The organism is Secundilactobacillus hailunensis (assembly GCF_005405185.1).
In the GTDB taxonomy this organism is placed as follows: Bacteria; Bacillota; Bacilli; order Lactobacillales; family Lactobacillaceae; genus Secundilactobacillus; species Secundilactobacillus hailunensis.
The window spans coordinates 57,672-104,686 of the sequence record NZ_BJDO01000006.1; the positions used below are offsets into that span (position 1 = coordinate 57,672).

Annotated in this window: 44 protein-coding genes and 1 other annotated feature (1 of these 45 only partly in view); of the genes, 32 read left to right on the forward strand and 12 right to left on the reverse strand. The window is 45.3% G+C overall.

Features of this window, described 5'->3' with window-relative positions; all coding sequences use genetic code 11:
• From FFM73_RS02955 to icd, 4 genes are all read left to right on the forward strand, one after another.
• A protein-coding gene (locus FFM73_RS02955; RefSeq protein ID WP_137630298.1) for a hypothetical protein crosses the window boundary here: on the forward strand, positions 1-505 show its 3' portion. The gene continues 212 nt to the left of window position 1, outside the view; the window shows 505 of its 717 coding nt (coding positions 213-717); its start codon lies off the left edge, out of view; its stop codon occupies positions 503-505.
• Between the two features lie 312 nt (positions 506-817).
• Entirely contained in the window at positions 818-3,442 is a 2,625-nt protein-coding gene (gene acnA, locus FFM73_RS02960; protein ID WP_137630299.1) for an aconitate hydratase AcnA, read from the forward strand.
• Between the two features lie 23 nt (positions 3,443-3,465).
• On the forward strand, positions 3,466-4,548 hold the full coding sequence (locus tag FFM73_RS02965) for a citrate/2-methylcitrate synthase (RefSeq protein WP_137630300.1): 1,083 nt from the start codon (positions 3,466-3,468) through the stop codon (positions 4,546-4,548).
• 14 nt (positions 4,549-4,562) lie between these two features.
• Entirely contained in the window at positions 4,563-5,840 is a 1,278-nt protein-coding gene (gene icd, locus FFM73_RS02970) for an NADP-dependent isocitrate dehydrogenase (RefSeq protein ID WP_137630301.1), read from the forward strand.
• A gap of 71 nt (positions 5,841-5,911) precedes the next feature.
• Here icd and FFM73_RS02975 read toward each other — a convergent pair whose 3' ends face one another.
• Together FFM73_RS02975 and FFM73_RS02980 are read right to left on the reverse strand one after the other, a co-directional pair.
• Complete coding sequence (locus FFM73_RS02975; protein ID WP_137630302.1) at positions 5,912-6,529, reverse strand: hydrolase; 618 nt, start codon at positions 6,527-6,529, stop codon at positions 5,912-5,914.
• A gap of 124 nt (positions 6,530-6,653) precedes the next feature.
• Positions 6,654-7,340 carry a DUF554 domain-containing protein gene (locus FFM73_RS02980; RefSeq protein ID WP_137630303.1) on the reverse strand — a complete coding sequence of 229 codons (687 nt, stop codon included), beginning with the start codon at positions 7,338-7,340 and terminating at the stop codon, positions 6,654-6,656.
• 184 nt (positions 7,341-7,524) lie between these two features.
• Here FFM73_RS02980 and FFM73_RS02985 point away from each other — a divergent pair, with 184 nt between their 5' ends.
• Both FFM73_RS02985 and FFM73_RS02990 read left to right on the forward strand, forming a co-directional pair.
• Positions 7,525-7,998, forward strand: coding sequence for a Dps family protein (locus FFM73_RS02985; RefSeq protein WP_373278626.1), 474 nt, complete (start codon positions 7,525-7,527; stop codon positions 7,996-7,998).
• Positions 7,999-8,226: 228 nt separating this feature from the next.
• Entirely contained in the window at positions 8,227-8,517 is a 291-nt protein-coding gene (locus tag FFM73_RS02990; protein ID WP_137630305.1) for a hypothetical protein, read from the forward strand.
• Positions 8,518-8,577: 60 nt separating this feature from the next.
• Here the strand turns inward: FFM73_RS02990 and FFM73_RS02995 are convergent, their stop codons facing one another.
• Both FFM73_RS02995 and FFM73_RS03000 read right to left on the reverse strand, forming a co-directional pair.
• Positions 8,578-9,501 (reverse strand): AEC family transporter, encoded by a 924-nt coding sequence (locus tag FFM73_RS02995; RefSeq protein ID WP_171001177.1) that lies wholly within the window; start codon positions 9,499-9,501, stop codon positions 8,578-8,580.
• 83 nt (positions 9,502-9,584) lie between these two features.
• Positions 9,585-10,010, reverse strand: coding sequence for an EamA family transporter (locus FFM73_RS03000; protein WP_137630307.1), 426 nt, complete (start codon positions 10,008-10,010; stop codon positions 9,585-9,587).
• A gap of 241 nt (positions 10,011-10,251) precedes the next feature.
• Here FFM73_RS03000 and FFM73_RS03005 point away from each other — a divergent pair, with 241 nt between their 5' ends.
• From FFM73_RS03005 to FFM73_RS03015, 3 genes are all read left to right on the forward strand, one after another.
• A complete protein-coding gene (locus FFM73_RS03005; RefSeq protein WP_137630308.1) occupies positions 10,252-12,144 on the forward strand; it encodes a glycoside hydrolase family 2 TIM barrel-domain containing protein in 1,893 nt (630 codons plus the stop codon).
• Positions 12,125-13,087 (forward strand): beta-galactosidase small subunit, encoded by a 963-nt coding sequence (locus FFM73_RS03010; RefSeq protein WP_137630309.1) that lies wholly within the window; start codon positions 12,125-12,127, stop codon positions 13,085-13,087. Before FFM73_RS03005 ends, FFM73_RS03010 begins: the two co-directional genes overlap by 20 nt.
• Before the next feature lie 86 nt (positions 13,088-13,173).
• The gene (locus tag FFM73_RS03015; RefSeq protein WP_137630310.1) at positions 13,174-14,127 is read left to right on the forward strand and encodes an aldo/keto reductase; all 954 of its coding nucleotides are present in this window, start codon (positions 13,174-13,176) and stop codon (positions 14,125-14,127) included.
• Positions 14,128-14,214: 87 nt separating this feature from the next.
• On the opposite strand, the gene FFM73_RS03020 is transcribed toward FFM73_RS03015, so the two are convergent.
• Positions 14,215-14,682, reverse strand: coding sequence for a MerR family transcriptional regulator (locus FFM73_RS03020; RefSeq protein WP_137630311.1), 468 nt, complete (start codon positions 14,680-14,682; stop codon positions 14,215-14,217).
• Positions 14,683-15,158: 476 nt separating this feature from the next.
• Between FFM73_RS03020 and FFM73_RS03025 the strand changes: the two genes are divergently transcribed.
• From FFM73_RS03025 to FFM73_RS03040, 4 genes are all read left to right on the forward strand, one after another.
• Positions 15,159-15,656, forward strand: coding sequence for an AP2 domain-containing protein (locus tag FFM73_RS03025; protein ID WP_137630312.1), 498 nt, complete (start codon positions 15,159-15,161; stop codon positions 15,654-15,656).
• 367 nt (positions 15,657-16,023) lie between these two features.
• A complete protein-coding gene (locus FFM73_RS03030; RefSeq protein WP_137630313.1) occupies positions 16,024-16,782 on the forward strand; it encodes an NADP-dependent (R)-specific alcohol dehydrogenase in 759 nt (252 codons plus the stop codon).
• Positions 16,783-16,996: 214 nt separating this feature from the next.
• Positions 16,997-17,974 carry an aldo/keto reductase gene (locus FFM73_RS03035; protein ID WP_137630314.1) on the forward strand — a complete coding sequence of 326 codons (978 nt, stop codon included), beginning with the start codon at positions 16,997-16,999 and terminating at the stop codon, positions 17,972-17,974.
• A 323-nt stretch (positions 17,975-18,297) separates the two neighbouring features.
• Positions 18,298-20,523: an alpha-galactosidase gene (locus FFM73_RS03040; protein ID WP_137630315.1), complete on the forward strand. Its 2,226-nt coding sequence runs from the start codon at positions 18,298-18,300 to the stop codon at positions 20,521-20,523.
• 71 nt (positions 20,524-20,594) lie between these two features.
• Here the strand turns inward: FFM73_RS03040 and FFM73_RS03045 are convergent, their stop codons facing one another.
• On the reverse strand, positions 20,595-21,605 hold the full coding sequence (locus tag FFM73_RS03045) for an aldo/keto reductase (protein WP_137630316.1): 1,011 nt from the start codon (positions 21,603-21,605) through the stop codon (positions 20,595-20,597).
• Between the two features lie 348 nt (positions 21,606-21,953).
• Between FFM73_RS03045 and FFM73_RS03050 the strand changes: the two genes are divergently transcribed.
• The 7 genes from FFM73_RS03050 (at position 21,954) to FFM73_RS03080 (ending at position 28,942) form a co-directional block, all read left to right on the forward strand.
• A complete protein-coding gene (locus FFM73_RS03050; protein WP_235874435.1) occupies positions 21,954-22,751 on the forward strand; it encodes a DUF975 family protein in 798 nt (265 codons plus the stop codon).
• Positions 22,752-22,848: 97 nt separating this feature from the next.
• Complete coding sequence (locus FFM73_RS03055; protein WP_235874436.1) at positions 22,849-24,072, forward strand: MFS transporter; 1,224 nt, start codon at positions 22,849-22,851, stop codon at positions 24,070-24,072.
• A gap of 98 nt (positions 24,073-24,170) precedes the next feature.
• Positions 24,171-24,713, forward strand: a complete 543-nt coding sequence (locus tag FFM73_RS03060; protein WP_137630317.1) for a TetR/AcrR family transcriptional regulator — start codon at positions 24,171-24,173, stop codon at positions 24,711-24,713.
• 233 nt (positions 24,714-24,946) lie between these two features.
• The gene (deoC, locus tag FFM73_RS03065) at positions 24,947-25,597 is read left to right on the forward strand and encodes a deoxyribose-phosphate aldolase (RefSeq protein WP_137630318.1); all 651 of its coding nucleotides are present in this window, start codon (positions 24,947-24,949) and stop codon (positions 25,595-25,597) included.
• A 12-nt stretch (positions 25,598-25,609) separates the two neighbouring features.
• Positions 25,610-26,800 carry a phosphopentomutase gene (locus FFM73_RS03070; RefSeq protein ID WP_137630319.1) on the forward strand — a complete coding sequence of 397 codons (1,191 nt, stop codon included), beginning with the start codon at positions 25,610-25,612 and terminating at the stop codon, positions 26,798-26,800.
• 11 nt (positions 26,801-26,811) lie between these two features.
• On the forward strand, positions 26,812-27,519 hold the full coding sequence (gene deoD / locus FFM73_RS03075) for a purine-nucleoside phosphorylase (protein ID WP_137630320.1): 708 nt from the start codon (positions 26,812-26,814) through the stop codon (positions 27,517-27,519).
• A 124-nt stretch (positions 27,520-27,643) separates the two neighbouring features.
• Positions 27,644-28,942 (forward strand): pyrimidine-nucleoside phosphorylase, encoded by a 1,299-nt coding sequence (locus FFM73_RS03080; protein WP_137630321.1) that lies wholly within the window; start codon positions 27,644-27,646, stop codon positions 28,940-28,942.
• Positions 28,943-29,019: 77 nt separating this feature from the next.
• Here the strand turns inward: FFM73_RS03080 and FFM73_RS03085 are convergent, their stop codons facing one another.
• Entirely contained in the window at positions 29,020-29,661 is a 642-nt protein-coding gene (locus FFM73_RS03085) for an SDR family oxidoreductase (RefSeq protein WP_054656186.1), read from the reverse strand.
• Positions 29,662-29,857: 196 nt separating this feature from the next.
• On the opposite strand from FFM73_RS03085, the gene fabI reads away from it, so the two are divergent.
• Both fabI and FFM73_RS03095 read left to right on the forward strand, forming a co-directional pair.
• The gene (gene fabI / locus FFM73_RS03090) at positions 29,858-30,616 is read left to right on the forward strand and encodes an enoyl-ACP reductase FabI (protein ID WP_137630322.1); all 759 of its coding nucleotides are present in this window, start codon (positions 29,858-29,860) and stop codon (positions 30,614-30,616) included.
• Positions 30,617-31,161: 545 nt separating this feature from the next.
• Positions 31,162-32,016: an SPFH domain-containing protein gene (locus tag FFM73_RS03095; protein WP_137630323.1), complete on the forward strand. Its 855-nt coding sequence runs from the start codon at positions 31,162-31,164 to the stop codon at positions 32,014-32,016.
• A gap of 84 nt (positions 32,017-32,100) precedes the next feature.
• Here the strand turns inward: FFM73_RS03095 and FFM73_RS03100 are convergent, their stop codons facing one another.
• Positions 32,101-32,949 (reverse strand): aldo/keto reductase, encoded by an 849-nt coding sequence (locus FFM73_RS03100; protein ID WP_137630324.1) that lies wholly within the window; start codon positions 32,947-32,949, stop codon positions 32,101-32,103.
• A gap of 57 nt (positions 32,950-33,006) precedes the next feature.
• On the reverse strand, positions 33,007-33,453 hold the full coding sequence (locus FFM73_RS03105; RefSeq protein ID WP_137630325.1) for an NUDIX domain-containing protein: 447 nt from the start codon (positions 33,451-33,453) through the stop codon (positions 33,007-33,009).
• Positions 33,454-33,681: 228 nt separating this feature from the next.
• On the opposite strand from FFM73_RS03105, the gene FFM73_RS03110 reads away from it, so the two are divergent.
• The 9 genes from FFM73_RS03110 to FFM73_RS03150 all read left to right on the forward strand — a co-directional run bounded on the left by FFM73_RS03110 (position 33,682) and on the right by FFM73_RS03150 (position 42,144).
• On the forward strand, positions 33,682-35,124 hold the full coding sequence (locus FFM73_RS03110) for an APC family permease (protein WP_137630326.1): 1,443 nt from the start codon (positions 33,682-33,684) through the stop codon (positions 35,122-35,124).
• 70 nt (positions 35,125-35,194) lie between these two features.
• Entirely contained in the window at positions 35,195-36,532 is a 1,338-nt protein-coding gene (locus FFM73_RS03115; protein WP_373278629.1) for an aspartate aminotransferase family protein, read from the forward strand.
• A 401-nt stretch (positions 36,533-36,933) separates the two neighbouring features.
• Entirely contained in the window at positions 36,934-37,197 is a 264-nt protein-coding gene (locus FFM73_RS03120; protein WP_137630328.1) for a hypothetical protein, read from the forward strand.
• A gap of 3 nt (positions 37,198-37,200) precedes the next feature.
• On the forward strand, positions 37,201-38,667 hold the full coding sequence (locus FFM73_RS03125) for a glycoside-pentoside-hexuronide (GPH):cation symporter (RefSeq protein ID WP_137630329.1): 1,467 nt from the start codon (positions 37,201-37,203) through the stop codon (positions 38,665-38,667).
• Positions 38,668-38,871: 204 nt separating this feature from the next.
• Positions 38,872-39,378, forward strand: coding sequence for an ECF transporter S component (locus FFM73_RS03130; RefSeq protein ID WP_137630330.1), 507 nt, complete (start codon positions 38,872-38,874; stop codon positions 39,376-39,378).
• 4 nt (positions 39,379-39,382) lie between these two features.
• A complete protein-coding gene (locus tag FFM73_RS03135; protein WP_137630331.1) occupies positions 39,383-40,252 on the forward strand; it encodes a PfkB family carbohydrate kinase in 870 nt (289 codons plus the stop codon).
• Positions 40,253-40,303: 51 nt separating this feature from the next.
• Complete coding sequence (locus FFM73_RS03140) at positions 40,304-41,476, forward strand: MalY/PatB family protein (RefSeq protein ID WP_137630332.1); 1,173 nt, start codon at positions 40,304-40,306, stop codon at positions 41,474-41,476.
• A gap of 195 nt (positions 41,477-41,671) precedes the next feature.
• Entirely contained in the window at positions 41,672-41,908 is a 237-nt protein-coding gene (locus tag FFM73_RS03145; RefSeq protein ID WP_137630333.1) for a hypothetical protein, read from the forward strand.
• Positions 41,909-41,913: 5 nt separating this feature from the next.
• Entirely contained in the window at positions 41,914-42,144 is a 231-nt protein-coding gene (locus FFM73_RS03150) for a hypothetical protein (protein ID WP_137630334.1), read from the forward strand.
• Between the two features lie 57 nt (positions 42,145-42,201).
• Here the strand turns inward: FFM73_RS03150 and FFM73_RS03155 are convergent, their stop codons facing one another.
• From FFM73_RS03155 to FFM73_RS03165, 3 genes are all read right to left on the reverse strand, one after another.
• Positions 42,202-42,867, reverse strand: coding sequence for a histidine phosphatase family protein (locus FFM73_RS03155; RefSeq protein ID WP_137630335.1), 666 nt, complete (start codon positions 42,865-42,867; stop codon positions 42,202-42,204).
• Between the two features lie 194 nt (positions 42,868-43,061).
• Complete coding sequence (gnd, locus tag FFM73_RS03160; protein ID WP_137630336.1) at positions 43,062-43,961, reverse strand: phosphogluconate dehydrogenase (NAD(+)-dependent, decarboxylating); 900 nt, start codon at positions 43,959-43,961, stop codon at positions 43,062-43,064.
• A 131-nt stretch (positions 43,962-44,092) separates the two neighbouring features.
• Complete coding sequence (locus FFM73_RS03165) at positions 44,093-44,869, reverse strand: YdcF family protein (protein ID WP_137630337.1); 777 nt, start codon at positions 44,867-44,869, stop codon at positions 44,093-44,095.
• Positions 44,870-44,969: 100 nt separating this feature from the next.
• Positions 44,970-45,176: a binding site (T-box leader), on the forward strand.
• Between the two features lie 48 nt (positions 45,177-45,224).
• On the opposite strand from FFM73_RS03165, the gene tyrS reads away from it, so the two are divergent.
• Entirely contained in the window at positions 45,225-46,481 is a 1,257-nt protein-coding gene (gene tyrS, locus FFM73_RS03170) for a tyrosine--tRNA ligase (protein ID WP_137630338.1), read from the forward strand.
• The last annotated feature ends 534 nt before the right edge of the window (positions 46,482-47,015 follow it).

The window sequence follows — 47,015 nt, forward strand, 5'->3', positions numbered from 1 at the left end:
TGTGTCCATCGATTTTGACGCGGGTTCAGGGTTTTCGGCCGACTTTTATAACGGTCAAATTAATCTGTCAACGGGCTCTTACGAAGCACTGCGTAATTTTACGCTGCATGATGGTGACGTGCTCAAGACCAAAGCTGGTAAAAGCGAGTATGTGTTTATTTATAAGGGCGATCAGTTTGAAGGCTTTCAACGGACAAAGCGGGAACTATACCATTTCATTCTGTGGCAAAATGGTATTTACAATTTTTCCAGAATGAGAATCGTTAAGAATAAGTTGAAGTTCGAAACTCTTAAGTACAATGCGATTAAGGAAAAGAAACTGGCAACCGGGATGACCACTAGTGAGGATGCTCTGCAGGTCATGCAACAGCTGTTAGCTCAGGTGACTACATTTACTAAAACCAGTGTCCGTGATCGGTTTGTAACGACTGGCCGGGCCAAACTGGTGAAAAAAGGCATTAAGGTTGAGCTGGTTGACAGTGAAAATGAACCGGAGAGCAATTAAACTGGTGATCAGAGTCAACTGGATATTGTAATTACTGTGAGAAATCAAGTGAACCATAATCAAATTAGGCATCTGGATCGTTTATTGATCTGGATGCTTTTTTTATTTGGTGTTAAATTTTTAGTCGTTAGTGTAAATAAATATTCAGAAAAGTCTTGACAAAATAACTGATTACATCTAGATTAAACGTAAATGAGAATATCATTAGAACAAAGTGAAATTATTAACGATTTAATTTTAAAAGTTAAGATTGTTCGACTTTTCTAATTAAAGTATTAGTGGTTTCTGGCACATACAAAGGCGGTGGGTTTTATGAATAAATCGTACCGGCAACAACTCAATTTAAAGGGCGGTTCATACCGGTTTTACAGTATTGACGCGTATTTGAAGGATCATGGACAAAGTGTTGATCAGCTTCCGTACACCATTCGAATTTTACTGGAAGAAGCTTTGCGCCGTGCAGATCAGAAACCTGATCAAGGACGGGTCCCTTCCGCATTTAATGATTGGAATCAGCATCATGATCAAAACATTGCGCATCAACCGGAACGGGTCATTTTGCAGGACCTAACGGGTGTTCCAGCGTTGGTTGATCTGGCAGCGATGCGTGATGTGGTGGCTAAACGGGGCGGCGACGTCAATTCAATCAATCCGGAGATTCCGGTTCATTTAGTCATTGATCACTCAGTTCAGGTTGATCACGCTGGCAACAAACAGGCTTTTGCTTACAATATCCAGCAAGAATTCAAACGTAACCGTGAACGGTATACCTTTTTAAAATGGGCGCAAAACAGCTTTAAAAATCTGACGGTTATTCCACCTGACACGGGGATCATTCACCAAGTTAATTTGGAGTATCTGGCTGACGTTATCCACCCCAAGCAATTGGCGGATGGCAGTTACGAAGCTTTCCCGGATACGCTGGTCGGGACTGATTCCCACACCACCATGATCAACGGTCTGGGCGTCCTCGGCTGGGGTGTCGGCGGCATTGAAGCGGAGTCCAGTATGCTGGGCGAACCCACGTATATGCCTATGCCTAAAGTAGTGGGCGTCAAGCTGACGGGGAAGTTAGGCGAGGGCATTACGGCAACCGACCTTGCACTGACGTTGACCCATCTGCTGCGTGAACACAACGTAGTCGGAAAGTTCGTTGAATTTTATGGTGAAGGCGCGCAAAGTCTGCCACTTGCTTACCGGGCAACAATTGGCAACATGGCCCCCGAATACGGTGCTACGTGTGGGTTCTTCCCCATTGATCAGCAAACTATCGATTATTTGAAATTAACGAACCGGTCGGCTGCTCAAATTGATCTAGTGGAAAATTATGCAAAAACGAATAGTCTGTTCTATGACGAAAAGGCCATTCCGCAATACAGTGAAACCGTCTCGCTTGATTTGGCCAGCGTTCAAAGCAGCTTAGCTGGACCCAACCGGCCACAGGATACGGTTGCTCTAAAAGACATGCCCAAACAATTTGATGATCGGCGTCAGCTGCCGGATTATCCAGTCGCAGTTAACGGTAAGAAATTTAAGATTCGGGTCGGTTCCATCGGCATCGCAGCCATTACCAGTTGCACGAATACCTCTAACCCGAAAGTTCTTTTGGCAGCTGGATTAGTTGCCAAAAGGGCCGTCGAGTTAGGCTTAAAAGTGCCCGCTTACGTGAAAACATCGTTAGCACCAGGTTCTCGAGTCGTGACCCAGTATTTGGAGGCGGCAGGTCTGCAACCCTATTTGGATCAACTCGGTTTTAACCTAGTTGGGTATGGCTGTATGACTTGTATTGGTAATTCAGGTCAGTTAAAAGAAGACCTGCAAACCAGACTTACTGAGCATCCTTATCCAATTGCGGCAGTTGAAAGTGCTAACCGTAATTTTGCGGGCCGAGTTAATCCACTGGTCAAAGATACCTACTTAGCTTCACCGCCACTCGTTGTGATCTACGCGTTAGCCGGGACTTGTGATATTGACCTGACGACCCAGCCGGTGGGAACCTCTAAATCGGGCACATCAGTTTACTTAAAGGATCTGTGGCCAAAAGATAGTGAAGTCGCACAGCTTGAACAGCAGTATCTAAAGCCCAAAGAATTTCAAAAGAACTACCAGTCCATTTTGAGCCAAAACATGACTTGGGATGAACTGCCAGCACCGCAATCAGCAATTTATCAGTGGGACGTTCACTCAACGTACATCGCGGCACCGCCATTCTTTGATGGTGCAGCCGGTAGCAAGCAGTTATCCGGTCTACGCGTACTGGCTAAGTTAGGTGATTCCATCACCACGGACCACATTTCGCCAGCCGGTTTTATTGGCGCAGAAACGCCAGCTGGCCGTTACTTGAAGTCTAAGGGAATCGCAACTCGGGACTTTAATTCTTATGGTTCCCGTCGTGGTAATCACGAGGTCATGATGCGTGGCACACTGGCGAATATTCGGTTAAAGAACCAGCTAACGCCCGATAAGACCGGTGGTTTTACCCGGTACTTACCAACTAATAAAGAAACGACCATTTTTGAAGCCGCCCAGCAGTACCAAGCTGACCATACTGGATTAGTCGTATTGGCTGGTAAGGATTACGGCATGGGTTCTTCTCGTGATTGGGCTGCTAAGGGTGTCAAACTCTTAGGTGTCAAAGCCATCATCGCTGAAAGCTTTGAACGGATTCACCGGGCCAATCTAGCCATGATGGGCGTTGTGCCACTTCAATATCAGCCGGGACAAACCGCCGAGTCGTTAGGCTTAGACGGGACCGAAACGTTCTCAATTGAACTGGATGGTCAAGTCGCACACGTTACGGCACAGAAGGCGAATCAGCAAATTAAATTTGATGCAATCGTGCGCTTTGATACCCCCGTTGATTGGAAGTATTACAGAAACGGCGGCATTATGCCAATGATCGTTGCCAATAAGGTAGCTGCTAAAGAGAATCAATAAGGTTTAACGTCAGAGGTGACTAAATGGAATTACCAAAGGGGTTAGCTGGGGTTGTGGTTGATCAGACCAAAGTCAGTTCAACGAAGAACGCGGTGTTAACGTATGCAGGATATCCCATTAAGGAGCTAAAGGATGCCCCGTTTGAAGAAGTGGTGTTCCTGCTGTGGCATACGCGGCTTCCAAGTGCCGATGAATTAAGTGAATTTAGAAAACGGCTGGTTTCAGAAATGGTATTACCTGAAAAAACCGTTCAATTGATCACCAGAATTACTTATGAACCGCAGCATCCAATGAGTATTTTAAGAACGACGGTGTCGCTTCTTGGCACCACTAACGATGTTAAGCGAGATGATCCGCCGCGGATATTGGCGAAGCTGTTAACGGCTATTGCGGCGATCATTCGTATTCGGGACGGTCAGCCCATTAAACACGCGCAAAAGGGCTGGGGCGTGGTTGAAAATTTTATCTATCTATTTTCCGGGCAGCGGCCAACTCCAGAACGGGTCGCCATGTTTAACACCGTCATGGTGCTGCATGCCGACCATGAATTTAACGCGTCAACGTTTACCGTCCGAGTGGTGGCATCGACGCAGGCCGATTACTATTCGTGCTTGACCGCGGCCGTCTGTGCCTTAAAGGGACCGCTGCACGGCGGAGCTAATGAACGGGTCTTTAATATGCTGGAAACCATCCGTGACACGGGTCAAGATCCCGTGCAATACGTCAAAAACCAGATGGCTAGCGGCCACAAGATTATGGGCTTTGGTCACCGCATCTATAAAAATGGCGATCCAAGAGCCGTTATCCTGAGGGAAGTCGCCCGTAAAATTGCGCACGAAACGGGTAACGATTCATACTTTGTGTTGCAAGAGCAAATTAAAGATTATATGTTTAAAGCGACCCATCTGCATCCCAATGTGGATTACTATACCGCGTTGATCTATCACTGCTTTGACCTTGATAAACAAACGTTCACCATGATGTTTGCGGCTTGTCGAACGGCAGGGTGGTTAGCACACATTGTTGAACAGCAAGCTGAAGGCTGTCTGATCAGACCATCGTCGGAATACGTGGGTGAAACTAACCGGCATTATCCGAGCCGATAAGGAGGGAATTTTAAGTGACTAAAGAAAAAATAACCATGAACAACGGCCGGCTTCAAGTACCGGATCAGCCAACCATTCCTTTTATTAAAGGGGATGGTATTGGTCCTGAAATTTGGGGAGCAGCTCAAACGGTTTTTGATTCAGCGGTTAAGAAAGCCTACGCTGGTCAAAAGAAAATTAACTGGTTGCCATTATTAGCTGGTGAGAAGGCTTATCAAGAAACCGGCCAATGGCTGCCGGATAAGACGCTGTCAACTCTGCGTGAATACCTAGTTGGCATTAAGGGTCCGTTAACGACCCCCATAGGTGTTGGCCACCGGTCCATTAACGTGACTTTACGTCAGAAATTGGACTTGTACGCCTGCTTTCGGCCGGTAACGTATTATCCAGGAACACCCTCACCAGTCGTCCATCCCGAAAACGTGAATATTGACGTGTTTCGAGAGAATACGGAAGACATTTACGCTGGAATCGAAAGCGACGTTGGCACGGCGGATGCTGAAGCCTGGAAAGATTTACTGACCAAGCAGAATAAAATAAGTAAGGTCCGCTTCCCCGATACGTCCGCTTTTGGCATTAAACCGATTTCAAAACAGGGCTCGACCCGACTGGTGAAAGCGGCCATTGATTACGCCCTTGCTAACAACCGGCACACCCTAACGTTGGTCCATAAGGGCAATATTATGAAAAAGACTGAAGGTAACTTTAAAAAATGGGGCTATGAGGCAGCTGAAAAGTATGGTGACCAAGTCTTTACTTGGAATCAATACGATAAAATCAAAGCCGACCAGGGAGCTCAAGCAGCTGATCAGGCCTATCAAGCCGCCCGTGATGCACAAAAACTGGTCGTGAACGATGTGATCACCGATAACTTCTTCCAGCAGTCCTTACTCTACCCAGAGCATTTTGAAGTGGTGGCGACCATGAACCTAAACGGTGATTACATTTCGGATGCTTTAGCTGCCCAGGTTGGCGGGATTGGGATCGCGCCTGGTGGCAACATTAACTATCAAACGGGTCACGCGATTTTTGAAGCGACGCATGGGACCGCACCGCAATTTGCCGGCCAAAATAAATTGAATCCAACTTCAATTATTCTATCCGGCGCCATGATGTTTGATTATCTGGGTTGGACCGAAGTTGCCCAGTTGATTCGAAGCAGCATCAAGCAGGCCATTCAATCGCACCATGTAACCGTTGATTTTGCTAAAACAGCGGCTGCGACAGTGCTGAGTACCAGTGAATTTGGCGATTATGTAGCGCAGTTAATTGCACAATCTGATCAAGGATAAAAGACAAATACAAACAAGGCCTATTCCAATTACACGGAGTAGGCCTTGTTTGTATCTTATTCTGGCAGCTTTTATAATTCTAAAAATTTGCCCGTTTCAAACATTCCCTCTAAGAAAGCAGGAACAGTGTCCGTTCGGTTCCAGTCACGCTGCAGCTCGCAAGCTAACTGGGCGTAAGAAGTGGGATGAGCACCAGCTTGTTCTACCCGGCGCAACGCTGCTTCGTGGGCATCAAGGCTGGTGCCGCCAACAGCATCAACCACCGGATAAACGTCGTAGCCCTCGGCCATGGCATCAATAGCAGGGAAGGTCAGGCACGCTTCAGTCCACAGCGCTGCAATAATAATATTATGCCGGTGAGTTGCCGTAACGGCCTCATTGAATTCCTGATCTTCCCAGGCGTTGATCGTGGTACGGTCATACGATGGCGTATCACCTAAAACGGTCTTTAAGTCACTAATGGTATCTTTGTTGCGACCAGTGGCAACGTTTACCGTTGAAAGAATGATCGGCACATGATAAGCCTGCATCAGTTTGGTGGTTGCCACAATATTTTGGACGAGCTGGTGGCGGTTCATTGATTCGATGGATTGAATCTGCGTTGGTTGATAATCAATAATCACAAAAACACTATTGCCGGGTGCTAGTAAACGGTCAGTTTGAGGATCTCTTGGTGCGTAACTTGTCATGATGATCATTCCTTTCTCGTTAATTACGCACATTATAATCAGGGGCTGGCACGTTTTAAAGCACCACGACTTATATTTGACAATGAGATTATAGTGTTAAGTTTATGAGAAACGCCACTATTGCTCACTTGATTAGTGCACACAGCACGATCGGTAAAAATGGTGCTAACAAAAGATTGGCGACCTTGATTTTGGTTAATTTCAGCATATTTAGCCCGATGATCAAAATCAATAGGGAGCCGACACAGGTCATTTCGTTGATGACAGTGTGGGTAAACAGCGGGGCCACCCACTGAGCTAGTAAAATCAAGACGGACTCATACAGCACTACTGAGACCGATGAAAAGATGACGCCTAATCCTAACGTTGTCGCGAGAATCAGTACAAAAACACCGTCGATCATTGACTTGGTGTACAGCACCTGGTTATTGCCGGTCATGCCGCTTTGCAGCGAACCGACAATGGCCATCGCCCCAACACAGATAAAGAGGGTGCTGGTCACGAAGGCTTCTGAAAAATGGTTTTCACCGCTCATGCCCATCAGTTTCTCCAGCCAGTCACCGAATTTTTGAAATTGGTGATCAAAGTTGATCAACTCACCAATAATTGCGCCAATCACCATTGAAAGCACCACAATTACTGTATTAGTACCCTTGAGTGAACCGCTGATGCCTACGTAAACAACGCAAACACCTAAACTCTGCAAGACTAAAGTTTTGACGCGTTCTGAGATACCGTGTTTAAAAGCCAGACCAATACCGCCACCGCAGATGACGGCTAGGCCATTGGCTAATGCACCAAATAAAATCATATGTATTTCCCCTTAAATTAAAAAATAATAAATATGTACATTCATTTATCATAAATGATTTAGAAACCCGTTGCAAGGGTATTTGAATCCGGGGTAAGCAACCGAGCACTTTTCTAGGTTCAATTGCAGAGATTTGATATACTGATATCAAGTAGTAGAAGTCACTTGATCTAGTATTGGAGGAATGCCTATGACACAATATCCGAAGACACAGGACCAACTGAACCAATTAATTGCTGATTTAAGCCAGCTGCATACTAATATTCAACAGACTCATTGGTATATGCGCGGCTCAGAATTTTTCAAGCTGCACCCATTAATGGATGACTATAACGACACGTTAGACGAACAGTTAGATGCCGTGGCGGAACGATTGATCGCCATTGGCGGCAGTCCGATTGCAACGACCCACGAATTCATTGAAAAGACGGGGTTACCGGATGAAAAGATAACCTTCGACCAGTTGACCTTACAACAGTTGATGACACGATTGAATGACCAGTTTAAATATCTGCGTGACCAGTATCAAAAAGGTATCGAGATTACGGATGATGAAAGGGACTTCTCTACTCAAGATATGCTGATTGAAAACCATACTGAAATTGAAAAACTGATCTGGATGGTGTCGGCCTACTTAGGTCAGGGACCGCAAGATTAAGTAACATACCCCATGGCGAACTGGCATGGGGTTTAATGTGCAATCAGTTTATATGATGGTGCAACAGCTCAGTAAATTAGTAAACCATGAGGGCAATAAATACTTAAGCCCTGATTGAAAACTGGTCTGACAGGTTAGACAGTTGATTAATCAACATTCTCATTAAAATATAACCGCTACCAATGTTAATCCGTGCTATCCTTAATCACTGGAAAGGACTGACTAACATTGCCTGAAAGCGCAATAGCAACAAAGGCACCGGTCGTACCAATGAATCGTTGGCAGGATCTGGCCCATCAATATGGTTTAGCAACTCTTCCAGACAGCTGGAGAGAAGCAAGCGAAAGCCTTCGTCATCAAAGAAACATTGATTATCTGGAGACCTTTAATGATCGTGAGGAGATTTATTACACCTTAGTTGGAAATGAATTTTTGCAAGACATTGTCTGCTATCATCCAGAACAAGTTCACACCTACTGGCTAAAAGATTTAGCACAGTACGTTTTCATTATTGAATAAGTAAATCAAAAAGCGTCCGTTTGACTGAATTGTCAAATGGACGCTTTTAATTTGGCTGAATTACAGGTGCCAGAGCCATTGTGCCAGGCCCATGAATAGCGGAATAGTGACCAGAGAACACAGAGTGGTCAGCCCGACAACCGTGGTACTAAAGAGGGCGTTGCGATGGAACGTATGGCTGAAGATGGCCATTAAAGCAGCCACCGGAGTCGCTTGCCCCAGCAAGATAACGTTTTTAACCATCATGAACTGGTTAGGCACGAATTGTAAAATGACGAGGACAATCAACGGTGCGATGATCAGCCGAGCGCCAATGGCTTGATACAGGGCTTTGCTCTTAAGGGCATTGCGAATGTTACCTTGTGCCAGGTAGCAGCCCATGGCGATCATGACCAGTGGCAAGTTCATGTTAGCGAGATCGGAGACGGTCGTACCTAAGATCGGCGGCAAGGTGACCCCGGTCAATGCAAATAACAGGCCAAAGACCAAGGCTAGAATTGCCGGATTGACTACCAGCCGTTTCAGTTGAATTGTGCGCTTATCACCAGAGATCATATAGATCCCGTAAGTCCACAGTGAGAAGTTGGACACGCCAACGAAGATGCTCATGTAAAACACGCTGCCAGCCCCTAAAACGGCTTTGGATAGCGGCAGACCAATAAAACCGAGGTTGGCAAAGATCAAGGCAAAGCGAATCAGCATCTGCTCCGGTTTACGGAAGATCAGTTTGGCCAACGCGATGGTGACCAGCATCATTACGATCAAGATGATCAAACACCACAGGCCATCTATCAGCTGGGAAGCTTTCAGATTGCCGATAAATGAATTTAACAGCAACGCTGGGTTAGATATGTAAATCACGATATTGGAAATTTGCTGACTGCCTGATTCGTCGACCAGTCCCACTCGAAAACAGAGAAAGCCGATCAGCATGATCAGAAACATGATAGCAGTCTGGCCAAAAATGACCCGTACGATTGTCACGACAGTTCCTTCCTTCATATGCAGATAGTATTTATTATAGGACTATGTGTTTGAAGATGTAAGTCCATGATGTAACTCGGGTATCAGCTATTTAATAGATAAATCGCGGTCACGGCAAAGACCACCCCAACGGCATTACGCAGGGTAAAACTTTCCTGCAAAAAGATTAGGCCAATGGGAATCAGCAGCAGCGTCAACGCAATGTTCACCGTCATGGCTGTAGAACCAATTGGGGCACCTGCTTTGTAGGACAGCATATAACCGAATTCGATAAAGATAATGGCTAGTCCCATCGCGATGGAAGCCCAGTTGATCTGGTGAAGGTCAAGACTTAGTGACTGCTGCTTGCCACTAATTAAGTACAGAATCAGCGAGCCCAGCAGAGCAACACTATAGGTGATAATCAACGAAAAGAACGGGTCGATGTTATGGGAGACGCCCCGAGCGGATAGTTGATACACCATGTTAGCAAAAACGGTAAGAATGAGTGGCCAGAGATAAGTCGGCATAAGTGAGACCCCCTTTAATTGAATAGCTATTTTAATTATACCTTATTAAGCTAGGTCTATAAGCAGGGACTAAGAGTTAGTTTTAAGCTGGAAATTATAGCTGAATTGAAGTTCCTGTTAGTTCGTTGAGTAAAAATCGGTAAAATTTTAGTTAAATGGGCTGTTAGTTTACTTCAAAATCATTTATGATAGATATGTAAGCGCTTAATGAAAGCGCTTTTGCATGAGGAGGTTTTAAATAATGAAACCAGAATTAAGCTGGCTGGATGATCCCCAAACATTCCGGGTCAATCAGCTACCAGCTCATAGTGACCACCATTTTTATCAGAGTGAGACTGATTTAGAGGCTGGTCAGAGTCAGTTTATCCAACCATTGGACGGTACTTGGCAATTCAAATTTGCAAAGCAGCCTAAGGAGCGGCCAATTGGCTTTTATGCACCGGATTATGATCGCAGCGATTTTGATACCATTACGGTACCAGAACACATTGAAATCGCGGGTTACGGCCGGCTGAAGTATATTAATACCACCTATCCATGGGAAGGTAAGCTCTACCGGCGCCCAGCCTATGCGTTAGGCAAGGATCAAAAGGGTGCAGGCATGTTCAGTGACGGCGAAGATAACTACGTCGGTGCCTACCTGAGAACCTTTGAACTGGATCCTAAACTCCGCAATAAGCGGGTCGTCGTTCAGTTTGACGGTGTTGAACAGGCGATGTACCTCTGGCTGAACGGTCAGTTCGTAGGTTACGCTGAAGACAGTTTTTCTCAATCCGAATTTGATTTAACACCCTATCTACGAGACGGTGAAAACCTGATTGCGGTTGAAGTCTTTAAACGCAGTACGGCGGCCTTCATTGAAGACCAAGATATGTTCCGGTTCTCCGGCATTTTTCGGAGTGTACGGTTAGTTGGCGAACCTGCGATCCACGTACAAGATATGCGGATCATTGGCAATTTAGCGGATGATTACACGACTGGCGACTTTAGCCTTAAGCTCAAGCTTAACCGGAAATCAAACGCTAAGGGCAGTGTCCAAATCGGCATTACGGATGATGATGGTCAGAGCATTTTTGACAGTCAAAAACCAGTCAATGATGAAATTGAGATCAGCCATCAAACATTCCCTGACGTTCATCTGTGGCAGCATACTGATCCGTACCTGTATCACTTAAAGGTCACCGTCTTGGATGAACAGGGGCAAGTAGTTGAAATCGTGCCTTATCAGTTCGGCTTCAGACGAGTTGAAATGAAGAATAAGATCATGCTGTTAAACGGTAAGCGAATCATTTTAAACGGTGTCAACCGTCATGAATGGGACGCTAAGAGCGGCCGGGTCATCTCCATTGCAGATATGAAGCAAGATCTGAAGACCTTCGAAGAAAATAACATTAACGCGGTGCGGACTTGTCACTATCCTGATCGCGACGAATGGTATTATATGTGCGATCAAGCCGGTATTTATATGATGGCGGAGAATAACTTGGAATCCCACGGTACTTGGCAGAAGATGGGTGCTGTTGAACCATCTTACAACGTACCAGGTTCATTGCCAGAATGGCGTGAAGCAGTGGTCGACCGAGCTCGCAGTAATTTTGAAATGTTTAAAAACCACACGGCGGTCTTGTTCTGGTCGCTGGGTAACGAATCCTATGCTGGCGACGACATTGCAGCCATGAATGCCTTCTATAAAGAGCACGATGATACCCGTCTGGTTCACTATGAGGGGGTCTGCCGTAACCGGGCCTATGAAGACCAGATTTCTGACATGGAAAGTATGATGTACGATCCGCCAAAGGAAATTGAAAAGTACTTAACCAATGATCCTAAGAAGCCGTTTGTTAACTGTGAGTTCATGCATGACATGGGTAACTCACTGGGTGGCATGTCGTCTTATAACGATTTAATTGATAAGTATCCGATGTATCAAGGTGGCTTTATCTGGGACTTTATTGATCAAGCCATTGAAGTTAAGGATGAAGTAACCGGGCAACCCGTTTTACGGTATGGCGGCGACTTTGATGATCGTCATTCCGATTATGAATTTTCTGGCGACGGTCTTATGTTTGCTGACCGGACACCAAAACCAGCTCTTCAGGAGGTGAAGTACTATTATGGCAAACACATCAACTAAACAAGTTCAAATTATCTATGGTGACGCAACGTTAGGCTTACGCGGTGAAGGCTTTGGTTATATCTTTAGCTATGAACGCGGTGGCATGGAATCCCTCGTCCAGCATGGTAAGGAATGGCTGTACCGGGTACCTAAGCCGATTTTTTGGCGGGCAACTACCGATAATGACCGTGGTAACGGTTTTTCAGTCCAGTCAGCCAGCTGGCTAGGCACCGACATGTTTTTGAAATGCACTAATGTTGAGGTGGCCGTTAACGATAAGCCTATTAAATTACCGATTTCACCCGAGAATAATAAGTACAGTGACCATGAATTTGCTGATCACGTCACAATCACCTTTACGTATGAAACACTGACTACGCCTTCAACGACGGTGACAGCTGCTTATACTGTTGACGGTAAAGGCCAAATTCAGGTTAACGTTGACTATCATGGCAAGGCCGGTTTACCGGAATTACCAGCCTTAGGGCTGCGGTTTGTCATGCCAACGTCTGCTGTTTGCTTCAGATATGATGGCCTGTCGGGTGAAACTTACCCTGACCGGATGGCCGGTGGTGTCAAAGGCACCTACACAGTCGACGGTATGCCCGTTACGAAGTATTTGGTCCCACAAGAGTGCGGGATGCATATGCAGTCGAAACAAGTGACCGTGACCCGTAATCGGACGCAGAATAATACCGATTGTCTGAGCCATGCGTTCAACCTGACGTTTGCTCAAGCTGATCACCCCTTCGCCTTTAGCTGTTTACCATATACTGCTGAAGAGATTGAAAACGCGACCCACATTGAAGAATTACCAGCACCACGCCGCACGGTCCTCACCATTTTTGGTGCGGTCCGCGGTGTTGGCGGCATCGATTCCTGGGGCGCGGATGTTGAACAGCAATATCACATTTCAGCTGAGCAGGACCATTCCTTCTCATTTGTCATCCAAGGCGCTTAAATTTGTTAAAAAGGTCGCTAAATAGTTGACCTTGAGTACACTCTAACTTCTATAATGAATGTATAAAAGGGAGGCTTTTTGATAAAATGAAAAATGTCGCAATCGGAAACACAACTTTACAAGCTTCTGCAGTTGCCTTAGGCATCATGCGGATGGTGAGCTTAAACGTTGATGATGCCGCTAAAGTCTTGGATACCGTCACTGATAAAGGGGTCAATTTTATTGACTCCGCTGATATCTATGGTGGTGGCAAGTCGGAAAAAATCTTCGGCCAGGCTTTAAAGAAGTCGGGTGTGAAGCGTGAAGATCTCATCATTCAATCAAAGGGTGGCATCGTGCTAGATCCTAAGCGCAGTCATGGTGATCTGGTCTTTGGTCAGCGCTACGATTTCTCTAAGCAGCATTTGCTGGAAGCTGTAGACGGTATTTTGCAGCGGATGGGGATTGATTATCTGGACTTCTTCTTGCTGCACCGGCCAGACGCGTTGATGGAGCCAGATCAAGTTGCTGCAGCCTTTGATGAACTGCAAGCTGCCGGTAAGGTCCGTCACTTTGGACTATCCAACTGCAACCCTATGCAGATCGAATTACTGCAATCAGCAGTTAGTCAAAAACTGATGGTCAACCAGCTGCAGTTCGGTGTCATGCACACTGGTCCAATTGATTTTGGTCTGCACATGAACATGAGTGACGACCGTAGCGTTAACCATGACGGTGAAATCATCGAATACTCACGGCTGCATAACATGACGATCCAAGCTTGGTCACCATATCAATACGGGACTTTTGAAGGTCCGTTCATTGATAACCCGAAGTTTCCAGAATTGAATGCTAAATTGCAGGAGATCGCGGATGCTAAGGGTGTTACCAAGAACGCTATTGCGACTGCCTGGATCTTACGTCACCCAGCTAACATGCAAGTAATCTTAGGCTCAATGAACCAGGATCACTTGAAAGAAAGCATTGCTGGCGCTGATGTTCAATTGACGAAGCAGGAATGGTATGATATTTACTTTGCTGCTGGCAATACATTGCCGTAAAATTAGTGATTTAAATAGTGTCACTTAAAACACGCATCAGCCAATCTTTCCCATTAGGAGAGGTTGGCTGATGCGTGTTTTTCTAGGTTAAAATGAGTTTAAGCGGGGGTGAGCCTTTTTAACCCGTAAACTTTCATCGATGACGATGGGCTGTCCCGGAAGTTCACAATCGCCTGAAACGGCGGCTTCAGTACCAGCGTCACAAGCAGCGGTAAAGAACCGAACTTTGTAATCGAGCTTCGCCAAATGTTGCTTGGCTTGTGCAATCTGGTCGTGAACAGCCTGCTGCTGTTGCTTGAAAATATTCAGCCGGGTTTCTAGGGTTGAATCACCCTGCATCGCTAGTTCGACGAAGTGACGAATTTCAGAAAGCTGCATTCCCGTATCTTTCAGACAGGTGATCAGGTCAAGAAAATCGAGGTTGTCATCGGTGAACTCTCGTCGCCCAGAGGGGGTTCGTTTTACGAATGGCATTAGGCCTTCGCGGTCGTAGTAGCGTAAGGTATAGGTGCTTAAGCCAGTCTTTTCAGCAACCTGGCCAATTGAGTATGTCATAGTAATGCTCCTTTTTTACTTTTAAATTAGTCTAATAGTTAGAGTGTACGCTAACTCAAGCTGATACAGGGAATATTTTCGGAATATTTGAACACCCTCGCTGTGTTTTGAGAAAATCAGATTAGTTAATTAACCCATTTTATAAACATATTTTATATTTTGTACCAATAATTATAAAAGACAACATTTTAAGTAAAATTAAACCAAATGTTTCTCAAAGAATGGTACAATTACGTCAAGGAATGGGATAGTAATGCGCTTGGTAAACATCGGGGTACTTCCAAAATCCGAACATTCGTTTCGAGGCAGTATTATTTTTCCAGAAAGTAACTATCATTAAAAAATTATAAGTTATTAGTCTTTTAATATTGAAAGCGAGTGGTCATTCGTTGAATATACAATATATTAATTAGAGAATATACTAATAATAAATAAATCAGCGAATTTAAAATAGTTAAAAGGGTGGCATAAAAAACATGAGCAAGAGAATCGACTTAACTAACCAGCGCTTTGGCCGGTTAGTGGTCCTTAAATATTATGGTAATAACGCTGCGAACTCCAATGCAATGTGGTTATGTCAGTGCGATTGCGGCAACAAAACGGTGGTTGATGGTGTCCGGTTACGGTCACACATTACTAAAAGTTGCGGCTGCTTAAGACGAGATCTTTCAAGTAAGCGGGTTTATAAAAACCCTAAGTTTGTGGACTACATGGGCCGTTCCGATCAATTACGGGATGAAAATGGGGTTTCACTGAGTTCAATCTCAGAATCTGCCCGTAATAAGAGCGGGGTCATTGGGGTTTCCTTTGACCGGCAGACGGGTAAGTGGTTTGCGCGCTTAATGATCGATCACAAATACGTTTTACTGAAAAGCTTTAAAACCATCACTGAAGCGATTGAAGCCCGGCGAGAAGCTGAGGAAACGTATCTGGGTATTACGCATGAAACGGCTGCTGAACCGGAAAACGTTTAGTATATAAAAGAGCAAAATTGGTGATTTAAATCTTATTTTGAATCAGAGCCTGATTATCAGCGTTTTAGCTGATCGTCAGGCTCTTTTTAATTATATTGAGTGTTATTTATTGAAAATAGAGCGACCATGTGATTTAATTAACTTTAAAAATTGTAAATCAATGTTATTTATTTAAACTGTTTTATATCATATTATTGCTGATATATAAGTGATTAAATGATATGAGTTTGCTTTCATTAATTTATGAATTACTGAATTAATTAATGAAAATGATAATTTTGTGAATAAAATTACTATCTTTTTGAGCAGAAATCAGGTATACTCTTAATTAACATCAACTGATGTAATTCTACGGAGGTGCTTAATTATGACAGATCGTTTAAAAGATAAAGTTGCAATTGTTACTGGTGGTACGCTGGGTATTGGCTTAGGGATCGCTAAGCGGTTTGTGGATGAAGGTGCGAAGGTCGTCATTACAGGTCGGCACGCGGATGTTGGTGAAAAGGCGGCCAAGAGCATTGGTGGCCCAGACGTGATTCGCTTCATTCAACATGATGCTGCCGATGAAGCTGGCTGGACAGACTTATTCGATGAAACTGAAAAGGCGTTTGGTCCGGTTTCAACGTTGGTTAACAATGCCGGAATTGCAGTTAGCAAGAGCATTGAGAACACCACCACTGAAGAATGGCATAAACTCTTATCCGTTAATCTAGACGGTGTCTTCTTTGGTACTCGGCTTGCCATTCAGCGGATGAAGAACAAGGACCTGGGCGCTTCGATCATTAATATGTCCTCAATTGAAGGCTTTATCGGCGATCCTGATTTAGGGGCTTATAACGCTTCTAAAGGGGCCGTTCGAATCATGTCTAAATCAGCTGCTTTGGATTGTGCCTTAAAAGACTATGGTGTGCGGGTTAACACGGTTCACCCAGGATACATCAAGACACCGTTAGTTGATGATCTAGAGGGTGCCGAAGAAGCTATGTCGCAACGTACCAAGACCCCAATGGGCCACATTGGTGAACCAGACGATATTGCCTACATGTGCGTTTACTTAGCTTCCAACGAATCTAAGTTTGCCACGGGTTCAGAATTCGTGGTTGACGGTGGTTACACCGCTCAATAAAATTGATCATTCACTTAATTTAAACTTTCAGTAGGGCCAATTCGAAAACGAATTGGCCTTTTTCGTTGTGCTGAACTAATAGGAATATCGATTGCCAGACAGCCTCGCAATGGAAGCAAACATTTTAAATGATGTTTCTTGACTTACACCCCACTCTAACTTCTATAATTAAGGCAAGTTTAAGAATAAATTGTGTAATGAAGGGAAGCTAACTATGAATTATCGTACGCTTGGAAAAACTGGCTTTAACATTAGTGACGTTTCTTTAGGGACCTGGCAGCTTGGTGGCAAATGGGGTGACCCATTTGATATTGATGATGCAACTGCAACCTTGGAAGAAGCTTATGAACAAGGCGTCAACTTCTTTGATACTGCCGATGGTTATCAGGGGGGCAACAGTGAAAAAGCGGTTGGGGCGTTTGTTAAAACGCATCCGGACGTTCACTTTACAACTAAGATTGGCCGCAAAGAAGAACCATTGAGCGCGGAACACTTTAACCCGGAACATCTCACCCGTTACGTGGACGAATCATTGTCTAACATGGGTTTAGAGGCTTTGGATCTTGTGCTGCTCCACTGCCCGCCAATGTCGATCTATTACACACCGGAAACCTTCTTCACGTTGGATAAGCTGAAGAAAGCTGGCAAGATCAAGAACTACGGTGTCAGTGTTGAACGGGTCGAAGAAGCCATTAAAGCAATGGACTATGACGTTTCAGCTGTTGAAATTATCTTCAACATGTTCCGCCTGCGTCCTTCTAAGTTATTCTTTGATCTCGCCAAGAAAAACAACGTGGGGATCTTAGCCCGGGTACCACTAGCTAGTGGCCTATTAACCGGTAAGTTCACTGCTGATACAAAATTTGGTAAGGACGATCAACGGACCACTAACCGAAATGGTGAACTCTTTGACAAGGGCGAAACCTTCTCTGGCGTGGACTATTTGACCGGTGTCAAAGCTGCCCAAGAATTGAAGCAGCGACTTGGTACGGATAATTTAGCCGCTATCGCACTGCGTTATATTTTGATGTTTGACGCCGTTACGGCTGCCATTCCTGGTGCTAGTTCACCTGAGCAAATTGAGCGTAACACGGTGGCCTCTGATCTGCCGGCTCTAAAGCCTGAACAAATGCAGGTCGTTCAAGATGTTTATGATCAATACATTAAGAACCCAGTTGATTATCTCTGGTAATCAACGCTGTAATGGCAAACTAAAAGAAGTCTGAATAATCAGTCACTATTGATTGGTTATTTAGGCTTCTTTGTTTTGGTAGCAGCTAGCACATTAATAGTGCCGCCAGTAAATGGGAGAGGTTGAGATACTCTATTAGAAAGTGGTAAAGTGAAAGTGTAAATTAAAGCGTTTCCAGTGCCTGATCTACAGGCTTTTATTTTGTAAAATACGGTGAGAATGGAGAAAATAGGAAGCGCTTAATTTTATCTGTTTTACCTGACATTAGTTAATTGATTAAAGCTAATAATAGCAACTACATACATTGAAAGGGGTAACAAACATTGGCAATTTACGTTGACAAAACGCACCAAACATTTCATTTACAAACGGACCATACAAGTTATATTTTTCAGGTCTTGGCACACGGAATTTTAGGACAGGTCTACTATGGTAAGAAGATTCGTGTCGAGCCTCAATATGATCATTTATTGAAGCGCGAATTGAAGACGGCGACCCCAGCTTATTCGCTGGATGAACCCGATTTTCAATTAGGGGCGATCAGACAGGAGTATTCCGATACTGGCACTGGTGATTATCGCCGGCCGGCCTATCAAGTGACCCAGTCGAATGGCAGTCGCATTACGGACTTTAAGTATGATCATTATGAGGTCGTATCTGGCAAGCAACGGTTAAAGGGGTTGCCTTCAACCTTTGATGATACTGAAGACGACGCTGAAACGCTGACTGTTCATTTGACGGATGACTTGATTCAGCTGGAGCTGGAACTCAACTACACCGTTTTTCCGCATCAAGACGTGATCGTCCGCAGCACTAACTTTAAGAATCACGGCACTGAAACGGTAACGTTAAATGCTGCTCACAGTGCGCAGTTAGATCTGCCAGATAAGCAGTATGATCTGGTGCAGTTTGCTGGCACTTGGGCCCGGGAACGTCATTTAGTTCGGACACCGCTGCGGGCTGGCATTCAAGCCATTGATTCTGTCCGAACAACGTCCAGTCACCAGGAAAATCCGTTCATGATGCTCGTTCGGCCCAACACTACCGATGATGCAGGTGAAGCCTTTGGGTTTAACCTAGTGTATTCCGGCGACTTCTTAGACCAAGTTGAAGTTGATCAATGGAATACCAGCCGAGTATTAGTCGGTATCAATCCAGAAGAGTTTGAATGGCAATTAGCCCCAGACAAAGAATTTCAAACGCCAGAAGCAGTCATGACTTATACGGCGGATGGGATGAATCAACTCAGCCAGCAGTTAGCCGCCTTTTATGAGGAACACTTAGTTAACGCTAAGTACAAGCACATGGAGCGGCCAATTCTAGTGAACAACTGGGAAGCCACTTACTTTGATTTTACCGATAAAAAACTCATGCCGATCGTTAAACAGGCCAAAAAGCTTGGCATTGAGATGTTTGTTTTGGATGACGGCTGGTTCGGCCACCGCAATGATGATAGATCGTCACTGGGGGACTGGTTTGCCGACCTCAAAAAGCTGCCAAATGGGATCAGTACCTTTGCCGATGAAGTTCACGACTTAGGCTTAAAGTTTGGCCTTTGGTTTGAACCAGAAATGATTTCTATCGATAGCAAATTGTATCAAAGGCACCCAGACTGGCTGATCCACACGCCTAAACGTCGCGCTACTCCAGAGCGGAACCAGTACGTCCTAGACTTTAGCCGACCAGAAGTGGTGGACTACATCTATAAAATGATGAGTAAGGTGATCAAAGAAACCAAGCTGGATTATATTAAATGGGATATGAACCGTTATATCACAGAAATGTACAGCACAGCCTTACCAGCCGACCGCCAGTTAGAGATGCCGCATCGCTATATTCTCGGTGTTTATAACCTCTATGCCCGTTTAACTCAAGCCTATCCAGATGTTCTGTTTGAATCCTGTGCATCCGGTGGTGGTCGCTTCGATCTTGGGATGATGTATTACGCCCCTCAAGCCTGGGCTAGTGACGATACGGATGCTGCCGAACGAATGAAGGTTCAATTCGGGACCAGCTATGGTTACCCGCAGTCTATGATGGGGGCACACGTTTCCGCTGTGCCTAACGAACAAACAGGCCGAATCACACCACTGGAAACCCGGGCGAACGTTGCCTTTTATGGTGCCTTTGGTTATGAACTAGATATTTCCAAGATGTCGGATGCAGAAAAGGCTGCCGTTAAAAAGCAGGTCGCCTTTTACAAGCAGCACCGTGCTTTGTACCAGTTTGGTAAATTATATCGGCTGGACAGTCCGTTTGCTGGTGATGGCAACGTCATGAGCTGGGTCGTGGTCGATGATAACCAAGACCACGCCATTGCCACTCGGTATCAACTGCTGAATCATCCCAACGCACCGTACGAACGGCTTTATTTGCGGGGATTAGATCCCGACAAACAGTATCGCGTTAATGACAGTGACGAAACCTATTACGGCGATGAATTGATGAACGCCGGTTTATTTATTGGCAGTGAGTTTGACGAGGATGCGGATGTTAAACAGTCCGTAGATTTCAGCTCACGTCGGTTTATGATTGATGTTGCTAAATAATTTGAGTATAGAAAAGTCCGCTTGTCAGTCGTATTGACTGATAAGCGGACTTTTTTGATTGCTTTAAAGCATTAAGCCCAATCAATTGAACCTTGTTTGCTTAAAATATCATCAATAGTCTTTAGTTCTTCATCGGAGAAGTCCAGATGATCCAGTGCTTTGACGTTGTCGACTAACTGTTGCGGCCGACTAGCACCGACTAAGACGCTGGCTAGTTCGGGTTTACGCAAGTTCCAGGCTAAGGCCATTTCCGCTAAAGTCTGGTGGCGCGATTGTGCGACTTCGTTCAGTGCTTTGACGGTCTTTAAGGTTTCTTCAACTTGTTTGGGTTCCAAGAAAGGACTGGTAGACTTAGCTGCCCGTGAATTCTTAGGGATCCCGTTCAGGTATTTATTTGTCAACAGGCCTTGGCAAAGTGAACTGAAACCAGCCGCTGCTTTATGGTACTTTTTCAAAACGGGGAAGAGGTCTTTTTCAACGCCCCGGTTGAACATGTTATAGCGTGGCTGATGAACGATAAACGGCGTGTGCATATCCTCAAAGCATTTGATAATCGCTTCCGTTTGGGCACCGCTGTAGTTGGAAATACCAACGTACAGCGTTTTACCTTCACGTACCAGACTATCCAGTGCTTGGGCGGTTTCATACACGTTGGTTTCCGGGTCAGCACGGTGGCTGTAGAAAATGTCCACGTAGTCTAGGCCCATGCGCCTGAGACTTTGATCAGCACTAGCAATGATCGACTTGCGCGAGCCCCAGTTGCCGTAAGGACCATCCCACATTTCGTAACCGGCTTTGCTGGCAATCACCATTTCGTCACGATAAGGTTTCATATCCGTAGCCATGATCCGGCCGAAGTTTTCTTCGGCGCTGCCGGGTTCGGGACCGTAATTATTGGCTAAGTCAAAATAGGTGATGCCCAGATCAAACGCCTGGTGAACAATGGCACGTTGATTTTCATAAGCATCGACACTGCCAAAGTTGTGCCAGAGGCCTAAACCGATGGCGGAGAGCTTTAAACCACTGTCGCCAAGCCGGTTATAGACCATGTTGTCATAACGTTTGGGATTTGCTTCATACATGTACATTCCTCCTAATTTAAATGAGTAACCGATTACATTATAACGCATTTTTAAATCAGCATTAACAGTTAGCTCAAAGCTATAAAGCCCGTTAAATCAGTTCTTGACACGATTATGGCGAATAATTCCATTGGTGAAAAGATGAAGGATGAGAAGAACGACAGGGGACTTAGATATGCAGTTGGCGTTGCAAGAGACCCTGCCAACCGTTTAAATGAGCCGTGGACCGGTCCGAGGTTCACTTATACTTCAATTACTATTAAATTGACACATTTCTGTAATATTAGTATACTCATTTTGGAGTGTTCGGTTTGCACGACGAACCAATTTGAGAGGAGAATTTTCATTATGGAAGAGGAAACAATGGCAAGTCGGCGTCGTCAATTTAAAAGCGACGCACGGGGGTTCTTAGATAAAAACTTTAGTTTCTATTTGCTGTTATTTTTACCGATTTATATTCTTGGCCTGGCCGTTGGTTTTGGCAACGTGGCTTTCAATAGTGGCAATAATCTTGGTGGCGGTGACTGGCTGAGCTTACTCAGTATCGTGACATCATTATTGATGGCTGGTGTTTCGTTTGTGATGATCGATCTGCAGCGGGGTGTGGGTGATTTTTCAGCACCGGTCAGCAAGTCGTTTACGATCTTTAACCGTGGCGCTTATTTTCTGGGGTCACTAGCTTTGATTGTTCTGGTGGGGATATTTACCTTTCTGTGGAGCCTGTTACTGATCGTTCCAGGGATTATTAAGTCGTTGGCTTATTCTCAGGCGATTTTTATCTATCGTGATTATTTGGACCAAGGCAAGAAAATCGGCTTTTTAGAAGCCATTACCTTGAGTCGTAAAATGATGGACGGCCACAAATGGGAATACTTCGTTATGGGGTTAAGCTTTATTGGCTGGGGTTTCGCATGCATCATTATCATTCCAATCATCTGGGTCTATCCCTACATGCACCAGACTTACGCCAACTTTTATGTCAAATTGGCTGCGGAAGGTGCCCAAACTGATGATGAGAAAACTGAGGGGCCAACGGTAGTTAATCCAACTGAAGATGGCAGTCAGAATTCTGATTCAGCACCAACTGAAACGTTCTATCCAGATTCAAAGTCACACGGAGACACTGATTCTCGTGATGATCAATAAACGAAACATTAATGGGGGTGCCAGTTCGGCGCCTTTTTTGGTTTAGTGAAGTGCTAAAATATAAGTATGGTCTTAAATACATATTGAGGATGGTCCAATGTCAAATGTGAAAAAAATGCCGCAGTGGCAAAAAAACCTTTACGCGCTGTGGTTGGGTAACTTTATTACGGGTGCGGGCTCCAGTATGAGCCTGCCGTTTTTACCACTGTTTATCAGTGAGATGGGTAATTTTCCCAAGTGGCAATTAACCTTGTATGCCGGCCTGGCGTTTTCCGGCACGTTTTTCAGTCAAGCAATCGTGTCGCCATTTTGGGGTAAACTCGCCGATAAGACTGGCCGTAAACCGATGCTGATGCGAGCAGCTATCGGGATGACGGTGACGGCAACCTTAACTGGGTTTTCGCCCAACGTTTGGACGTTGATTACGTTACGTGTCATCCAAGGCGGCTTTTCTGGCTACATTAATAATGCTTATGCTTTAATGGCCAGTGAGGTGCCGGCCCATAAGAGCGGTCAAACCATGGGGACACTGACTACCGGGAGCGTCGGCGGTATGCTGATAGGTCCCATCATTGGGGGCTACATCGCGGGACTCTTTGGTTACCGGATCCCGTTCTTTATCTTTGGTGGTATGATGCTGATTGCTTCATTCACGACGCTTTATTTTGTCAAAGAAGACTTTCATCCGCTGGACAACCCGAAGTACGCAGAGCGCAGTGCCTTTACCGGTATCAAGCACGTGCGGGTGGTGTGGGCGATGATCCTATCATCCATGCTGATTCAAGCTGCAACGACTTCTATTAACCCGATTATCAGTTTGTTTGTGAAGGAATTGATGCATAGTCACGGTAACGTCGCCATGGTCAGTGGTGTGATTGCTGCTTTACCAGGAATCGCCACGTTAATGGCAGCGCCACGGTTAGGTGCGTTAGGCGATCATATTGGACCACGTAAAGTGCTGGTTGCCGGGCTGATTTTTTGTGCAGCCATGTTTTTACCGATGTTTTTTGTCCACAGTGTGTGGAGCCTTGGGGTCTTCCGGTTCTTAGTCGGTATCTCAGACGCCGCTTTGCTGCCGATCACCCAAACAGTCATGACCTTGGCCACGCCTAAGGAGTCCATTAGTCGAATCTTTAGTTACAACCAATCGGCTCAAGCGATTGGTTCAGTGATTGGCCCCATGTTGGCTGCTGGGGTTGCCGGTGTTTTAGATTACCGGTACGTCTTTTTAATGACAACTGGTCTAGTCCTTATTAACTTAGGCATTGTAGTCTGGGCCTATAGGGCGGATTATAAAACGGTTAGTAAAGCCCAGAAATAAGGGCTTTTTGCTTGAATAACGGTGCTGAAATGAGTACAATTCTTCTAGAATTGTTTGATTATGACAATCAATATTAAGAGAGAATTGGAGAATTGACTATGGGTAAAGCACAAGAGAGAACCCGGCGCCAAATTTTAAGTGCCTTTTTAGAGCTACTGAGCGAAAAACCGTACGATATGATCAGTGTGTCAGAGATTGCAGCAGCAAGTTTTATCACTCGCAGTACGTTTTACCGCTACTTTGACGATAAAAAAAGTTTGTTAATGGCGGAAATTGAGGATACCGTTCAAAAGCAGGCACCAGATCAGCCGTTACTGGTGCAGTTCGTAGAATACGTCGAAGCCTACTGGCCGGTTTTGCGCAACCTGACGCCGACCCGGCAGAGCCGGTCTGATCTGCATGAGATCTTAAATCAGATCCTCTGGGAACTGATCCATCGACGGGTGGTGACTGGTCCTCAAGACGATCCAGTCATCGCAACGGTTCAGAAATCACACAATAAAACCATTATGATCAGTGCCATTGAAGGGATGCTGATGGGCATCTTGGAGCGTTACGTAGTTGAAGGCACAGCCAAAATTAATCATGAGCAGTTAGAAACGGCCATTCAGGAAATCGAAAGTCTCTTTCAGCAGCATTAGTTAGCAGGCTGGTTTTTATCGAGAATTCAAGGCAGTAAACTTTTATATTAAACACTTAACCGTACAGTTTAACTGTACGGTTATTTTGTAGCATTTATGAGGGACAAATTAAAAAATGCACAAAGTTTGCTTTATTTTAGCATATCCATATACACGCTGTTTGCGACATGATATTATGGAAACGGTTACAAATTACTAATTACACTTTATATTTGAAAGAAGGAGAATCGATTATGAAATTAGCCAAGTACATCGACCACACCATTTTAAACGCGGACGCCACTGAGGCGGAAGTCGATAAAGTCATTGCAGAAGCAATCAAATATGATTTCGCTTCGGTCTGCATCAATCCATATTGGGTGAAGCACACTGCTGCTGGGTTGAAAAATACCGACGTGAATACTTGTACGGTTATTGGGTTCCCTCTAGGAGCCACTTCCACTGAAAGCAAGGTCTTTGAAGCCCAGCAGGCAATCAAGGACGGCGCTGATGAGTTGGATATGGTGATCAATGTCGGTGAACTCAAGGCGAACCATAATGATGCTGTTTTAGCAGATATTAAAGCGTTAGCGGATGCGGTTCATGCAGAACATAAACTGCTTAAAGTGATTATTGAGACCGCACTGTTGACCCATGACGAAAAAGTTCGTGCCTGTCAGTTAGCAGAAAAAGCCGGTGCCGACTTTGTGAAGACCTCAACTGGTTTCTCAACGGCTGGTGCCAAGGTAGAAGATATCAAATTAATGCATGAAACAGTGGGTGACCGGTTAGGCATCAAAGCTTCTGGTGGCATCCACTCTAAAGCGGAAGCAGAAGCAATGATCGACGCGGGTGCTACTCGAATCGGTGCCAGTGCCAGTGTCAAGATCGTGACGGAAGATTAAGGAGGGGCGGTTATGACTTTTAAACGGATATTTGGGATCGTTATTGACTCCGTGGGAATCGGTGAAGCCAGCGATGCTAATAAATTTGATGATGTGGGCGCAGATACGTTAGGCCACATCGGTGAATTTTACAAGGGTCAACTAAACCTGCCTAATCTAGCCAAAATGGGCTTATCAAACATTCGCCCGGATAATCCGATCGAGGGTGTTGCCCTAGCTGAAGCACCAATTGGTTTCTTTGGTAAAATGCATGAAGTGTCCGTTGGTAAGGACAGTATGGACGGCCACTGGGAAATGATGGGCCTGCCGGTGACGGAACCACTGGGGTTCTTTCCGCAGGGCTTTCCTGCCGAATTGATCAAACAAATTGAGGACTTTAGCGGCCGACATGTGATCGTCAACAAGCCTTATTCAGGGACCGATGTGATTCATGATTACGGTGAACATCAGCTGGAAACCGGCGATCTGATCGTCTATACGTCTGGGGATTCAGTGCTGCAGATTGCGGCGCACACGGACGTTATTCCGTTGAAGGAACTCTATAAGATTTGTGAATATGCCCGCTCAATTACTATCGATAAACCTTATCGAATTGGCCGGATCATTGCGCGGCCATATGTTGGGCCAGATAAAGATCACTTCACCCGGACGTCCGATCGGCACGACTTTACGTTAGCGCCAACTGGCGAAACGGACCTCGACCGGTTGAAGAACGCTGGGTTAGACGTTTTAGCAGTGGGTAAAATTAACGATATTTTCTCTGGTCAAGGCATCACTAAAGGTGTGCATACCACGAGTAATGCGGATGGGATGGACCAGACCTTAGCGAACGCTGAAAAGGACTTTACCGGGTTTAGTTTTACCAATCTGGTTGATTTTGACGCTATGTATGGTCACCGGCGTAATCCTGAAGGCTATGGTCAGGCGTTAATGGCCTTTGATAAACAGCTTGGTGATTTACTAGCCACGCTGCAGGATGGCGATCTATTGATGATCACTGCCGATCACGGGAATGACCCGACCTATAAGGGGACGGACCATACTCGTGAATACGTTCCGCTGCTGGCCTATTCACCAAGTCTTAAACAGAGCGGTTCACTGGGAATTCGCCGCACCTACGCTGATTTTGGTGCCACGGTGTTGGATAATTTCAACGTTGGTGGTAACCCAACAGGGACTTCATTCTTAGAGACATTGAAATAGGAGGGATCAATATGAGTACACATATTGGCGCTAAAATGGGCGACATTGCTGAGACGGTTTTACTGCCAGGCGACCCCTTACGAGCAAAATACGTCGCGGATAATTTCTTAGATAACGTTGTTCAGTATAATTCGGTTCGTAATGCCTTTGGCTATACTGGGACCTACAAAGGACACAAAGTTTCCGTTCAGGGGACTGGTATGGGGATCCCATCGATTTCAATCTACACGAACGAACTGATCAAATTCTTCGGGGTCAAGCACCTCATGCGAATCGGCAGTATTGGCGGGTTCGGTGAAGCCGTTAAGATTCGCGATATTTTGATTGCCGAATCAGCCAGCACTGATTCAGCGATTATCCAAAACACGTTTAAAGCTGGTGTGATCTACGCACCAACCGCTGACTTCGATATGCTGTTGAAGGCCTATGAGTCAGCTAAAGAGGCGGGTGTTTCCGTCAAAGTCGGCAATATCTTTAGTGCTGACCGGTTCTATAATGATGAAATCGATTATCAGCAGCTGATTGACTATGGCGTGCTGGGCACCGAAATGGAAACGGCGGCTTTGTATATGCTGGCAGCCAAGTATGGGGTTCAGGCACTGTCGATCAATACGGTGAGTGACAATCTGACGACTGGTGAAGCTTTATCAGCTGAAGATCGTCAAAGCTCATTTAGTGAAATGATGACGGTGGCGCTGGAAACAGCAATTAAACTCTAACTGCGATTAAATGATAACAATCTGGGGGGGCAGCAGTTAAAATAACGGGCATTTCCTGCTATTCTAACTGCCCCCCCTTTTTATTTGAAATCGATGGCACCGACAACGTCAGGAGGTAATGATGATGAGAATGGTAGACGTGATCGATCATAAACGTAATGGCGGCGAACTGACTAATGCAGAGATTGAATTTTTCGTGGACGGCGTGGTAGACGGCAGTATTCCGGATTATCAGACCAGTGCGCTGCTCATGGCCATTTATTTTAACGGGATGGCTGACGGTGAACAGGCGGAACTGGCGATGCAGATGTTAAGATCGGGTGATCAGCTGGATCTATCCGATATTCCAGGAATTAAAGTCGACAAACACTCTACTGGTGGGGTGGGCGATAAAACCAGTCTGCCACTGGCACCCATGATTGCGGCTTTAGGAATTCCGATTCCAATGATCTCCGGTCGCGGCCTTGGTCATACGGGTGGCACTTTGGATAAGCTGGAAGCCATTCCGGGATTCAAAGTTGAGCTATCTGAAGACCAGTTCAAGCAGCAAGTAAAAGATATCCATCTGGCCATCGTGGGCGCTACGGGCAACATTGCGCCAGCCGATAAGAAAATTTACGCCTTAAGAGACGTGACTGATACGGTGGATTCCATTCCGTTGATTGCCGGTTCTATCATGAGTAAAAAAATTGCTTCCGGTACGGATGCGTTGGTGCTGGATGTGAAAACCGGTTCCGGGGCCTTCATGAAAACGGAAGATCAGGCCCGCGACCTCGCCAAAGCTTTAGTCTCCATCGGTCAAAATGCTGGGATGGATTGCATGGCGTTGATCTCTGACATGAATCAGCCCCTGGGCCGGATGATCGGTAACGCGCTAGAAATTCAAGAAACTATCGATATCTTAAAGGGTCAAGGACCAGCAGATATTACTGATTTGGTCTTAACACTGGGCAGTCAGATGGTGGTTCTGGCTGAGAAAGCGCAGACGTTGGCAGAAGCGCGTGAAATGCTTGAGGCGGTTGTTGCCAACGGAAAAGCGTTGGAAAGTTTCCGCCAGATGGTGGTTGCTCAGGGCGGTGATGGCAAGGTGGTTGATGACCCCACGATTATGCCGCAAGCGCAGTACAAGGTTGATTTACCGGCGAAAACTAGTGGCGTTGTTGCTAAAATGACGGCCGATGAAATTGGCATTGCCAGCATGTTGCTGGGCGGTGGTCGGCAGACCAAGGATGATCAGCTGGATTACGCGGTAGGCATCGAACTGCATAAGAAAGTCGGCGACCCCGTTCAAAAGGGTGAACCGTTACTGACGATCTATGCCAACCGTGAGGACATTGATAACGTGAAGACGCTGTTATACGACAACATTGAGATTGCTGATTCGGCAGAACCGATCACGTTGATTCATGAGATCGTGAAGTAGCCTAATAAATTGAAACAGGGACCTCAAACGGTAGCACACCGTTTGAGGTCCCTGTTTCAATTTAACTCACTTTAAGTTTAATAAAATGACGGCTTATCACCATCGGTACCTGGTTGGTCAACCCCAACGGAGTGACCAATTTCTTTGGTTGGGTCATTGATCAATGAGACTACAAAGTCGGCAATTGACTTGCGCGAAACTTCGGTCCCTTTGAAAGGCTCACCCTTTTGCGTCGTCTCGTAGCTGACAATGTCTTTGTTAGACAGCCAGGCAGGCCGGACTAACGTGTAGTCCAAGCCGGAAGCTTCAATGACTTTAGCGGCTGCTGAATAGGTTTCCAGATAACCGCCGTCTAGCATCTGATGATTCCACTGACCGTATTTGCCGGGAACTTCGTCGTAGATCCCCAAAGTTGAGATCCAGATCAAGCGTTTTACGCCACTAGCCTTCATGGCTGCCACTACGGTTTTGGCCTGTTTTTCAATATCGTGATTGCCTAGGTTGGCGTAGACGATATCTTGACCCTGCATGGCTTTTTCCAAGCTGGCTTGATCAGTCGCGTCACCTTCAACGACGGTTTCACGAGCGGCATCCGACACGTCTAAACGGTTAGCGTGACGTAAGAACAGGGTCAGCTGGTGATCCGTTTTGGTCAAGAGTTGGTTCTCTGCTAATCTGGCGATCTTACCGTGTGCACCTAAAATTAATACCTTTGTCATCTTAAATCGCTCCTATCTGTATGACCTTGATTTCAAATTCAATTATAGACGGTGATTAATAAAATTGAACGGACAAACAGGGGGCGGTTGTCCGTGACTTGTTTTTAGGTAGCCGGATAATGTAAAATGATGGTTATAATCAAGATAGTTAATGGCATAATTTATTTTTGAAATTTTAAATAAAAGAGGGTTTATCATGAGTGGTATTTTAACGGGTAAAAAGATTGTGATCATGGGCGTTGCTAATAAGCGCAGCCTGGCTTACGGCTGTTTTCAAGCCTTGGCAGAACAGGGTGCGGAGATTATTTTAACGTATCAAAATCCGCGGATGCTTAAAAGTCTTAACCGGTTTGTTGACGCGGATGTTACTAAAGTCGAATGTGACGTCAGTGATCCGGAAAACGTGAAAACGACCTTTGAGGCGATCCATGAGCAAGTCGGTCACATTGATGGAATTGTCCACGCCATTGCGTACGCTGATCCAGAAGATTTGCAGGGCGAGACGACGGATGCCAGTTTAGCCAGCTTTAATAAAGCGCAGAGTATTAGCGTCTATTCGTTGATTGCGGTGGCGAAGTACGGTCGCCAGATCATGAATGACGGTGGTTCAATCGTGACGCTGACTTACATGGGCTCGGAGCGGGCAATCCCTAATTACAACGTGATGGGGATCGCTAAAGCGGGATTAGAGGCTTCGGTCCGTTATCTGGCCCGTGATCTAGCCAGCCAAGATATTCGGGTCAACGCCATTTCTGCCGGAGCGGTCAAGACTCTCGCGGTAACCGGCGTTAAGGATTACAGTAAACTGATCGACCTGTCTAACGAGCGAGCAGTTAACGGTGTTGGGGTCACGATTCAAGAAGTCGGCAATACCGCGGCCTTTTTGATGAGTGATCTGAGTATCGGTATCGTTGGCGATACGATCTATGTGGATAAGGGGACGCATTTGATTTAATGCGGTTTAGTTATTACTGTGTTGCGTATTACTTTTCTGTAGCCGAAACGTGCTCAAGTCAGCAGATAGTTGCATAGAAGCCCTGGTAACCCAATTTCCAAGTTCAGGATAGTGGTTGGTTATTTTAGAGTGGAATAGTTTACTGCGCATTACTTTTCTGTAGCCGAAACGTGCTCAAGTCAGCAGATAGTTGCATAGAAGCCCCAGCAACCCAATTTCCAAGTTCGGGAAATTCGGTTGCTGGGGCTTCTACTCCACTATCTTAACGCTGACTTTCGCACTCTAGCAAAAAATCCAGCGAAATGGAGAGATTCCGCCAGACTAGTTACTACTCAAACTCATTTGAGTAGAGAGTTGGCATATTAAGCAGGAGCAACTGCACAATTTTCAAGGGGTAGGGTGTGCAGAACTCAATACGTTAACTCTATTGGAAAATTATAATCATAATTTAATAAAATCAAAGAGTTTCGACTTCAAATCGGTATATTTTTTAAAACCTATCTTAGTGCCGTATAATGAAGTCAGTAGATTGGAGGAGATTTACCATGACTGAAAAAAATGTTTTTCACGTTAACGGATATCTCGGACTCATTATTGCCATTTTATTAGTATTGGGTGGTGCTTGGCTACTTTTTCTGCAGACCACTTTGAGCATCGTTTCCGGCATCATACTGATTTTAATTGCCCTAGTTGGCGGCAGTTCCTTGACCATTATTGCGCCCAACGAAGCCAAGGCACTCACCTTCTTTGGCCGCTACATTGGAACCATTCGGACTTCTGGGCTGTATATGACCGTTCCACTGACCAGCAAGCAAAGCGTTTCGCTGCGGGTGCGTAACTTTAATAGTAAATTATTGAAAGTCAACGATTCTCGCGGGAACCCCGTTGAAATCGCGGCGGTGATCGTTTTCAAAGTTGTTGATACCAGTAAAGCCCTATTTGACGTTGATGATTATGAGCAATTTGTTGAGATTCAAAGCGAATCTGCCATTCGGCACGTAGCCTCTGAATTCCCCTACGATGCTTTTAATGATTCAGAGACGCTGACGTTACGCAGCAATCCCACGGAAGTTTCTAACAAGTTAACCGCGGAACTGCAGTCACGGCTGCAAATTGCCGGTGTGCAAGTGATGGAGACCCGTTTGACCCACTTGGCCTACGCGACGGAAATCGCCAGCGCAATGCTGCAGCGACAACAGTCTTCAGCAATTCTTTCGGCGCGGAAGATCATCGTTGACGGGGCGGTCTCCATTACGGAAGACGCCATCGCTAAGCTGGAAAAGGATACTGATTTAAAGCTCACTGACGATCGTAAACTGCAATTGATCAATAACGTGATGGTCACGATTATTTCGGAGCGTGGTACCCAGCCTGTGATCAGTACGAACGATACGAAATAATGATTTAAATGAAGTCGATACCAAATAAAGCACCTGCGTCAATTTTCCGTTAAGGAGAACTGACGCAGGTGCTTTATTTTAGAATTAAAGAACATCTAACGGTAATTTTTTAGTTGGTGCGGGGTAGGCTTCATCTAATAGCTGCATATCGTCTGCAGTGAGCTGCAGGTTGCCAGCCAGCACGTTTTCTTTTACGTGGTCAGTGTTGCTGCTTTGTGGGATCGCCAGCAGTTGCGGATGAGAAACGTCCCAGGCTAACAACACCTGATAGGCGGAAACGTTGTGGCGTTTAGCAACTTTAAGCACGTTTGGATTGCGTCCTAAATGGGTGTTCAGCTGGTCAGGAGCGCCGACTGGACTATAGGCGATAAAGGGTAACTGATGATCAGTTTGCCAACCCAGCAGACTATATTCCACGCCACGGCTGCCTAAGTTGAATAGGTCTTCATTAGCGGCTGCTTTGGAACCATCGGGGAGCTGCCAGAGTTCTTCTAGGTCACTGACATCGAAGTTGGAAATGCCCCACGCCTTAGTCTTACCAGTTTCCGTTAGGCGCTGCAATTCAGCGACGGTTTCTGACAGGGGTGTTTGACCGCGCCAGTGATAGAGGTAAAGGTCAACTTCATCGACGCCCAGTCGTTTCAGACTGGCATCCAGACTGCGTTCCATACGGGCTTTTGACGCGTTAGTAGGTAGAACTTTTGAAATTAAGTAGAGCTGGTCACGCGGAACATCCTTAATCGCTTTACCCACTAGTGTTTCAGCTCGACCAGACCCGTACATTTCTGCCGTGTCAATGACTTTAGCGCCAGCGGCTAAACCAGCGTGGATCGCTTCAATTTCTTGGGCCTGCAGCAACGGGTCATCGCCCATGTGCCAAGTACCCATGCCGATAGCGGGTACCTGAGTGCCTGCAATGGTGACTGTTTGCATACGAATCGTCTCCTCGAAATTAATTATTCATTATCTATTGTAGAATTTTAAGCAGGATTATACTAACTCAGTGGCTTCCAGAATTTGGTGGGAAAAGTCGGTTAGCTTAGTTGGTAGCTGATCCAGATCAAAGAAGGCCACTTTTTCGGTTTCACCAACTTGAGGCGTCAGCTGAGTATCCTGAGTAAAGGCTTGATAAACGGCAATGACCGCGTCGATTTGATCGCCGTTGGGGTAACTAAACTGCATTGAAGGCCCGCTAAGCAGCGTTTTAAACTTAAAGTTGACCGCGTGAACCCCGGTCTCTTCCAAGATTTCACGGTGGGCGGTTTCAGTCAACGACTCGCCAATTTCTTTGGAACCGGATGGCAGTCCCCACAAATGGGTGTCACTGCGGTAAACCAATAGTAATTGAGCGTTGGCGTTATAGACCAGTCCCGCAGCTCCGGTTGAAATTAGCGGGTCATGGCCCATTTGTTTTCTTAAATTAAGGATGTAACCCATAGCATCACCTCATTTAAATAATAAGTTTCACATTAAGTTCATTATGCGTGATATGAGCTGGAAATTAAAGCGTTTTGAGGGGGTTCATGACTAAATATCCCCTGAGAAAGCCTTGCACATGATTAAAAAGATTGTTAAAATATACTCATTTAATTCTAATGTTCACTTGAGGACTAGTTTTAAGTTTCAAATACATAAGCGGCTCAATACCGCTACAGGAGGAATTTTATGAGTTTTAAGAGTACATTCTTACGTCAGGAAGATCCCGCCGTCTATCAAGACAAAGATTCTCATCTGGCTCGGGTGTTAGGCGTTAAGGATATTTTGGCATTAGGGGTTGGTACCATTGTTTCAACTTCTATTTTTACGTTGCCTGGCGTTGTTGCTGCACAGCATGCTGGTCCAGCCGTTGCGCTTTCATTCTTAGCCGCCGCGGTCGTGGCTGGCTTAGTGGCCTTCGCATATGCTGAAATGGCCGCCGCAATGCCATTTGCCGGTTCAGCCTATTCCTGGATCAACGTGGTGTTCGGTGAAGGGTTTGGCTGGATCGCCGGCTGGGCGCTGTTAGCCGAGTACTTTATCGCCGTGGCCTTCGTTGGATCCGGACTTTCCGCCAACTTCCGTGGATTAATTGAACCCTTGGGAATTACTTTTCCTAAGGCCTTAGCTAATCCACTGGGAACCAATGGTGGGATTATTGATATTACTTCCGTGGTCGTTGTCTTACTGGTAGCTTTCCTGCTATCACGTGGGGCATCAACGGCTGCGCGAGTTCAAGATACTTTAGTAGTACTAAAAGTTTTAGCTATTCTGTTATTCATCGTAGTTGGTGCGACGGCACTTCATCCACAAAACTACGTGCCATTCATTCCACCGCACAAAGTAGTCAACGGGAACCAGTTTGGTGGCTGGCAAGGAATTTACGCCGGTGTATCAATGATTTTCTTGTCATACATTGGGTTTGATTCCGTGGCTGCTAACTCTGCTGAAGCCAAGGATCCGCAAAAGACGATGCCACGTGGGATCTTAGGTTCACTGGTCATTGCAGTTGTTTTGTTCGTTGCCGTTTCGCTGGTACTGGTTGGAATGTTCCATTACAGTGACTATGCAAATAACGCCGAACCCGTTGGCTGGGCACTTCGTCAAAGTGGTCATACAATTGTCGCAACAGTCGTTCAAGCGATTGCTGTCGTGGGGATGTTTACCGCGTTGATTGGGATGATGCTGGCTGGTTCACGGCTGGTTTATTCATTCGGTCGTGATGGCTTGCTGCCAAAGTGGTTGGGCAAGTTAAACGACAAGCAGTTGCCGAACCATGCGCTGTCAACTATCACCATTGTTGGTGTGGTCATCGGTTCATTGTTCCCATTTGCATTCCTGTCACAATTGATTTCTGCAGGGACTTTGATCGCCTTTATGTTTGTATCTTTGGGGATCTATAAATTACGGCCCCGTGAAGGTAAGGACATTCCAGACCCTTCATTTAAGATGCCATTTTACCCGGTACTGCCATTCGTTGCCTTCTTAGGTGCTTTGGCGGTGTTCTGGGGACTCGATAAAGACGCTAAGATCTATGCTTTGATCTGGTTTATCTTTGGTCTGCTGGTTTACCTGCTGTATGGTGCCAGACATTCTTCATTGAATAAAACGCAAGATAAGACTCAAAAATAGTTAAAAGAAGGCCCCAAAGCGCAATGTTTTGGGGCTTTTGTTTAAGAACATAATGATGGGGGAATCCAAAATGAGTGAAAACGAACGACTTTTAGCAAATGAAGCGCCGGCCTTTTCAAAGGCTGCGCGGGTCAAATATTTTGACATTGTGATTGAATCCGGTAAGGGCGCCATGGTCACGGATGCGGATGGTAAAACCTACATTGATTTATTGGCCAGTGCCTCTGCCACCAATACGGGGCACTCACATCCCCACGTGGTTAAAGCAGTCCAGGACCAAGCGGCTAAATTGCTGCAGTATACGCCGGCTTACTTTGCGAACGATAATGCTGCTAAATTAGCCCCACGCTTGACGGCTTTAGCACCGATCAGCGGGCCAACCGCACTGGGTTGGGGCAACTCAGGTTCCGATGCCAACGATGCAATCATTAAATTTGCGCGGGCCTATACCGGCCGGCCTTACATCGTGAGCTTTACCGGTGCCTATCACGGGTCGACTTATGGCTCGATCAGTGTGTCATCGGTCAGTCTGAATATGAGCCGTAAGATTGGTCCCTTGCTGCCGGACGTTGTGAAAGTGCCGTTCCCAGATCCGTGGAAGCGACTGAAGGGTGAATCTGAAGCTGACTTTGTGGATCGGATGTTTGCGGCTTTTAAGCTGCCCTTTGAAACGTATCTGCCAGCTGAAGAAGTGGCTGTGATCTTGATTGAACCGATTCAGGGTGACGGTGGGATCGTTAAGACCCCTGATGCTTACATGCACAAGGTCTATGATTTTGCTAAAGCACATGGCATCTTGTTTGCGGTTGATGAAGTTAACCAGGGTATGGGCCGGACGGGTAAGTGGTGGTCAATCGAACACTTCGGTCTGGAACCCGACCTGATGTCGGTTGGTAAATCACTGGCTTCCGGACTGCCATTAAGTGCAGTAATTGGTCGTCAAGACATCATGAACTCGCTGGGAGCGCCTGCTAACGTCTACACGACAGCCGGTAATCCAGTGACAGCAGCGGCCGCGATGGCAACAATCGATGTGATCGAAGATGAACATTTGTTGGCACGCAGCACGCGCCTGGGTAAAAAGGCGGCTGACTTCTTTGCTGCTGAGAAAAAGAAGTTTAAGTTCATTGGTGATGTCCGGATGTACGGCCTTGATGGTGGAATCGATATTGTTGATCCAGCGACTGGTGAACCGGACGCTGACGCCACAACAAAAATCATTTACCGGGTATTTGAGCTGGGGGCCATCATCATCAGTTTGAAGACCAACGTGCTCAGATTCCAGCCACCGCTGGTCATTACTGATGAACAACTGCAATCAGCCTTTGATATTTTAGACCAAGCCTTTAGCGAACTTTCAGCAGGTAAACTTTCATTGCCTGATAATGCGGACGAAATTGGCTGGTAGATTGCTATTCCACATAAATTTATTAAATTTAAAAGCGTTGGTTAGCAGTCTTTTTCGCCAACGCTTTTTGTGTTGTTTTCAGAATTTTCATAAACTCGGCGGTTGCTTTCATGGCGGTCTATAAAATGTTTATAGGGCGAGAAACTGCGGTGTATCAAGGCAAATCAGTTTTACCAGAAAGTTGACTAAAAATTGAGTAAAATTTTATTGAAATTAAAGTAAGCGTTTACAAGCTTGACCTAGATGTGCTAGAATAATCGTGAGCTATCAGAGAAGGGTAGCAAAAATTTAACGGCCTGTACTGACAGAAATAAACAACGTTTTTGAATTTGAAATATATCCTAATTATTATTTGGTTACTTATTTCTGCCGGACAGTTCAAAATGAAGGAGGTATGACTAATGGCTAGTAAGAATGATAAGATTACGCTTAATCCAGAGACATTCGCTGAAGCGGTTCTTGGTGGCAATCCAAAGCGCGATGACGAAGAAGATAAGATCTATATCAAACGTCAATTAACGCTTTACTTGGAGTCAATGTTATTGGCACAAGATTTTAACGACCTTGAAGAAACTCGCTTTGACGTTGACAAGTCAGAGAAGCGTAACAAGATTCTTTCTAAGATTATTGAGCATCGTTATGAAGGTTCGGGAAGCGGCGAATAATACATGGAAGCAAAAAAAGAAAGTCATGTTAAGCAGTATACATCCTACGCATTAGGTGCGTTTGGGCATGATGCGTTCTATGCTACTTTAAGTACTTATTTAATGTTGTTTATCACTAGTGAATTATTTAATGGCGCTGCAAAGGGTGTCAAGGCACACATGATTTTGATTATCACTACGATGATGATGATCATTCGGTTAGTTGAAATTGTGTTTGACCCAATTATTGGTGGTATTATCGATAACACGCAAACCAAATATGGTAAGTTTAAGCCATGGTTGATGGTTGGTGCTACGATCAGTGCAATCTTCTTAGTTCTTATTTTTACGGATTTTGGTGGCTTGACTAATTCCAACCCAATGCTTTATGTCATTGTGTTTGGTATCTGCTACGTCATTATGGATATTTTCTATTCGTTTAAAGATATTGCATTTTGGTCAATGCTCCCTGCTTTGAGTGTTGATGAAAAGGTTCGTAACAACTTCGGTACGACTGGTCGTTTAGGTTCAACGATTGGTGCCCAAGCGGTTCCAATTATTATCTTTCCAGTGATCGTGTTCTTCTCACACATGTTCTCAGGAACTAGTGGTCAGACGAAGACCCAAGCCGGTTGGATTGGCTTTGCCGTTATCATTGCTTTGTTCTCATTTGGTGGTGCTTTAGCAACTACTTTGGGGACTAAGGAAAACACCAGCTTGATTCGTCAAAACACCAAGCGTACTGGTGTTATTGGGATTTTTAAAGCCTTAGGTAAAAATGACCAATTGATGTGGCTGGCAGCTTCATACTTCCTATTTGCTTTAGGCTATGTTGTTACTAACTCACTATTGGCATACTACTTTACTTACGTCTTAGGTCAGTCAAACAAATTTACCTTTGCTGGCTGGATCATGGCGATCTTAGGTGTCATCTCCGTTTCACTCTTCCCAGTGATTGTTGAGAAGGTTCACCGGAAGGCCATTTATGTTGGTGGTATTGGTATTATGATCATTGGTTATATTCTGTTCCTGTTCGCAGGACACAGTTTACTCGGTGTCTTAGTATCAGTTGCCGTCTTCTTCTTCCCATACCCAATGATCTTCTTGGCCGCATTGATGACCATTACTGATAGTGTTGAATATGGGCAATGGAAGAACGGGACTCGTAACGAATCTGTTACCCTTTCAGTTCGTCCGTTGATTGATAAGTTAGCCGGTGCGGTTGCTAACGGGATCGTTGGTCTTGCTGCTGTTCACTGTGGTATGACTGGTAATGCATCTCCAAGCAGCATTAGTGCTGGACAATTATCACTCTTCAAGTCGTTCATGTTCTATGGCCCAATGATTTTAATCATTGTAGCCGCAATCTTGTACTACACTAAGGTTAAATTAACTGAAGCTAAGCACAAGCAAATCGTTAAGGAACTAGAAGCTAAGCTTGAATCTCAAAAAGCAGCCAAAGATAAAAAGACTGCAACAGACGCACAATAAACGTTGATTGTGATTGAAAACCGTAATGGTCACTACAGAGATAGTGGCATTACGGTTTTTTTGTGCCCAAAAAGCGGACAAATGTTCGCTTTTACTTGCGATACTAAACGAGTAACCTAGTATTGTGACCTTGTATTTTAAAGGCAGGCGTGTTGTAATGTGATAGGTAGATTAAAATTTGTTAAGAGAAGAGAGTGAATCAGAATGGAAAGTAAACGACATATTTCAACCCGAGAAGTGGTTTATCTCGCAATGCTGATTGCGGTGACCGTGGTGATCTCAAGGTTCTTCTTAATTCCCGTTCCCATGACTCACGGCAACATTAATTTGTGTGATGCGGGGATCTTTATTGCGGCGCTTTTGCTGGGTCGAACTCAGGGGGCAGTAGTCGGTGCCTTTAGCGGTCTGCTTCTCGACTTAATTTCAGGATTTACGCAATATATGTTCTTCTCATTTATCGTGCATGGGCTGGAAGGTTTCATTGCCGGTTGGATCGGCAGTAATAAAAAGAAATCGACTAAAATTATTGCTATGATCGTCGGCACCATCGTAATGGTCGCAGGCTACTGGGCAACTGATACGTTGCTGTATGGCTTCAAAGTCGGCTTGATCGGCGTGCCAACCAACTTTATTCAGGGCATTGTTGGTGGCATTGTGGCCTACGTGGTTTACGTGCCACTGGAAAGTCGGCTGCCTAGGTTAATTGGGTAAAACAATGGTTGAGCAAAGTATACATAACCAGCCATTTTTAGTTGCTGAAGACCTTTCTGCCGTTGGTACGATGTCTCTAGGCGTTGCCATACCGATCTTGGCAGCCCTGGGAGTACCGACCGCGGTTTTACCCACTCAGGTTCTGTCCACTCAAACTGAAGGTTTTGGCACCCCAGCTAAACAGTTTTCGCCAACTTGGTTAACGGCAACGATTGCGCACTGGCAGCAGGAACACATTCAGCTTTCTGGCGGCTTGATCGGGTACGTTGGCCAAATTGAACTCTTAAAGCAGCTAGCTAAATTAGTGGTGTCCCAGCAAGTCCAGCCGTTGATCGTGGATCCCGTGATGGGCGATGACGGGGCACTTTATCCGGGGCTGACTACCGCTTATGTGACGGTCATGCAGCAACTGGTCACCCATGCGGATGTGATTACCCCCAACTGGACTGAAGCCCACTTGCTAACGGGAACGAAAATGACGGCTGAACAGCCTGATCAAGCGGCGATTTCAGCCATGTTATCAGCATTAGCAACACTCTGCGGTGAACACACCCGCGTCGTGATCACTGGAATTCCTGGCAATGACACCATTTTAACGGCTTATCAAAACGGCCAGACGCAACGGACGGTTTCAACGCCACGACGACCTGGTCATTTTTATGGCAGCGGTGATGTTTTTGCCGCGTTGCTCAGTGTGGCGCTGATGCGGCAAGTAAACTTTGATACTGCGGTAGCCATTGCAGTGAAGGGCGACACGATTGCCTTGGACCAAACGTCAGAGGCGGGCTACCAGCGCCGCTTTGGCATGCAGCTCAGTCAGTTATTGACCTGGCTGACTCAAAAGGTGGCTACAAATCTTGATTCGACTTGCTGATTGGTTCAAACTAGTAATAAACCAATACTCATTAGAGAAGAGGGACTGAGCATGATCGATACGAACGTTGATCGACACGGTGATAACAGTGACAAATGGGCCGTCACTAAAGACGATGACCAGCTATTGCCAATGACCATTGCCGATATGGATATTGCCACGCCGCAGTTTATTAGAGAAGCAATGCAGCGGGTCTTGAATAAGAAAGTGCTGGGCTATACGACGCCAGGCACGAGCTTTTACAATGCCATTATTCGCTGGCAGAAAACGCATCATGACGTTAGCCTCAAACGCGAACAGCTGATCATTGTGCCAAGTATCGCGGTGGGACTGTCGTTTGTGATCCGTAATTTAACGCAAAAAAACGATGGCATTATTGTGATGTCGCCCTATTACCCGCCATACCGTCAGTTAGTGGTTGATAATCAGCGGCAATTCGTTGAGTTTCCGCTGGTTCAGCGAGATGGGCAGTACGTCATTGATTTTAACCGACTGGATTCAGTCATGGCAGACAGTCAAAACACTGCCATCATCGTCTGCAATCCGCATAATCCGGGTGGCTGTGTCTGGACCACCACTGAATTACAGCGACTCCAAGATATTGCGAATGCGCACCATGTGTTAGTGTTGGCTGATGAGATCCATGATGACGTGGCGTTTTCAGATAATCAGCCGGTTTCAATGCTGTCTGATCTAATGGGCAGTGAAGCGGCAAGTCAAACGGTATTGATGAAATCAGCCACCAAAGCGTTTAATTTGGCCGGGGTAAAATGCGCCTTCTTGGCGGTTAAAAATCCGGAGCTGCTGGCAACCTTAAAACAAGCTGCGGCTGCTGAAGCGATTGAAGAGGTCAATACCCTTGGTGTAGTGGCGACGCAAACAGCTTATGAACAAGGCGCGCAGTGGCTGACGGAAGTGAATGCCTACCTAGAAGAGAACCGCAATTTGGCCTATGAATATCTGCGAGAAAACATTCCGCTGATCCGGCCAATGTATCCTGAGGGGACTTACCTGATGTGGCTTGATTTTATGGCTTATGATCTATCCGATGATAAACTGGATGAAAAGTTACGCAGCCTGGGTCATATTTGTCTTAATCGCGGCATCGACTACGGTCAGACTGGCAGTGGGTTTATGCGGTTAAACTTCGCGGTAGACCGGGCCGTTTTAAAGGATGCTTTGCAGCGATTAAAGACCTTTGATACAGCAGTTAGAAAAAAATAATTTAAATTATAAATTAAACGTAATAGAATGAATGTCTGATTTTCGGTCGACAGTGACCGCTAATTAGGCATTTTTTGGTTTAGTCTAAATCTGTTACATAATTGTAAAACGCTTTCAAGAAAAGTTCATATTTTATTCGCAACTCTTTCTTATTGATTTGATAACTTATACACATAAGAAAAGGAGGCGGCGTGAATGAGTGAAGGGTCAGGATTTGTCGCTGGACGATTAGTTCGATGTCAGCACGCGCAGATGCGCAAGTCATTCATTGGTCGGGTACACCGGGTGTTTGGAGATCGGCTAGTTGTTGAAGTGATGAACTTTCATTTTCATGATCGCCGGGTAGTTGAACAGAATCAATACAAAATGGTTGTTGAAGCGAACGATGCGAAGGCAATGCCCATTATTTCATGCCAACGAGGGAAAGGATGATCATCATGATTAAAATAAACGATATTGTAACCTGTCAGCCCAACGGTAACCTCACATGCCCGTTTGTTGGTCGCGTGGAACATATTTATGAACGTACGGTCATGGTGACCGTTTTAGAGCATCATCCTAACGACCGGTTTAAGTTGGCCGAATTGATGGGACGGGTAGTGGTTGCAAAAAGTAAGGTTGAAGTTCAGGCTAATGTAGCACCAGAGCTTAAGGTGGCGGAGGCATAAGAGAGACAAAAGACTGCTGACCAGTTTGAAAACTAGTCAGCAGTCTTTTTAGTATTCTTATTTAGCGACAAAGTCAGTTTTATTGAAGAAATCAACTTTAATATCATCATCGGTAATGGTTAATTTGGTAATACTGCCGTTAATGGTGGGGACGCCAACGTCGAGCTTTGGAGCGTAGCGGTCAATGATTGAACGAATTGTCATCCCATGAGAGACAACGAAGACTTGGTCACCATCGTTGGTATTAGCCCGGAGTTTATTGAAACCACGGTCGAGACGCTTCCAAAACATATCGTTGCTCTCTGCTTCACCGTAGAGGTCGGCCTTATGGATCAGATCACGGGCCTTTTCCAAACCGTATTTACCCAGAACCGCTGATTCAGAAGTTAACTGAACCTGTTCACCAACGAATTGCCACATCTGATTGGCATCATTGCCTTCAAAGTAGCCATGGCACTGTTCACGGAACTCAGGGTATTGGTAGCTGATAATGTTAATGTTTTCCTGATTAGCTTTCAAAATATAGGAAGCCGTTTCAATTGCCCGTCCTGAATCACTGCTGTACGCGGCGCTGAAGTTGATCTTCTTCAACTGTTCACCAGCACGTTTGGCATCGGCAATTCCCTTATCAGTTAACGGGGAATCGATCCAGCCCTGAATCTTATTATAATGGTTCAGCATTGTTTGACCGTGCCGAACGAAGTACGCAGTAAATGTTTTCACAGTAAGTCCTCCTAGGATAAAAGTGAGTTTTATTTACATTCATTATAGCAATTTATGCAACCGTTTACCAAAATATGGTTGTCGGTAGCAACAGTTCATGGGCATTTATAATTTTTTTAACTATAAAGGAGGGAGGGGTGGTGAATAAAAAAAGGCTACGCGATTGCGCAGCCTTTTCTGGTCTTAATTTTAAGTTAGTTTTTGTCCATTGCGTGGCCACCAAAACCGTTACGTAAGGCAGAAACGACCTTACCGTTAAAGGTGTCATCTTGCATTGAACGGAACCGTTGCATAACGGATGCAGAGATAACTGGGGTTGGAACACCATGATCCATGGCGTCTTCAACGGTCCATTGACCTTCACCGTTAGAGTGCATACGGCCCTTGATCTTGTCCAGATTAGGATCTTTTTCAAAGGCGGCTTCAGCCAATTCCATTAACCAGCTACGAACAACAGAACCGTTGTTCCATACCTTGGCAACAGCTTTGTTGTCGTAGTCAAAGTCAGAAGCTTGTAAGACTTCAAAGCCTTCACCGATGGCTTCCATCATACCGTATTCGATACCGTTGTGGACCATCTTCAAGTAGTGACCTGAACCGGCCTTACCTGTGTAAAGGTAACCATCTTTTTGAGCAATACCTTCAAATAATGGACGAATGGTTTCGAATACTTCTGGTTCGTCGCCACCGATCATGAAGTTACCACCGTTCAGGGCACCGCTCCAGCCGCCTGAAGAACCGCAGTCAAAGTAGTGAACGCCCTTGGCGCCTAAAAGACGGTTGTGACGAAGTGAGTCTTTCCAGAAGGTGTTACCGCCATCGATCACGATATCGCCCTTGTTTAAGTTAGCGGCTAAGTCATCGACAGTAGCATCAGTTGGCTTACCAGCTGGTACCATGATCCAAACGATCTTTGGAGATGGTAATTGAGCAATCATTTCCTTCAATGTGGTGGCCTTGTCTGCACCATATTTGCCGGCTTCTTCAACCAAGTCGGTGTTCAAGTCAAAACCAACAACTTCATTATTGTTACGAATCATGTTTTGGGCTAAGTGAATCCCCATCTTGCCTAATCCGATTAAACCTAATTTCATTAGAAAAGCTCCTTATTCGTTTTAACTGGTATTTAACAACAGAATTAGTATATAAGATAATTTTGGCTTGTGCAAGAGAAAATGTAAAAAAATTTCAGTTTTATTTTCATGTGTGAAAATTCACTTACTTCTTAAAAGATGAAAGACTGAATGAACCAAGTCACCAGCAGCCAAATGATGATCAACGGCCACTTTAACTGCAGTAACAAGGCAGCTACTTCACGTAACATAGCGGGAATCAGTGCGGTAGGGATGGTCCAAGAACCTAACAGGCTCACCGTTAAATGATGGCGTTTGGCTAATAATTGACTGCGAACGAGGTGATAGTCACTGGTGATCACCAAAATTTTGGGTGGCTGAGGCTGCTGCCAATCGTGGTTGATCAGCTGCTGGGAAAATTTAAAGTTGGTATCGGTTGAAGTTGCAGTTTCTTCTAATAGTAGCTGCTTTGAATCAATGTGGTGCTGTTTGAGATAAGCGGCCATGACTTGCGCTTCACTTTGTGGTTCATCGCTGCCTTGACCACCAGTCAGGACCAGCTTGGGCGAATTAGGCTGTGCAACGCAAAAGAAAATGGCTGTCTGTAAGCGCCGGACTAAGGTTTTGGATGGACCGCTGGGCGTTACTCTTGCGCCCAGCACGATTACATAGTCTGGTGCCACGACGGGTTGGGTGTGCTGGTGATACCAATAGGTCAGCCAGAGATAAAGGGTGGCTATACTGTACCAAGTTGCCATACCAGTACTTTCGGCCGTGGTTATCAGATTGCCTGGCCAGAGGTTTACCGGCAGGGCAATTAGTAGATCAGCAACAATCAGTAGAACAATGAGTGGTTTCCAGACAAAGCGCTGATCAGGCTGTCCGGTGACCAGTGGCCAAACAGCGGCTAAATTAAGCAGTGTGATCAAAAATAAAATTATCAGCAGGATAATAATCACCTCCTTACAGCTAGTATAGATTAAAGCCGCGATGGTAGCTTGACTTTTGCCGGTAGTGTTTGTAGTATTAATGACAGCTATGAATCACCGAAGTAGGTTAGAGGGCAACGATAAAGAAACTTGGCGGTTGCTGCAAGTCAAGCGTCCCGAATGACTGAATTACAGTGTGGAGCGACCCAGCAGATTGCTGGCGGGTCATGCCGATATCCATGTCGAGCGACGTTATCATAATATAGCGTAACTTGGGTGGTAACGCGGAATTAATTTCGTCCCTATTAGTCTATGACTAGTGGGGACTTTTTTGATATCTTAAGGAGGGTTCTTTGTGACAATTTTAGATGAGCTTAAATGGCGTGGCGCGATTAATCAGCAAACGGATGAAGCGGGGTTAACTGACTTAGTTAAGAATAAATCAGTTGGCTTGTATGTAGGAATTGACCCAACCGGGGATTCAATGCATATTGGGCATTTGATTCCCTTTATGATCTTAAAACGGTTCCAGTTAGCCGGACACCGGCCTTATATCGTAATTGGTGGCGGTACCGGATCAATTGGTGACCCAAGTGGCAAGAAGTCAGAACGAGTTCTGCAGTCAATGGAACAAGTTCACCATAATGAAGCAGCGATTACGGCCCAAATGGAACATTTATTCGGCCAAGACGGCAGCTTTAAGATCGTTAACAACTATGACTGGCTGTCAAAAATGTCATTGCTGGACTTTCTGCGGGATTACGGTAAGTTATTCAACGTGAACAATATGCTGTCTAAAGAAGTGGTTGCTTCACGGCTGGAAGTCGGCATTTCCTTCACTGAATTTACTTATCAAATCCTCCAGTCAGTTGATTTTCTTCATCTATATCAGGCTGAAGACGTTCAACTGCAAGTTGGTGGTGCCGATCAATGGGGCAACATTACTGCCGGTATCGATTTGATTCATAAAATCAAGGGTGCCGATGCCAAGGCGTTTGGTTTAACGATTCCGTTGATGCTGAAGGCGGATGGTACTAAGTTTGGTAAAACTGCGGGTGGTGCAGTCTGGCTTGATCCAGAAAAGACGACGCCATACGAATTCTACCAGTTCTGGTTGAACCAAGACGACCGGGATGTGGTGAAATACTTGAAGTACTTTACCTTCTTGAGCCAAGATGAAATTGCTGATCTGGCTAAGAAAGTGGAAACGCAGCCTGAAAAGCGTGAAGCACAGCGTCGTTTAGCAGAAGAAGTGACCGAATTCGTGCATGGTAAAGACGCCGTGACTGAAGCAGAAAACATTTCTAAAGCGTTGTTCTCAGGCGATGTGGCCAATCTGTCAGCCAACGAAATCGAGCAAGGCTTTAAGAATATGCCTTCCGTTGAAGTGACCGGTGAGAAGCGCAACATTGTGGAATGGTTAGTCGATGTGACTTCTATTGAATCATCTCGGCGTCAAGCACGGGAGGACATTAACAACGGTGCCATTCGGATCAACGGCGAAAAGGTAACGGACGTTCAAGCTGAGATTGATCCAAGCACTCATTTTGACGGTAAGTTTGTGATCGTGCGTCGCGGTAAGAAGCGTTATTTCTTAGCAAGAGTTAAATAGTGTGTGGATTAATTGCGGATCGGTTGGCGAAAGCGAATCGGTCCGTTTTCTATTTATTAATATGAAGTAATGATCGTTTTAAGGACGAGATCAAGCGCTGAGTTCAATTTGTTTTGAATTTATTTGAAAAAGTAATTGACCAAATCGAAATTAGTTGGTATGATATTATTTGTTGTCGCGAGGAAATACAGACACATATACCGATTCAAAGTTTTAAAAGTTATGTGTTGACATTTCAAATCGCTGATGATATAGTTAATAAGTTGCCTCAGCAAGAGACGTTCCAAACGGAAACGTTGATGTAGAAAGTTTTTATTGACTTTCCCGAGACGATAAGTTACAATGAAATAGCTGATTCGTAAAAGAATTTGCTTGGTAGACCTTTGAAAACCGAACAAAGTTTTGTTTCACAAATGTGCAGGGCATATCAGTTTCGGCTGATATCAAATGTAATTTGCGAAGTCAATTTCGCTAGTAATATTAATGAGTCACAAACAATCATAAAATGAGAGTTTGATCCTGGCTCAGGACGAA

Coding starts and splice junctions, on each gene's coding strand:
- acnA (WP_137630299.1), top strand. CDS start 818: ATGAATAAATCGTACCGGCAACAACTCAATTTAAAGGGCGGTTCATAC.
- FFM73_RS02965 (WP_137630300.1), top strand. CDS start 3,466: ATGGAATTACCAAAGGGGTTAGCTGGGGTTGTGGTTGATCAGACCAAA.
- FFM73_RS02975 (WP_137630302.1), bottom strand. CDS start 6,529: ATGACAAGTTACGCACCAAGAGATCCTCAAACTGACCGTTTACTAGCA.
- FFM73_RS02980 (WP_137630303.1), bottom strand. CDS start 7,340: ATGATTTTATTTGGTGCATTAGCCAATGGCCTAGCCGTCATCTGCGGT.
- FFM73_RS02985 (WP_373278626.1), top strand. CDS start 7,525: ATGCCTATGACACAATATCCGAAGACACAGGACCAACTGAACCAATTA.
- FFM73_RS03000 (WP_137630307.1), bottom strand. CDS start 10,010: ATGCCGACTTATCTCTGGCCACTCATTCTTACCGTTTTTGCTAACATG.
- FFM73_RS03005 (WP_137630308.1), top strand. CDS start 10,252: ATGAAACCAGAATTAAGCTGGCTGGATGATCCCCAAACATTCCGGGTC.
- FFM73_RS03010 (WP_137630309.1), top strand. CDS start 12,125: ATGGCAAACACATCAACTAAACAAGTTCAAATTATCTATGGTGACGCA.
- FFM73_RS03015 (WP_137630310.1), top strand. CDS start 13,174: ATGAAAAATGTCGCAATCGGAAACACAACTTTACAAGCTTCTGCAGTT.
- FFM73_RS03020 (WP_137630311.1), bottom strand. CDS start 14,682: ATGACATACTCAATTGGCCAGGTTGCTGAAAAGACTGGCTTAAGCACC.
- FFM73_RS03025 (WP_137630312.1), top strand. CDS start 15,159: ATGAGCAAGAGAATCGACTTAACTAACCAGCGCTTTGGCCGGTTAGTG.
- FFM73_RS03030 (WP_137630313.1), top strand. CDS start 16,024: ATGACAGATCGTTTAAAAGATAAAGTTGCAATTGTTACTGGTGGTACG.
- FFM73_RS03035 (WP_137630314.1), top strand. CDS start 16,997: ATGAATTATCGTACGCTTGGAAAAACTGGCTTTAACATTAGTGACGTT.
- FFM73_RS03045 (WP_137630316.1), bottom strand. CDS start 21,605: ATGTATGAAGCAAATCCCAAACGTTATGACAACATGGTCTATAACCGG.
- FFM73_RS03050 (WP_235874435.1), top strand. CDS start 21,954: ATGGAAGAGGAAACAATGGCAAGTCGGCGTCGTCAATTTAAAAGCGAC.
- FFM73_RS03055 (WP_235874436.1), top strand. CDS start 22,849: ATGTCAAATGTGAAAAAAATGCCGCAGTGGCAAAAAAACCTTTACGCG.
- FFM73_RS03060 (WP_137630317.1), top strand. CDS start 24,171: ATGGGTAAAGCACAAGAGAGAACCCGGCGCCAAATTTTAAGTGCCTTT.
- deoC (WP_137630318.1), top strand. CDS start 24,947: ATGAAATTAGCCAAGTACATCGACCACACCATTTTAAACGCGGACGCC.
- FFM73_RS03070 (WP_137630319.1), top strand. CDS start 25,610: ATGACTTTTAAACGGATATTTGGGATCGTTATTGACTCCGTGGGAATC.
- deoD (WP_137630320.1), top strand. CDS start 26,812: ATGAGTACACATATTGGCGCTAAAATGGGCGACATTGCTGAGACGGTT.
- FFM73_RS03080 (WP_137630321.1), top strand. CDS start 27,644: ATGAGAATGGTAGACGTGATCGATCATAAACGTAATGGCGGCGAACTG.
- FFM73_RS03085 (WP_054656186.1), bottom strand. CDS start 29,661: ATGACAAAGGTATTAATTTTAGGTGCACACGGTAAGATCGCCAGATTA.
- fabI (WP_137630322.1), top strand. CDS start 29,858: ATGAGTGGTATTTTAACGGGTAAAAAGATTGTGATCATGGGCGTTGCT.
- FFM73_RS03095 (WP_137630323.1), top strand. CDS start 31,162: ATGACTGAAAAAAATGTTTTTCACGTTAACGGATATCTCGGACTCATT.
- FFM73_RS03100 (WP_137630324.1), bottom strand. CDS start 32,949: ATGCAAACAGTCACCATTGCAGGCACTCAGGTACCCGCTATCGGCATG.
- FFM73_RS03105 (WP_137630325.1), bottom strand. CDS start 33,453: ATGGGTTACATCCTTAATTTAAGAAAACAAATGGGCCATGACCCGCTA.
- FFM73_RS03110 (WP_137630326.1), top strand. CDS start 33,682: ATGAGTTTTAAGAGTACATTCTTACGTCAGGAAGATCCCGCCGTCTAT.
- FFM73_RS03115 (WP_373278629.1), top strand. CDS start 35,195: ATGAGTGAAAACGAACGACTTTTAGCAAATGAAGCGCCGGCCTTTTCA.
- FFM73_RS03120 (WP_137630328.1), top strand. CDS start 36,934: ATGGCTAGTAAGAATGATAAGATTACGCTTAATCCAGAGACATTCGCT.
- FFM73_RS03125 (WP_137630329.1), top strand. CDS start 37,201: ATGGAAGCAAAAAAAGAAAGTCATGTTAAGCAGTATACATCCTACGCA.
- FFM73_RS03130 (WP_137630330.1), top strand. CDS start 38,872: ATGGAAAGTAAACGACATATTTCAACCCGAGAAGTGGTTTATCTCGCA.
- FFM73_RS03135 (WP_137630331.1), top strand. CDS start 39,383: ATGGTTGAGCAAAGTATACATAACCAGCCATTTTTAGTTGCTGAAGAC.
- FFM73_RS03140 (WP_137630332.1), top strand. CDS start 40,304: ATGATCGATACGAACGTTGATCGACACGGTGATAACAGTGACAAATGG.
- FFM73_RS03145 (WP_137630333.1), top strand. CDS start 41,672: ATGAGTGAAGGGTCAGGATTTGTCGCTGGACGATTAGTTCGATGTCAG.
- FFM73_RS03150 (WP_137630334.1), top strand. CDS start 41,914: ATGATTAAAATAAACGATATTGTAACCTGTCAGCCCAACGGTAACCTC.
- gnd (WP_137630336.1), bottom strand. CDS start 43,961: ATGAAATTAGGTTTAATCGGATTAGGCAAGATGGGGATTCACTTAGCC.